We start from the raw sequence: 55,977 nt of genomic DNA, 5'->3' as shown, positions 1-55,977 counted from the left end.
GGGCGTCTCCATCTGAAGACCGCACGGTCGGGCGGGGCCTTCATCGGTTGCGGCAACTACCCCGAATGTCGCTACACGCGCCCTATTTCGGCGGGGGACGATTCGGGCGCGATCACCCCGGATGGCAAGCTCTTGGGGCAGGATGAAGACGGTCTGCCCGTCACCGTGCGCGCCGGGCGCTTTGGCCCCTATGTCCAGAAGGGTGAGGCCACGACCGAACAGCCCAAGCCCCCGCGGGCCAGCCTGCCGAAGGGCTGGTCGCCGGAAAGCCTTGATCTGGAACGGGCGCTCCTGCTGCTGAACCTGCCGCGCGCGATCGGGCCGCACCCCGAGGATGGCGCGGTGGTCGAGGCCGGGATCGGCCGCTTCGGCCCCTATGTGAAGCACAATACGACCTATGCGAACCTGCCCGAGGTGGAAGAGGTTTTCACCATCGGCATGAACCGCGCGGTCGAGGTGCTGGCGCAAAAGGCCGCCCGCGGCGGGGCGCGGGGCGGGGCTGCGGCGGCGCAACCTCTGCGCGAGCTTGGCGCCCATCCGGATGGCGGCATCATCTCTGTCATGCCGGGGCGCTATGGTCCTTATGTGAAATGGGAAAAGGTCAATGCGACCCTGCCCAAAGGGGTTGAGCCCGAGGCGGTGACGCTGGACGAGGCGCTGGCCCTGATCGCGGAAAAGGCGGGCAAGTCGAAGAAGCCCACCAAGAAGGCCGCGGCCAAGCCAAAGGCCGAACCCAAGGCAAAGGCAGAGCCGAAAGCCAAGGCCGCCGCCAAACCCAAGGCCGAAAAGGCCGCGGCAAAGGCCCCTGCCAAAGCCAAGGCACCTGCCAAGACCAAGGTTAAGGCCCCGCCCCAAGAAGACATTCTGGAATGATCCAGTGCCCCCGCTTCGGCGGGGGCATTGCTTTGTGATCGGGCGCTGGTAGGGTTGCGGCAGATTGCTTTGTGAAAGCCGTGCCATGCGCCAGTTTTGCCTGATCCTGACTTGCGCCCTATGGGCCACCGCCGCCCCCGCCCAAGAGGGCGAGCCCTTTTCCGGTGAGGGCTATCTTCTGGCCTGTGGGGAAGAGGGCTGCTTTGTCGGCGCGCGAGGCTATACGCTGTTTGTGCCTGCCGACGGGGGCGCCGCCGCCCGCGCGCTGGCCGGGATCGCGCCGCTTTCTGCGGTGCGGGTCAGCGGGGATCTGTCGAATATCGGGGATGCCAATGCTGATCTGGCGCTGAGCGAGGTCGAGGCCCTGTCTGACGATCTGAATGAGGGCAATCTGCGCGCGCTGCAGGGCGCCTGGCAGCCGGTGGAGGAGGAAAGCCCCTTCCATATCGAAATCTACGGGCTCGACTGGGCGGAGATGGAGATGGATCAGGAAACGGCCCGCTTCCAGATGACGCTTGGCACCGCTTGCGCCAGCGGCGTTGAACCCGGCGGGATGACGATCAGCCTTTACCGATATGGCGATGACCCGGCCGAAGATGCCTGCTGGCAGCTGGAATATATCGACGACACTACCCTGACGCTGCGGGATGTTTCTGGGGTTCAGGGGCAGGTGGGGTTCACGCGCATCCAGCGGTGATGAAGGACCGCGCGGGGGCCGCGCGGTCAGTTTTTGGTCAGCCGCGCGGATCGACCAGCCGCCCCATGACATGGGCGGGCTGGATATGGCCGATGCAACGCCCATCTTCGGTCACGGCAATCTCGGTCGCACCGTCGTGCAGCATGGACATGACCGCCTTCACCGGCAGTTCGGCATCGACCGAGAGACTGGCCGAGGATGGCCCCGCGATCATCACATCCCGCGCGGTCAGTACCGAGAGCGGGTTCATATGCGCCACGAAGTCCTGCACATAGTCATCGACCGGATTGGCGATGATTTCGCGCGCCGTGCCGCATTGGACGATGCGCCCGCCCTCCATCAGGGCGATGCGGTTGCCGATCTTGAAGGCCTCGTCGAGGTCATGGCTCACGAAGATGATCGTGCGCTTCAGACGCTGCTGCAGGTCAAGCAGTTCGTCCTGCAGCTTGGCCCGGATCAGCGGGTCAAGCGCCGAGAAGGGTTCATCCATCAGCAGGATCGGCGCCTGGGTCACGAAGGCCCGGGCAAGGCCCACGCGCTGCTGCATGCCGCCCGAGAGATCGCCCACCTTGCGGTCGGCCCATTGCGTCAGGTTCACCAGCTCCAGCTGTTCGTCCACCGCCTTGCGGCGGCCCTCGACCGGGATGCCGGCAAGCTCTAGCCCGAGGCCCACATTTTCCCGCACGGTACGCCAGGGCAGCAGGCCGAATTGCTGAAACACCATCGCGATGCGCGACAGGCGCAGACGGCGCAGGGTTTCGGGGTCGGCCTTGGTCACGCTGACCATACGGTCACCGTCCGAGACGCGCACCTCGCCCCGCACCACGGGATTGAGCGCATTGACCCCCCGCAGCAGCGTGGACTTGCCCGAACCCGACAGACCCATGAGGACGAGGATCTCGCCCTCATTCACGGTCAGCGAACAATCATGCACGCCCAGCACCTGCCCGGTGGCGGCCTGCACCTCGGCCCGGCTTTTTCCCTGATCCATCAGCGGCAGCGCGGCCTGCGGGTTGTCCCCGAAAACGATGGAGACGCGATCAAATTCGACGGCGGTCATGCGCGGGTCACCTTCAGCATACGGTCAAGCATGATGGCCACCACCACGATGATGAAGCCCGATTCAAAGCCCAGCCGGGTGTCCACCGTGCCAAGCGCGCGCACGACCGGGGTGCCAAGGCCATTGGCGCCGACCATTGTCGCGATCACCACCATCGACAGCGACAGCATGATGGATTGCGTCAGCCCCACCATGATCTGCGGCAGCGCCCAGGGCAGTTCGACCTTCCAGAGGCGCTGGCTCGGCGTGGCGCCGAAGGCGGTTGCGGCTTCGAGCAGGGCGGTCGGGGTGGACGAGACGCCCAGATGCGTCAGACGGATCGGCGCGGGCAGCACGAAGATCACCGTGGCGATCAGGCCCGGCACCATGCCGATGCCGAAGAACACGATGGCCGGGATCAGATAGACGAAGGTCGGCAGCGTCTGCATCATGTCCAGCACCGGGCTGACGGCGCGATAGAATCGCGGCCGATGCGCGGCCATGATCCCCAGCGGCACGCCAAAGCCCATGCACGTCACGCAGGACAGCAGGATCAGCGTCATGCTCTGCATCGTTTCGTCCCAGTAGCCCTGGTTGAGGATGAACAGAAAGCTCAGCGCCACCAGCGCCACGGTTTTCCAGCTGCGTTGCAGATACCAGGTCAGCCCGAGGAAAGCGGCGATGATCAGCAGCGGCGGGGTTTCGGTCAGGACGAACAGGCAGCCGTCGATTACCGATTGCATGATGAAGCGCAGAAATTCAAACACCGGGCCGCCGTTGTCATTCAGCCAGGTGAAGATCTGCTTGGCCCATTTGCCGATGGGCAGTTTGTAGTCGGTCAGCCAGTCGATGCTGTAAAGCCAGTCCATCCGCGGCCTTTCTTCGATTGGAGGAGGTGGGGCGAAAACGCGCGCAAATGAGACGGGGGCCGCGCGGGCTGCCCCCGTCATCCGGTCCGGTCAGATCACAGACCGAAGGCTGCCTTGACGGCGGCCAGACCATCGCCACCGTCCTTGGTGGTCACGCCCTGAAGCCAGCCATCCAGCACCGCCGGGTTCGCCTTGATCCAGGCGGTCACGGCATCGCCGGCCTCTTCACCATCATCCAGAATCGCACCCATGATTTCGTTTTCCATGGGCAGGGTGAACGTCATGTTCTTCAGCAGCGTGCCGGTGTTCGGGCATTCGGCGGCATAGCCGGTGCGGGTCACGGTGTTCACGACGCCTTCCTCACCGAAGAACTCTTCACCGCCGGTCAGGTATTTCAGCGAGAAGTTCGCGTTCATCGGATGGGGTTCCCAGCCCAGGAAGACCACGGCCTTCTCTTCGGGGTAAAGGCGCGCAACCTGCGCCAGCATCCCCTGTTCCGAACTTTCGATCACTTCCATGCCTTCCAGCGACCCGCCCGCGGCGGTCTGCTTGATCAGGTAACCGTTGCCTTCGTTGCCCGGCTCGATCCCGTAAATCTTGCCTTCCAGCTCATCCTTGAACTTCGGCACATCGGCAAAGGTTTTCAGGCCCTTGTCATAAAGATAGGTCGGCACGGCGAGGGTATATTTGGTGCCCTGCAGGTTGGTGGTCAGCACTTCGACGGTCTTGTTGTCGAGGTAGGGCTGCACCGCAGCGGTCTGCGCCGGGATCCAGCTGCCGAGGAAGACATCGATGTCGCCTTTGCTCAGCGCCTCGTAGGTCACCGGCACGGCAAGCATCTTCACTTCGACCTCATAGCCAAGGCCTTCCAGAACCAGACGGGCGGCAGTCGTGGTGGTGGTGATATCGGTCCAGCCCACATCCGAGAAGGTCACCTTGTCGCAGCCGGCGGCGAAGGCGGTCCCCGAAAGGGCAAGCGTCGCCACGGTGGCCAGCATGGCGGATTTCAGTTTGATCATTGGGGTACTCCCTGAGTGTTAGCGGTCGTGCGCTTTTTGTTGATTGACGAGTCAATAAACTTCGCGCTAGCTCGGTTTGGCAAGTGTTTTTTTGAACAGGTCCTGCGGTGCCGAAGCTTGGAATGGAACCTATCCGAAAGGCAGCGCTGGTCAAAGCGACCATCGTTGAGATCGGGCGCGCCGGGTCGCTTGATGTGACCGTAAGCCAGATCGCAAAGCGGGCGGGGATGTCCTCGGCGCTAGCGCATCACTATTTCGGCGCGAAAGAGGACATGTTCCTTGCCGCGATGCGCCATATTCTGTCCTTGTACGGGGCCGAAGTGCGCGGGGCACTTGCTGCAGCTGGCGAAGGGCCTGAGGCGCGGTTGCACGCGATCGTGCGGGCAAGCTTCAGTCCCGGCAATTTCCGGCGCGAAGCCGTCGGTGCCTGGCTGAATTTCTATGTGCTGGCCCAGACCGTGCCTGAGGCGCGGCGACTGTTGGCAGTCTATCAGCGACGTCTGCGGTCGAATCTTCTGGCCTGTTTGCGACCTTTGGTTGCCGGGCGGGCCGAGACTGTGGCGGCCAGTCTGGGGGCGCTGATCGATGGCGTCTACCTGCGCGAAGCCTTGAAGGAAGGGCAGCCCGATTCGGCCGCCGCGGTCGCGGCCGTGGTCGATTTTGTGGCTGCGGAACTCGGAAAAACCCAAACCAAGTGAAAGGGGTGACCATGCGGGCACAACCCAAGGCCAGCCATTTCGTGAATGGCGCCTATGTCGAAGATACCGCCGGTGCGGTGATCGAGGTGATCTATCCCGCCACGGGCGAGGTGATCGCGCGTGTGCATGAAGCCACGCCCGCGGTGATCGAGGCCGCGTTGGCCGGTGCCGAGGCCGCGCAAAAGGCCTGGGCCGCGACGCGCCCGGTGGAACGGGCGCGCATCCTGCGCCGCGCGGTTGACCTGATCCGCGCCCGCAATGCCGAGCTGTCGGAGCTGGAAACGCTTGATACCGGCAAGCCGATTCAGGAAACCACCGTGGCGGACTGGCCCTCGGGCGCCGATGCGTTGGAATATTTCGCGGGCCTGGCCCCCACCGTGACTGGTGAGACGATGCCGCTGGGGGGCGATTTCGTCTATACCATCCGCGAGCCGCTGGGGGTTTGCGTGGGCATCGGCGCTTGGAACTATCCCAGCCAGATCGCCTGCTGGAAATCCGCGCCGGCGCTGGCGCTTGGCAATGCGATGATCTTCAAACCCTCCGAGGTGACGCCCCTTGGCGCGTTGAAACTGGCCGAAATCTTTGTCGAGGCGGGGCTTCCGCCGGGGTTGTTCAATGTGCTGCAGGGGCGGGGGGCCGTGGGCGCCGCGCTGGTGACCGATGCGCGCGTGGCCAAAGTTTCGCTGACCGGGTCGGTGCCGACGGGCCGCAAGGTCTATGCCGCCGCCGCCGAAGGCATCCGCCATGTCACGATGGAGCTGGGCGGCAAGTCGCCCCTGATCGTCTTTGAGGACGCCGATATCGAAAGCGCGATCGGCGCGGCCATGCTGGGGAATTTCTATTCCACCGGGCAGATCTGCTCGAACGGCACCCGTGTCTTCGTGCAAAAGGCGATCAAGGAGAAATTCCTGGCCCGCCTGGCGGAACGCACCGCCGCGATCAAGCTGGGCGATCCGATGGACCCCGACACCCAGCTTGGCCCGCTGGTCAGCGCCCCGCAGCTCGACAAGGTGCTGGCCTATATCGACAAGGCCAAGGCCGAGGGCGGGCGTCTGGTGGCAGGCGGCGGTCGCGCCGATCTGAACACCGGCTATTACGTCCAACCCACCGTCTTTGCCGATATCACCGATGACATGACGCTGGCCTGCGAAGAGGTCTTTGGTCCGGTCATGGCCGTCCTTGATTTCGACACCGAGGAAGAGGTCGTCGCCCGCGCCAATGCCACGGAATTCGGTCTGGCCGCCGGGGTCTTCACCGCCGATCTGGCGCGCGGGCATCGCGTGGTGGGTCAGCTTCAGGCCGGAACCTGCTGGATCAACGCCTATAACCTGACGCCGGTCGAAGGGCCGTTTGGCGGGGTCAAAGCGTCTGGCGTAGGGCGTGAGAACTCCAAGGCCGCGGTCGAACATTACACCCAGGTGAAATCCGTCTATGTGGGCATGGGCCCGGTGGAGGCACCCTACTGATGGCAAGCGAATACGTCATTGTCGGCGCAGGCTCGGCCGGGTGCGCCATGGCCTATCGTCTGGCCGAAGCCGGGCGCAGCGTCACCGTCATCGAATTCGGCGGTACCGATGCGGGGCCGTTCATCCAGATGCCGGGCGCGCTGTCCTATCCCATGAACATGGGGATCTACGACTGGGGCTTTCAGACCGAACCCGAGCCGCATCTGGGGGGCCGCGTTCTGGCCACCCCGCGCGGCAAGGTGATTGGCGGGTCGTCCTCGATCAACGGCATGGTCTATGTGCGCGGCCATGCGCGTGACTTTGACCATTGGGCCGAACAGGGCGCCAATGGTTGGTCCTATGCCGATGTGCTGCCCTATTTCCAGCGTATGGAAAGCTGGCATGGCGATGCGGGCGATGCGTCGTTCCGTGGTGCCAACGGCCCGCTGCACATCACCCGCGGCCCGCGGCAGAACCCGCTGTTCAATGCCTTCATCGATGCAGGCCGTCAGGCCGGCTATCCGGTGACGCCCGATTACAACGGGCAGCAGCAGGAAGGCTTTGGCGCGATGGAGGCGACGATCTGGCAGGGGCAGCGCTGGTCCGCCGCCAATGCCTATCTGAAACCCGCGATCAAGACCGGTCGGGTCAAGGTCGAGAAGGGCTTTGCTCGCCGCATCGTCATCGAAAACGGCCGCGCAACCGGGGTCGAGCTGGAACAGAAGGGCCAGATCGTCACCATCCCCGCCACGCGCGAGGTGATCATCGCCGCATCCTCGATCAATTCGCCCAAGCTGCTGCTGCTGTCGGGCATCGGGCCTGCGGCGCATCTTGCGGAACACGGCATCAAGGTCTGGGCGGATCGTCCCGGCGTGGGGCAGAACCTGCAGGACCATCTGGAGCTTTACCTGCAATTCGCCGCCAGCCAGCCTGTCACCCTTTACAAATACTGGAACCTCTGGGGCAAGGCGATGGTCGGCGCCCAGTGGCTGTTCACGCGCAAGGGGATCGGCGCCTCGAACCAGTTTGAAAGCTGCGCCTTCATCCGGTCGAAGCCGGGTGTCGATTACCCCGATATCCAGTATCACTTCCTGCCCATCGCCGTGCGCTATGACGGCAAGGCCGCGGCCGAGGGGCATGGCTTCCAGACCCATGTCGGCCCGATGCGGTCGGTGTCGCGCGGCAGCGTCTCGCTCCGTTCGGCCGATCCGCGCGTGACGCCGAAGATCCTGTTCAACTACATGAGCCACGAGTCGGACTGGGACGATTTCCGCCGCTGCATCCGCCTGACGCGGGAAATCATCGGTCAGGACGCGTTCAAGCCCTATTACAAGTCGGAAATCCAGCCGGGCGTGAATGTTCAATCGGATGATGAACTCAACGGCTTCATCCGCGAACATGTGGAAAGCGCCTATCACCCCTGCGGCACCTGCCGCATGGGCCGGGCCGATGATCCGATGGCCGTGGTGGACCCCGAGGCCCGCGTGATTGGGGTGGAAGGGCTGCGCCTCGCCGACAGCTCGATCTTCCCGCGGGTGACGAATGGCAACCTCAACGGCCCCTCGATCATGACGGGGGAAAAGGCCGCCGATCACATTCTGGGCCGGCAGATGCTGCCGCCGTCGAATCTGGAACCCTGGATCAACCCGAACTGGCGCACCAGCCAACGCTGATCCTGCAACCACCTGAACCGGGGCCAAGCGCCCCGGTTTTCTTTTGGTTGCAAAGGGTTGTGTGAAGCCGTTTGATTTTCTGACTGTGCGATGCGGGATTTGATCCGGGTCAAGGTCGGCGGCCGAGTCGTGGCCTATGGTCTGTTTGTAACGACCAAGGAGGATACGACGCATGGCGAACACCCCCCACGAACTGGCAGAGGAATTCCCGGCCGAGGCAGGCAAGATTTCGGCGCTGAAGGAAACGGACACCCATTTCGCGCGCCTCGTCGAGGAGTATCACGAGATCAACCGCGCGGTGCATCGCGCCGAAACGTTGGTCGAGCCGGTTTCGTCCGAACATGAAACGGAAATGCGCAAGAAGCGCAGCGCGCTCAAGGATCAGATCTGGCAGCGCCTGAGCGCCTGATCTGCCCCGCAGGATGAAAGGCCCGGCTCTGCGCCGGGCCTTTTTCATTCCGCAATCTGATAGGGCAGGATGCCGCGGCGGTCGGGATCGACCTTCAGGCGGCGTTCCAGTGGCGGCACCGACCGCTGGTGGCAATCGCGCCTTTCGCAGATGCGGCAGGAAATCCCGATGGGTTCGAACCGCCCGCGCAGGTCCAGCCCGTCGGCATAGACCAGCGCATCGGCATGCTGCACTTCGCAGCCAAGGCCGATGGCATAGCGGCGCACCGGGGCGTTGAAGCTGCCGCCCGGTTTGCTGACATCGCGGGCAAGGCAGAGATAGCGCACCCCATCAGGCGTTTCGGCCAGCTGCCGCAGAAACCGCCCCGGTGTCTCAAAGGCCTGGTGCATGTTCCACAGCGGGCAGGCCCCGCCAAAGCGCGCGAATTGCAGCCGCGTGGCGGAATGGCGTTTGGTGATGGTGCCCGCCTGATCGACCCGCACGAAGAAAAAGGGAATCCCCTTGGCACCGGGCCTTTGCAGCGTGGACAGGCGATGGGCGACCTGTTCGATGCTGGCGCCGAACAGATCGGCCAGCCGTTCCAGATCATGCCGCTCTTCAAGCGCCGCTGCCTGAAAGGCACGGTAGGGCAAAAGCGCCGCCCCGGCGAAATAGTTGGCCAGCCCGATCTTGGCGATGTCGCGCGCCTCGGGCGTGGCAAAGCGGGCGAGGTCGAGCGTCGCTTCCAGCAGGTCGTTCTGCGTGGTCAGCGCGACCTGATACAGCAGCTGAAACCGCTGCGTCGGCCCCGCCGCCCGGCCCGAGATCACCAGCCGCCGCCCCTCGGGCGTGAAGGCGCGCAGGGTGGCGCTGTCGGAAAATTGCAGGTCCACCCCGGCGCGGGTCAGGGTTTCGGTGGCAATGACCAGAGGGTCGCGCCGCTGCCCGCCGGGCATGGCGTAATGTTCCGCCGCGCGGTCGATGGCATCGATGTAATTGTCGCAATAGTGAAAGAAATCACGCACTTCCTCCCACGGTGACGGTTTGAGCGCGGCATCTTCCCGCCCCAGCGCCTCATCCAGTGAGGCAAGGCGTTCATGCGTCTGCCGATAGGCGCGGTGCAGGTCCAGGAAGGCCCGCGCCAGCGCCGGGGCGTTCGAGGCCGCAAGCCGCAGGTCGGCCAGCGGTGGCGCCGCGCTTTGGAACACCGGGTCGGCCAGCGCCTCGCGCATGTCCGATACGATCCGCTCGGCATCGCCTGTGGTCAGCTCGGTCACGTCAAAGCCGAATTCCTGCACCAAGGACAGAACCACCGCCGCCGAAACCGGGCGATGGTTGTTCTCCATCTGGTTCAGATAGGGCAGCGACACGCCCAGCTTGTCGGCAAAGGCCTTTTGCGTCACCCCCAGCCGCCCGCGCAATTCGCGCAGCTTGACCCCGGCATAGAGCTTCTGCGTGGACATCCCGGCCTCCCTCTTTGCAAAGTGTATTTCGCTATTGCAAAGCGGGGCTGTCAAGCCATCTCAGCCGGGAAGGCCGATCTGCCGCGCCCGCCGGATGACCCAGAGGATCGCCAGCACCGACCCCAGCGAGGTGACGAACATCAGCACCGCCAGCGGGCGTTCCGTGGCCCCCGGTGTCAGCAACACCCCCGCCAGCGCCGCAAGCCCCGCACCGCCCCCGATGATCAGCGCCCCGCCGAGGCCAGATGCGGTGCCCGCCAGATCAGGCCGCACCGACAGGATGCCCGCATTGGCATTGGGCAGGCAGATGCCATTGCCCAGCCCCATGACCAGCGTCAGGCCAAAGAAGCTGACGGCTGTCGTCGCCCCGGCCAGCGAAATCATCAGCAGCAGCGCCGTGGCGATGGTTGTAACCGCCGTGCCGAGCAGGACCATGCGGTTCATCCCGATCCGCACCGAATAGCGCCCGGCGACGAAATTGCCGCCCGCATAGCCCACCGCGGTCAGCGCAAACAGCGCCCCGATCTGCGCTGACCCCAGATGGAAGATCTCGGTCCCCACATAGGGCGCGCCGCCCAGATAGGCGAAGAAACACCCCGAGGCGAGCGCCGCCGACAGGCTATACCCCCAGAACCGCTGCGAGGCGAGCAGCCGCGGGTATTGGCGCAGCTGATCGGCAAGGCGCACCGGCCGCAGCACCGCCGTTTCCCCCAGATCGCGCCAGCAAAGCAGCGTGACCCCGAAGCCCGCGACCAGGAGCAGGCCGAAGCTTGCCTGCCAGCCGAAGGCCTCATCCAGGAAACCGCCGATGACGGGGCCGATCATGGGAACCAGGCTCATCCCCATGGTGACATAGCCGATCATCGAGGCGGCTTCGGCCTCGCTCACCATGTCGCGGACGATGGCGCGGCTGAGCACCATGCCAGCGGCAACGACCGCCTGCGCCATGCGGCAGATCAGGAACGCTTCGGCCGTGGGGGCGACCAGCGTGCCGATGGTGGCCAGCAGGAACAGGATCAGCGCCCCCAGCACCACCTTGCGCCGCCCGAACCGGTCGGAAATCGGGCCGATGACGATCTGCAGCAGCGCCGAAAGCCCCAGATACAGCGCGACCGACATCTGCATCAGCGCATAAGGCGCATCGAACCATGCCGCCATCGACGGCAGCGAGGGCAGGAAGATGTTCATCGTCAGGGCAGAAATCCCGGCCAGCAGCGTCAGCGTCAGCACGCTGGGCGGGGTCTTCGGGTCCAGAAAACGGCGCGGGGCAGGGTTGGTCATGCTACCACCTGTGGAAGATGAAGAAGGCGCCAAGCGCGATGAAGCCGAAGCCGACGATATGGTTCCAGGTCAGCGGCTCTTTCAGGAAGAACACCGAAAAGATGGCAAAGACGAAAAGGGTGATGACCTCCTGGATGGTCTTCAGTTCCGCCGCCGAAAAGTAACCATGCCCGATCCGGTTCGCCGGCACCATGAGCATATATTCGAAGAGCGCGATCCCCCACGAGGTCAGGATGACCACCAGAAGCGGCGCGCCCTTGTATTTCAGATGCCCATACCAGGCGAAGGTCATGAAGATGTTCGAGACCAGCAAAAGGCCGATGGTGACAAAGGGAACGGGAAGGGTGGGCATGGTCATCTCCTGGGGGTATCCACCTGTCGCGCGGATCGCCGGGCGATGCAATGCTTCGCCAATTTGCAATTTGCAGATAAGTCCTTGCCAATAATTTGCAAATTTACGCAATTTCGTTTCGGTTTGCCGCAGCGCAATAATATTGTGCCCCCGATTCCCCGGGAGGACCGCCATGAAAGACATCCTGCAAGAGCTTGAGACCCGCCGCGCCGTTGCCCGTGCCGGTGGCGGCCCGCGCCGCGTCGAGGCCCAGCACGCCAAGGGCAAGCTGACCGCCCGCGAACGCATCGAGCTGCTGCTGGACGAAGGCTCGTTCGAAGAGTTCGACATGTTCGTCCGCCATCGCTGCACCGATTTCGGCATGGAGCAGGATCGCCCCGCCGGGGATGGCGTGGTGACGGGCTGGGGCACGGTGAATGGCCGTCAGGTCTATGTCTTCAGCCAGGATTTCACCGTCTTCGGCGGGTCGCTGTCGGAAACCCATGCGCAAAAGATCTGCAAGATCATGGATATGGCCATGCAGAACGGCGCCCCGGTGATCGGGCTGAACGATTCCGGCGGTGCGCGCATCCAGGAAGGCGTGGCCAGCCTTGCGGGCTATGCAGAGGTGTTCCAGCGCAATGTGATGGCCTCGGGCGTGGTGCCGCAGATCAGCGTGATCATGGGCCCCTGTGCAGGCGGCGCGGTCTATAGCCCCGCCATGACCGACTTCATCTTCATGGTGAAGGACAGCTCTTACATGTTCGTGACTGGCCCCGATGTGGTGAAGACCGTCACCAACGAAGTCGTCACAGCCGAGGAACTGGGCGGCGCCTCGACCCATACCCGCAAGTCGAGCGTGGCCGACGGTGCCTTTGAAAACGACGTGGAGGCATTGGCCGAAGTTCGCCGTCTGGTGGACTTCCTGCCGCTGAACAACCGCGAAAAGGCGCCCGTGCGCCCCTTCTTTGATGATCCGGCCCGCGTCGAGGACAGCCTCGATACCCTGATCCCCGACAACCCGAACCAGCCCTATGACATGAAAGAGCTGATCCAGAAGGTTGCCGACGAAGGCGATTTCTACGAAATCCAGAAGGATTACGCCGCGAACATCATCACCGGCTTCATCCGGATCGAAGGTCAGACGGTCGGCGTGGTGGCGAACCAGCCGATGGTGCTGGCGGGCTGCCTTGACATCGACAGCTCGCGCAAGGCCGCGCGCTTCGTGCGTTTCTGCGATGCCTTTGAAATTCCGATCCTGACCCTGGTCGATGTGCCCGGCTTCCTGCCCGGCACGTCGCAGGAATATGGCGGGGTCATCAAGCACGGCGCGAAACTGCTGTTCGCCTATGGCGAGGCGACGGTGCCCAAGGTGACCGTGATCACCCGCAAAGCCTATGGCGGGGCCTATGACGTGATGTCGTCCAAGCATCTGCGCGGTGATTTCAACTATGCCTGGCCCACCGCCGAAATCGCGGTGATGGGGGCCAAGGGCGCGACCGAGATCCTTTATCGCAGCGAACTTGGCGACAAGGAAAAGATCGCCGCGCGCACCAAGGATTATGAGGATCGCTTCGCCAACCCCTTCGTCGCCGCCGAACGTGGCTTCATCGATGAGGTGATCCAGCCGCGGTCGACCCGCCGCCGCGTTGCCCGCGCCTTTGCCAGCCTGCGTGGCAAGAAGCTGGCAAACCCCTGGAAGAAACACGATAACATCCCCCTGTAACGATATCCGCGAACAAGGGGAAAACTCATGCGGCTTGACATCGACATCGCGGCAGAGGCCGACGACAGCGCCATAAGGGCGCTGGACGTCTCGGCGCTGTCGCGGGGCGACTATCTGAACCTGATCCTGCAAAGGTCGGAGGTCATGTTCGACCGTCCGAAGTCGGGTCGCATCATCAAGGCCTGGAACGACGGCGATGAGGCCCCGATCCAGGCGGTTATCGAGGATATGGGCGATACCATCGCGCGCCGCGCGGCCGGGGTGATCCGGGCCGAATACCGCGCGCTGGAACCGCTGCTGCGGGACCTCGCGCCGCGGCGCATCGCCGATATCGGCTGCGGCTACGCGCTGTTTGACCTCTTCGTGGCGCGGGATCTGGGCTGCGATCTTCTGCTGATCGATCTGGAAAGCAACAACCACCGCCACTTCGGCTTTGCCGAGGAGGGCGCGGCCTATTCGAACCTTGCCACCGCGCGCAGCCTGCTCGAGCGTAACGCGATCGACCCCGCGCGCATCGCCACGCTGAACCCGCGCGACACTGCCCCCGAAACGGCCGGGCCTGTCGATCTGGCGGTCAGCTTCCTGTCCTGCGGCTTCCATTACCCGGTTGATCTGTATCTGCCGTTTCTGGAACAGGCCGTGGCCCCCGATGGCGCGGCGATCCTTGATCTGCGCGCCGCGACCGCGTCCGAACAGGCGGCCAAGCTCGAAAGGTTGGGCAGCCTGACCGATCTTCCCGCACCGCCCAAGGCGCGCCGGGTGCTGCTTCGCAAGGGGAGGGCGCAATGACCGGCACCCCCCAGACTGTGAAACAGCCTGTCGATGGCGAGGTGGTCCTGACGGGGGACGCGGCGGCCATCGCCGTGCCCTCGGGGCAGGCCGTGACGCTTCAGGACGTGATCTGGAACGCCGCGGGCCCCAATGGCCTGACTCTGCGTTTCCGCTTTCTTGCGCCGCAAATCGCGCGGGAGGCCGGGGATGTGGATTTTGAAACGGCAAGCGCCGACATGCTGGCGCTGTGTCAGAGCTTTGCGCTGCCGCGGCTGGCCGAACTCGGCCCACAGCCGCAGCAGATCATCATCTCCCTAGCCGACAGGGTGGTGCCCTTCGGCGAAACTTCGCCGGACGCCACACAGTATTTCGAGGCATACTCGATCGAGAACGGCACCTGCATCTGGGAGATGTTCTGATGCAAACACAATATCTTGCGATACCTTCTTCATCCACCGGCCGATCTGATGTAGCCGCGTCACAGGCGCAGCTTTTGGACCTTGTGCCGTGTCTTTTCGACGGGAATGGGGCTATCCTTCCTGCGGGGCGCATTGCGCTTCAACCCTCGCAACGGGGCGGGGAGGCGGGATTGCCCTGCAATCTCCACCCCCAAGAAAACTGGAGAAGAGGATGTCGAACAGCACTCGTATCGCGCTCGCGCTGTGCACTTTTGCTTTCCTGGCTGCCTGCGGCGGCAAGAAAGACGAAGTCGTCTACGTCGACGAGCCGGCCGTCACGACCGAACCGGTCTACACCGGCAAGTACAAGTAATCACATTCCGCGGCGGGCCGGACAGGCCCGGCCCGTCGCACCCCGCCCTCTGATGATCGGGGGTGTGGCATGCTGAAACATCGTGGTTTCCCCGGTCGCATGACCGGCACCGACTTTCAGTTCGTGATCCGTCGCGCCAACAAAAAGGAAGGCCCGACCAAGATCATCCGCCGCGAACGCTTCAAGGACCGCAAGAACCTTGACCGCGCGGCCGATACCGCCTTCATGTCCGCGCTCTGGCATTACTTTGGCGAAGAGGTGTTTGAACGTGGCAATCTGGACGCGGGGCGCCTGTCCTGGCTGTTCGGCCGCGAGGTCGTGCCCGCCGAAGACCCCTTTGATCCCTGTTCCTATGAGGCGCTGCTCCGCATCGATGTGAAGCGCGCGCAGGCCGCCTTTCCCGAAGTCTTTGCCGCCGATGCGGCACCCATGGACTTTGACGAGGACGACTGGGACGAGGAGGAGGACTGAGCATGATCCCGCGCAGCCTTTTCCAATCCGGGCAGATTTTCGCGCAATCCCTGATTGTGTTGCAAAATCATTTTGCCTGCTTTGGCGGGTTGCCGCATCATGGGACAGAGGCGCGGCCGCAGCACGGTCGCGCCGCCCACTTCGGGGGCAAGCGCGCCCCCGCATGTGTCCCTTCCCCTTACCTTGCGTCCGGTCCTGACCGGATCGGACGCCTTTCTTCCCCCCGCTTGCGCGCACATCGGCAAGGCTTTGCCGCCGGTTGCCTTTCGCGCTTTTCCCGGCGGAACCATGCGCTACAATCGGGGTTCAGAACAGAACCTACCGGAGGTCGAGCATGCGTCTTTCTTCCCTTTTCCTTGCCATGGGTCTGGCAGCGGCGGTCGCTGGCTGCACCCAATCGGGCTATGGCCAGCCCAATGCCCTGCAAACGCAGGGTGGCCGCGCCCTTACCGGGGCCGTCCTTGGCGCCGCCGTCGCGGATGCCACGGATGAAAACATGGTCGCGGGGGCCGCGCTTGGTGCGCTGGCCGGTGGCGCGTCCTGCGGTCTTGCCGGGCTGCCGCCCTGCTATTGATCTGACCGCCGCAGCCGCGGCGCGTCCTGTCGTCACACGAAAGGCCATCCGGGCATTCCGCCCGGGTGGTCTTTTGTCATTGCAAAGCCGCGCACGCCGGCCCGCGTGCCGTTGAGGGAAGAGGAAGCCGAATGTTCAACAAGATCCTGATTGCCAACCGGGGCGAGATTGCCTGCCGCGTCATCAAGACGGCGCGCAAGATGGGGATCAAGACGGTCGCCGTCTATTCGGATGCCGACCGCAACGCGCTGCATGTGCAGATGGCGGATGAGGCCGTCCACATCGGCCCGCCGCCCGCCAACCAGTCCTATATCGTGATCGACAAGATTATGGAGGCGATCCGCCAGACCGGCGCCCAGGCGGTGCATCCGGGGTACGGCTTCCTCTCGGAAAACAGGAATTTCGCCGCCGCGCTGGAAAAGGAAGGCGTGGTCTTCGTCGGCCCGCCGTCCCCCGCGATCGAGGCGATGGGCGACAAGATCACCTCGAAGAAGATCGCACAAGAGGCCGGCGTCAGCACCGTGCCGGGCTACATGGGCCTGATCGCCGATGCCGATGAGGCTGTGAAGATCTCGAACCAGATCGGCTATCCGGTGATGATCAAGGCCAGCGCCGGCGGCGGCGGCAAGGGCATGCGGATCGCCTGGAACGAACAGGAGGCCCGCGAAGGCTTCGACTCCTCGCGCAACGAGGCCGCGAACAGCTTCGGCGATGACCGCATCTTCATCGAAAAATTCGTGACGCAGCCGCGCCACATCGAAATTCAGGTGCTGGCCGATCAGCACGGCAATTGCATCTACCTGCATGAACGCGAATGCTCAATCCAGCGCCGCAACCAGAAGGTCATCGAAGAGGCGCCCTCGCCCTTCCTTGATGAGGCGACCCGCAAGGCCATGGGCGAACAGGCCTGCGCGCTGGCCCGCGCCGTGGGCTATACCTCGGCCGGGACGGTGGAGTTCATCGTCGATGGTGACCGCAACTTCTATTTCCTCGAAATGAACACCCGCCTTCAGGTGGAACATCCGGTGACCGAACTCATCACCGGGGTCGATCTGGTGGAGCAGATGATCCGCGTCGCCGCGGGCGAGCCGCTGCCCTTCAAACAGGAAGACCTCAAAATCAACGGCTGGGCGATGGAAAGCCGCCTCTATGCCGAAGATCCCTATCGCAACTTCCTGCCCTCGATCGGCCGTCTCACCCGCTACCGCCCGCCAGTCGAAGGCAAGACGCTGGGCGACGGCATCGTCCGCAATGATACCGGCGTCTATGAAGGCGGCGAGATCAGCATGTACTACGATCCCATGATCGCCAAGCTCTGCACCTGGGGCGCCACCCGGGCCGATGCGATCGAGGAAATGCGCCTCGCGCTTGACACGTTCGAGGTCGAAGGCATCGGCCATAACCTGCCTTTCTGCTCGGCCGTGATGGATCACCCCCGCTTCACCAGCGGCAATATCACCACCGCCTTCATCGCCGAGGAATATCCCGAAGGCTTCAATGGCGTGACCTTGGATCCGCAGACCCTGCGCCGCGTTGCCGCTGCCACCGCCGCCATGAACCGCGTGGCCGAAATCCGCCGCACCAAGATCTCCGGCACGATGGACAACCACGAACGCCGCGTGGGCGATGCCTGGGTCGTCTCGGCCCAGGGCGAAAACCTCGCCGTCACCATTGCGGCCGACCGGGATGGCTCGACCGTCACCTTCTCCGACGGCACCACCCACCGCGTCACCTCGGACTGGACCCCGGGCCAGTCGCTCGCCCGCCTGATGGTCGATGGCAAACCGCTGGTGATGAAGGTCGGCAAGATTCCGATGGGCTTCCGCATCCGCCTGCGCGGCGCCGACCTCAAGGTTCATGTCCGCACCCCGCGCCAGGCCGAACTCGCGGCCCTCATGCCCGAAAAACTGCCGCCGGACACCTCGAAATTCCTCCTCTGCCCGATGCCGGGCCTGATCGTGAAGATCAGCGTCGAAGAGGGCCAGGAGGTGCAGGAAGGCCAGGCCCTCGCCACGGTCGAGGCGATGAAGATGGAAAACATCCTCAAGGCCGAACGCAAGGGCGTGGTGAAAAAGATCAACGCCGCCGCCGGGGCCAGCCTCAAGGTCGACGACATCATCATGGAATTTGAATAAGGCCCCGCGCCCTCATTTTCTGTCTGAAAATATCCCACGGGGGCCCGGGGGTGTGAAACCCCCGGCCTCTCTGCCCGCAGGAACAGGCCCATCATGACCGATCATCTCGACACCTGGCGCAAGCTCGCCGAAAAAGAGCTGAAGGGCAAAAGCCCCGACAGCCTGAACTGGCAGACGCTGGAAGGCATCACCGTCAAGCCGCTTTATACGGCCGAAGATACGGCCAGCCTGCCCCATATGGGCGGCGCGCCGGGCATCGGCCCCTTCACCCGCGGCGTGCGCGCCACGATGTATGCGGGCCGCCCTTGGACCATCCGCCAATATGCGGGTTTCTCCACCGCCGAGGAATCGAACGCCTTCTACCGCAAGGCGCTCGCCGCCGGTCAGCAGGGCGTCTCGGTGGCCTTCGACCTGGCCACCCATCGCGGCTATGACAGCGATCATCCCCGTGTGGTGGGCGATGTCGGCAAGGCGGGCGTCGCCATCGACTCGGTCGAAGATATGAAGGTCCTCTTCGACGGCATCCCGCTCGAAAAGATCTCCGTCTCCATGACGATGAATGGTGCGGTCATCCCGATCCTCGCCAATTTCATCGTCACCGGCGAAGAACAGGGCGTGGACCGCAAACTCCTCTCCGGCACCATCCAGAATGACATTCTCAAAGAATTCATGGTGCGGAACACCTATATCTATCCGCCCGAAGCCTCGATGCGGATCATCGCCGACATCATCGAATATACCTCGGCCGAAATGCCGAAATTCAATTCGATCTCGATCTCGGGCTATCATATGCAAGAGGCGGGCGCGAACCTCGTGCAGGAACTCGCCTATACCTTGGCTGACGGGCGCGAATATGTGCGCGCAGCGCTCGCCCGCGGCATGGATGTCGATGCCTTCGCAGGCCGCCTGTCGTTCTTCTTCGCCATCGGCATGAATTTCTTCATGGAGGCCGCGAAACTCCGCGCCGCCCGCCTGCTCTGGCATCGCATCATGTCGGAATTCGCCCCGAAGAAACCCGAATCCCTCATGCTGCGCACCCATTGCCAAACCTCGGGCGTGTCGCTGCAGGAACAGGACCCCTACAACAACGTCATCCGCACCGCCTATGAGGCGATGGCGGCGGCCCTCGGCGGCACCCAGTCGCTCCATACCAATGCGCTGGATGAGGCGATCGCGCTTCCCACCGAATTCTCGGCCCGCATCGCCCGCAACACCCAGCTCATCCTGCAAGAGGAAACCGGCATCACCCGCGTGGTCGATCCGCTCGCCGGCAGCTACTATGTCGAAAGCCTCACCGCCGAACTCGCCGAAAAGGCCTGGGCGCTGATCGAAGAGGTCGAGGCCATGGGCGGCATGACCAAGGCCGTCGCCAGCGGCATGCCCAAGCTGCGCATCGAGGAATCCGCCGCCCGCCGCCAGGCCATGATCGACCGTGGCCAAGAGGTGATCGTCGGCGTCAACAAATACCGCAAGGACAAGGAAGAGCCGATCGATATCCTCGATATCGACAATATCGCCGTGCGCGAATCCCAGATCGCCCGGCTCAAGGCGACCCGCGCCGCGCGCGATGAAGCCCGCTGCCAGGCGGCCCTTGCCGAGCTTACCCGCCGCGCGGCCGAGGGCGGCAACCTGCTCGACGCGGCGGTCGATGCCGCCCGCGCCCGCGCTTCAGTCGGAGAGATCAGCGACGCCATGGAAAAGGTTTTCGGACGCCACCGCGCCGAGGTGAAGACCCTCGCCGGGGTCTACGGTGCCGCCTACGAAGGCGACGACGGCTTCGCCGCCATCCAGAAAGACGTGGAAAGCTTCGCCGAACAGGAAGGTCGCCGCCCGCGCATGCTCGTGGTCAAGATGGGCCAGGATGGCCATGACCGCGGCGCCAAGGTCATCGCCACCGCCTTCGCCGACATCGGCTTCGACGTCGACGTAGGCCCGCTCTTCCAGACGCCGGAGGAAGCCGCCCAGGACGCCATCGACAATGACGTGCATGTCATCGGCATCTCGAGCCAGGCCGCCGGCCACAAGACCCTCGCCCCGAAACTGGTGCAGGCTCTCCGCGAAAAGGGCGCAGGCGACATCCTCGTCATCTGCGGCGGCGTGATCCCGCAACAGGACTACGACTTCCTCTACCAGAACGGCGTGAAGGCGATCTTCGGCCCCGGCACCAATATTCCCAATGCCGCCCGCGACATCCTCCGCCTCATCCGCGAAGCGCGCAGCTGATCACGCAGGGCAGGGCCGCCAGACCGGCCCGCCCTTCCTCATTTTCTGTCCTTAAATATCCTGGGGGTCCGGGGGCAAAGCCCCCGGCGCTCTCAAACCCTAGAGGTCGATCTGTCCGCCCTCATCGGGGTCCGCGCCCGGCGCCGTCTCGGGTGATGTCGGCTTCCTTCGGATCAGGATATCGCCATTCGGCAGTTTCTCCGGCGCCTCGTAATTCTGGAAATCACCGATCAGGTCGAGAAGCTTGCGCATTTCCGGCTGCAGCTCACGCAGCGCCTCTTCCATCTCGCGCAGCGATGGCTCCATCTCGGACATCAGCCCGCGCAGGAACATTTCGGCTCCGCGCTGCATGAGACCGGGCGCCTCGTCTTCGGGCACGGTTGGGGCGGGCGCCTCGGCCCGTGCGAAAGGCGCGGTCGCCAGGATCAGGGTCAGGGCAAGGGCAATGCGTGTCATGCCCCCAATATAGGCAGCCTTCCCCCCGGGTCAAAGCGGAAGGTCCAGCGTCACCGGAAAATGATCCGAGGCCTGCAGCAGCGCCTCGCGCAGTTCGGGCACGGCCCAGCATTTGGGGTCATTCAGCGGATGCCAGATCCGCCAATGCGGGCTTCGCCGCGCAAGGCCGGGGCTGACCATGATGAAATCCAGCAGCGCCTCGAAATAGCGCGCGTGTTCCACATTCCAGAACCGCGCCGTGGTGGGTTGCAACCTGCTTTTCAGCGCCATTTCGGCATGGGGGTCGACCAACTGGCAATCGGGGGTGCAGCCGACACCCATCACCACCTCGACCCCGGAATGGCCAAACAGCCGCTCGAATTCATCAAGGCCCGGACCATCGTTGAAATCGCCCAGCACGATCAGATCATCCCGTGCCGCCAGATGCCCGTCGATGCGTTCGCGCAGCCAAAGGCATTCCGCCAGCTGCTTGCGGCGGTTTTCGATGGAAATCCGCGTGGCCTCGGCCGGATGGCGCGCGCCATGCGGCGCTTTCGATTTCACATGTACGCCGATCAGGCGGAACGACTGCCCGCCCGCAGTCACTGCCAATTCCAGCGGCGGTTTCGACGGTCGGATCGGCTCGGGCGCGCCGTCATCGTTCAGGTCATAGTAAAAGGTGCCGTCAAAGCGCGGATCGCCCTGCGGATCATGCCGCGCGGTCAGCTTGTCCGGGTCATAGAGGAATGAGATTTCCTGTTCGGTTTCGGATTTGAACCCGGTGACGGCGCGGCGGCACCGCAGGCCATAGGCGGCGGCAAAGGTTTCCAGCGCCTTGACCGAGCTGCGCCGCCCGTTGGTATCGGGGGCCTCGATCACCATCACGCCGTCGGCGTCAAGCGCGGTAAAGACAATCCCCAGCGCTGCCAGCTGATCCCCCCGGTTGATGCCGTGGCGCTGGCCGGGGGCGTTGTCTTCCAGCAACCGGCCCTGATCGTCGAACAGCGCATTGAACCATTCGACATTATAGGTGGCCAGACGCAAATGCGGGCCGCGCGTCGGGTCGGGCTTGGGGTGGGGGCGGCTCATGCCGCCTCGCGGGCCGAAATTTCTTCCCAGGCGGCATTGACGGCGATCAGCCGCCGTTCGGCAAGCTCGACCGCCTCGGGCGGGACACCGCGGGCAATCAGCCGGTCGGGGTGGCTGTCGCGCACTGCGGCCTTCCAGGCTGCTCGTGCCTGTTCGATGCTGGCATTGGCGGGCAGGCCCAGAACATCATAGGGGTCGCGCGGCGCCTCGGGCACATAGCGGGCGCGGATCGCACGGAAGCAGCGCTCGCCCACGCCGAATATGCGTGCGACCTCGGCCAGAAAGGCATCTTCGCGCGGGTGGTAATGCCCATCCGCCACCGAGACGTGGAACAGCCCCTCCAGCACATCGGTCAGCACGCGGCTGTCACCCTGAAACATGGCGCGGATCTTGCGGGCATAGGCATCAAACCCCGCCACATCCTGCCGGGCCAGATTGAAGACCCGCGCGGCATGGGGTTCTTCCTCGGGCGGAACGTGAAAGACCTCGCGGAAGGCAGAGACCTCATTCCGCGTCACCTCGCCATCGGCCTTGGCCATCTTGGCGCCAAGCGCGATCACGGCAATGGTGAAGGCCACCGTCCGTTCCGGGCAAGCCTCGGGCGGGGTGCGCAGGCGATCAAAGACCGCCGTCAGGCCCTCGCCCTGCGCCAGTGCCGAGATTGCTTCAAGAATGCGGGTCCAGATCGACATGGTGGCAGTGTATCGGTGAAAACCCAAGCTGTCAGGTCAAGATTTTTTGCAAGCGCCCCACCCGGTCATTCGGCCAGCGTGATCTTGGGGGTCGCCCGCAGCGCCAGCACCAGCGCATTGAACCGCGCCTGTGCCACTTCGCCCATCAGCCCCACGCCACGTTCCGTCAGCCGCAGTTCCAGCACCCGCTTCTTGGGTTGCCAGTGCAGGCTGCCCGCCTCTTCGGGATGGTCGATCGAGAACATGGCGCCAAAGCGCATGGCCTTGCCCAGCACCTCGGCCTCTGTCAGCTCTTCCTCTGTCAGCAGGCGGAACAGCGGTTCCATCCGGCTGCCCGCGCGGCTGTTGCGATAGCGGTGCAGTAGCGACAGCCCCAGGAAGACGCGGCCTGGGTGGTCCAGCCCACCCAGATTGGCGCGGGTCGCATTGTCGAAACAGGCCTCGGCGCGATAGTCGGGGTGGGTGCGCCAGGTCGTGTCATGCAAAAGGCAGGCCGCCTTGATGAGGCGCAGCCGTTCGGGCGGGGCGGATTTGAACAGCGGCTGCAGGAAGGTGAAGAGCTTCTTGCCAAAACCGGGGATGCGGGCCTGGGTCGCCTCGGCCGCGCGGCAGGCCTCGATCAGCGGATCGCGGGCACGCAGCTTGTCGGGCATCTGTTCGTAAAGCATCCCCTCGCGGATGCCATAGGACGAGACATCGATTTCCGAGGGCGCGAAGATATCGACCAGCTCGCGCAGGACCTCGCAGGCCAACGGCACCAGCTCCATCCGTTCGGCGCCGGTGCCGGTGCGGGCGCGCAGCATCGCAAGATCCGAGGCGGCGATCCAATCCAGCGTATCCAGCACCGATTTCGGCGTCATGCGGTATTCATGCAGCACGGTCAGCGGATAGTTCCGCCGCTCCATGTCCAGTCGCGCAATCACCCGCCAGCTGCCGCCGACCAGGTAGATGCGTTCGCCCTTGGATTTCAGCTCGGCCTGCAGATCGCGCAGGATGCGGCGGATATGGTCGCGCCGCTTCTTCGGCCCGCCCTCGACCTGCTGAAGCCGGAACGGCCCCAGCGGCGAGGTCGCGCGCTTGCCCACCTTGCCGCCCCCGATCCGCGCCAACTCCATCGAGTTGCCGCCGATGTCGCAGACGATGCCCTGCGCGTCCGGCCAACCCAGCAGCACGCCCTGCGCTGACAGACGCGCCTCTTCGTCGCCGTCGATCACATGGATCTGCAGGCCCGTTTCGCGCAACACCTGTTCCTGAAAGGCAGGCCCATCGGCAGCCTCGCGCACGGCGGCGGTGGCGACCACGGTGAAGGGCGAGATGTCCATCCCCTTGGCCAGCAACGAAAACCGCTTCAGCGCCGCCAGCGCGCGTTTCGCGCCTTCGGGGTTCAGCTTGCCGGTTTCCGCCAGCCCCTTGCCCAGACCTGCCATCAGCTTTTCGTTGTAGAAATAGGCCGGGCTGCGTGCCGCGCCGTCAAACACCACCATCCGGACCGAGTTCGACCCCACATCCACCACCCCCACACGGCTGAGCGCGCGGGCCGAGGGGTCTTCGAACAGCGGGCGGCTGAACAGCCCACCGTCTTCGTGCTGTTCTTGCGTGGTGGCGTTTTCGGCCATGGACAGTCCTTCCCCAGTCTGGTGACCCGACCTTTGGGCGCTTGGCACGGTCTGGTCAAGGATTCCCCGCCCGGCGGGGCCGCGTTCAGGCGGGCGTTTCGTCGCGCGGGCGGGCCAGGCGCGGCACGTCCTTGGCCCCCGCCGTCCCCCGCCCTGAAAGCGAGGGGTTCTCCATGAAGAAGCGGTGGCAATTGAACAGCCGCCCATCGGCCGGGGAAAGCTGACGGTCGTAATGGCCATCGGCGCGCAGAACCCAGCTTTGCGCCTCATCCGCAAGGTTGGCGGCCATGATCTGCCCCATGATCTGGTTCTTGACCGTGGGGTTCAGCGCCTCGACCAGCGTTTCCACCCGGCGGCTGAGGTTGCGCCCCATCCAGTCGGCCGAGGACATGAAGACCCGCGCCTGTTTCGACGGCAGCCCCCCGCCGTTGCCGAAACAGACGATGCGGCTGTGTTCGAGGAACCGCCCCACCACCGATTTGACGCGGATGTTTTCCGACAGCCCCTTGATGCCGGGACGCAGGCCGCAGATCCCGCGGATTACAAGGCTGATCCGCACCCCCGCCTGCGACGCGGCATAAAGCGCGTCGATCACCTCGGGCTCGATCAGGCTGTTGAGCTTGATCCAGATTTCCGCCGGACGCCCCGCGCGGGCATGATCGACCTCGGCGCGGATCAGTTCCAGCAGGCGGGGCTTCAGGCTGATCGGCGCGATGGCGAGGTTTTCAAGCCCCTGCGGCTGCACATAGCCCGAGAGGTAGTTGAAGACCTTGGTCGCATCCCGCCCCAGCGCGGCATCGCAGGTAAAGAAGGACAGGTCGGTATAGATGCGCGCGGTGATCGGGTGGTAGTTCCCGGTGCCGTAATGGGTATAAGTGACCAGCTGGTCGCCTTCGCGCCGCACGACGGTGCTGATTTTCGCATGCGTTTTCAGGTGCATGAAGCCGTAGACGACATGCGCCCCCGCGCGTTCCAGCCGGCGCGACTGGCGGATGTTCGCGGCCTCGTCGAAACGGGCCTTGAGCTCGACCAGCGCGGTGACCGATTTCCCGGCCTCGGCCGCCTCGCACAGCGCCGAAACAATGGGGCTGTCCCAGCTGGTGCGGTAAAGCGTCTGCTTGATCGCCAGCACATTGGGATCGCGCGCCGCCTGTTCCAGAAAACGGATCACCAGATCGAAGGTTTCATAGGGGTGGTGCAGCAGGATGTCCTTCTGCTTGATGGCGGCGAACATGTCGCCGTCATTGTCCTGCACCCGTTCCGGCACCCGCGGCGTGAAGGGTGGCCAGAGCAGATCGGGGCGCGAAGACAGCACCAGCTCCTTCAGATCGGCCACGCCCAGCAGGCCGCGCACCTCGACCACCTCATCGGGGCTGACATGCAGTTCATCCATGATCAGCGCGCGCAGTTCGGGCGGGGCGCCCGCACTGATCTTCATGCGGATCACCTCGCCGCGGCGACGGCGTTTCAGCGCGGTTTCAAAGCTGCGGACAAGGTCTTCGGCCTCATCCTCGACCTCAAGGTCGCTGTCGCGCAGCACGCGGAAGGCACAATGGCCGCGGTCCACATAGCCCGGAAACAGCATGTCGAGATGCAGAAGCAGCAGCTCTTCCAGCGGCAGGAAGCGGTTTTCCCCCGCCTTTCCGGGCAACGAGACAAAGCGCGAAATCTGCTGAGGGATGGGCAGAAGGGCCTTCAGGCTGCGGTGGTCATCCTCGCGCTCCAGCTCCAGCGCAAGGCAGAAACCCGTGTTGGGGATGAAGGGGAAGGGGTGGGCCGGGTCAATGGCCAGCGGCGACAGCACCGGGAACACCTTGTTGAGAAAGTGATCCTCAAGCAGCTTCAGATCCCGCGCCGTCAGCTTGGAGCGGGTCAGGATCTCGATCCCCTGCGCCTCCATCTCGCGCTTGAGCTTTTTGTAGGTGATCTGCTGCATCTTCATCAGACGCCGCGCATCATCATGGATCATCGTCAGCTGTTCGGCGGGCGAGCGGCCGTCCTCGGACGGGGTGGCCGATCCGGTCCGCACCAGGGCGCGCAGGCCCGCCACGCGGACGGTATAGAATTCATCCAGGTTGGTGGCCGAGATCGACAGAAAGCGGAGCCGCTCCAGCAGGGGGACGGCGGGGTTCGCCGCCTCGTCCAGCACCCGCCAGTTGAAGGCCAGCCAGCTGAGTTCACGGTTGAAATAGCGGCGCGGCCCGGTGATTTCGGCCTCGGGCATTTCGACGGGGGCAGGGAAGGGAGCGCGGAGAAAATCAGCCTGTGTCATGGCCTTGCTTTTGTACAGTTCTTGTAACGATTGCATGACAGTATGGGCCGCAGCGTCAAAGGCTGTCCAGCACCTCGGCGGCCAATTGACGCGAAACTGGCCCGCCGCGGGCCAGCGCCTCGGCGTCGAGCCGCGCCACAAGGCTGCGCGCGGCGGCAAGGCTGCGGTCCATCCGCAGCATCAGCCAGGGGATCAGCGTCGGCGGCACGGTGATCTGGCGGTCGGCAAACAGCTTGACCAAGACGGCCGAGAGCAGTGCATCATCCGGTGCCTCGATCCGCGTGACCGAGGTGCCCTGCATCCGGCTGAGCAGATCGGGCAGCGCCAGACCCCAGTCGCGCGGCGGCGTGGCGGCTGTCAACAGCAGCGGCAGGCGGCGTTCGGCCAGACGGTTGTGCAGGTGGAACAGCGCCGTTTCCGCCCGCGGATCGCCCGCCACATCGGCCGCATCCTCGACCACAACGGGGGTGCGCGCGCGGCTTTCGATATCGGCCTGACCCAGCGACCCGCCCGCCATGATGGTGGCACCTGCGCTGCCGGCCCAGACATGGGCGAGATGGGTTTTCCCGGCGCCTTCCGGGCCGATCAGCAGCATCTTGCCCTGCGGCCAGCCGCCTGCATCCAGCGTTGCCAGCGCCAGCGCATTCGCGGGGGAAACGAAGAAATCCTCCCGCCGCAGTGATGCGGGGGCGGGCAGGTCGAAGGCCAGCTGTGCCGTCACGCCGAGGGTTCCCCCGGGTCCTGATCGCTGCCTGTGCCTTGCAGGCCGGTATAAAGGCGGCTGGTCTTGTATTGCTCGATGGCAAAGCGGGCCAGGACCCCCATTGCGGCCGCGACCGGCACGGCCACCAGCATCCCCACAAAGCCAAAAAGCGTCCCGAAGGCTGAAAGCGCGAACAGCAGCCAGACCGGGTGCAGGCCCACCGAATTGCCCACCAGCTTGGGCGTGATCACATTGCCCTCAAGGAACTGACCCACGGCAAAGATGCCCGCCACGATCCCAATGGACAGCCAGTCACCCCAGAACTGGAACAGCGCCAGCCCGATGGCCAGTGCCCCGCCGATCAGCGCGCCCACATAGGGGATGAAGGTGATCGCACCGGCAATCGCGCCCACGATCAGCCCGTAGTCCAGCCCCGCGATCATCAGCGCCACGGCGTAGAATGTGCCCAGCACCATGCAGACGGACATCTGCCCCCGCACAAAGGCCGCCAGCACGATGTCGATTTCCCGTGCAAGGCGGCGGATCATCGGGGCATGGTCGCGGGGCAGGATTTCGTCCACCCGGGCCACCATCGGGTCCCAGTCAAGCAGCAGGTAAAAGGCCACGACCGGCACGACCACGATGAACAGCAGCGCATTCAGCACCCCCATCGCCGAGCCTATGAGTGTATTGGCCAGCTCGCCCCCGCGGGATTGGATGACCGTGCCGATATTTTCCAGCGTCTGCCGCATGGTCGAGGTTTCGTCCTGCAACTGCGGGAAGCGTTCCACCATGAAGGCCTGCAGGCGCCGAAAGATCTCGGGCGCTTGATTGATCAGGTCGGTCAGCTGCTTGAACAGCATGGGCAGAACCGCCAGCGCAAGCAGCACCCCCGCCAGCAGCGCCAGCACCGAAATCAGCCCCGTGGCCGCCGGGCGCGACAGGCCCGCCCGTTCCAGCCTGTCGGCGACCGGGTCCATGAAATAGGCAATGGCGCCGCCCACGATGAAGGGCAGGATGACATTGCCCAAAAGCCACAGCACCACCAGCAACAGTGCCGCCGCCAGCCCCCAGTATTTCACCTGCTCCCGTGCGGGCAGTGCCATGCTGCGTCCTTTCCAATCTCCGGTGACCAGAAATTGCCGATCACGCCCCGGGTTTCAAGGGGCCGTCGGGCAGAGTTCGACCTCCCCCCCGATGGAAAAGCCCGGACGCAGCTGCACCTCGGGCGGGCGGGCATGATCGCGGTAGAGATCGTTGGTCACGATGTCGGCGCCAAGGCGGGATGCAGTGGCCAGAAGCACCGTATCTGCATTGGTGCCCTTGTCCACCACCAAGACCTCGATCGCCGGGCGGTTCAGCCGCCGTTTCAGATCTGTCGCAGATTGATAGCCGCGCCCAAGCCGGTGGCCGATGCTTGCATCGAAGATGACGGTCGGTGTCTGACCTTCGTTCAAAAGCTGATCGATGACGCCGATCAGGGGCCGCAGCGAGGGGCGCTGCGTCAGGCCTGCGTTCACCTCCCAGTTCACCACATTCGACCCGTCGATCAGCACCGGCGCGCGGGCTGGCCGGGGGCGGGGCTGGCGCGGGGCGCAGGCGGTGGCCCGCCATTCGCGCCCGCCCTTGTGGGGGCGCACGGTCAGCCCGGTCAGCGCCCGCGCCTCGGGGAAAAGGCGGACGGCCTTCTGCGCCAGCGCATCGGTGACATCCTGATCCTTGGCGGGGCGGGTCAGCCAGACCTCGCCCAGCGGTTTCAGCCCGGCGCCGGGCAGGCGGGTGTCGCTGGTGATGGCGGCGATGCGCCCGCGCCGGGCGAGCCGTTGGGCCTCGGCGCGCAAAAGGGCGCGTTGGCGGGCGGTCGGGACCGGGCGGCGGAGCCTTTGCCACAGCGTGGCAGCCATCGGGAACAGCAGGCCGAAGGCCGCAAGGCCGAACATCAGGATTAGGGCAAGGGTCATGTCAAACTGTTTGCAGGGAAAGGATCACCCGCAGGTTGCGCGGGCATTGTGGCAGGAAGATGGGCCAAAAGCGGCGGGTCCGCGCACAGGGCGCCCCCCGGGCCACGCCAAACTTGCCCCGCCTGCCGCAACCCGCTAGGAACGGCGAAACGCTTTGATGAGGCCTCCCATGCGTCTGTCGCGCTACTTCCTTCCCGTGCTGAAAGAAAATCCCGCCGAGGCGCAGATCGTCTCGCACCGCTACATGCTGCGCGCCGGCATGATCAAGCAGCAGGCGGCGGGCATCTATTCCTGGCTGCCGCTGGGCTACAAGGTGCTGAAACGCATCGAGCAGATCGTGCATGAGGAACAGATCCGCGCGGGCCATATTCCGCTGCTGATGCCGACGCTGCAACCGGCAGACCTGTGGCGCGAAAGCGGCCGCTATGACGATTACGGCCAGGAAATGCTGCGGATCAAGGACCGGCATGAGCGTGACATGCTGTACGGGCCGACGAACGAGGAGATGATCACCGACATCTTCCGCAGCCATGTGAACAGCTACAAGGACCTTCCGCTGACGCTGTATCATATCCAGTGGAAGTTCCGCGACGAGGTGCGGCCGCGTTTCGGCGTGATGCGCGGGCGCGAATTCCTGATGAAGGACGGCTACAACTTTGACCTGACGAAAGAGGATGCGCTGCATGCCTATAACCGTCACATGGTCAGCTACCTTCGCACCTATGAGCGCATGGGCCTGACGGCCATTCCGATGCGCGCGGCCTCGGGGCCGATCGGCGGCGACAATACCCATGAATTCCTCGTGCTGGCCTCGACCGGCGAGAGCGAGGTCTTCTATGACGACCGCGTCACCGAGCTAAAACTGGGCACCCGCGACGTGGACTACGACAACCGCGCCGAAGTGCTGGGGATCTGTGACGAGTTCACCTCGCTCTACGCCCGCACCGACGAGACGCATGACGCGGCCGTTTTTGAGCAGGTGCCCGAGGCGCATCGTAAGGTGGGCCGCGGCATCGAGGTCGGCCAGATCTTCTATTTCGGCACTAAGTATTCCGAGAGCATGGGCGCCACCGTGGTGACCGCCGACGGAAGCCGCGTGCCGGTCGAAATGGGGTCGCACGGCATCGGCGTGAGCCGCCTGCTGGGCGCGCTGATCGAGGCGAACCACGACGACAAGGGCATCATCTGGCCGGAAGGCGTGACCCCGTTCCATTGCGGGATCGTCAACCTCAAGCAAGGGGATGCGGCGACGGATGCGGCCTGCGAGGGGCTTTACAAGGCGCTGAAGGCCCAGGGTCTTGATCCGCTTTATGATGACCGGGACGAGCGGGCGGGGGCGAAATTCGCCACCATGGACCTGATCGGTCTGCCCTGGCGCATCACCGTGGGTCCGCGCGGTCTGGCCAATGGCGTGGTCGAGCTGACCAGCCGCCGCAGCGGCGAGAGCGAGGAGATGTCGGCCGAGGCCGCCGTCGCGCGCATCGCGCAGATCTACGCCGATCACCCCTGAGGGATGGTTGGGGCGGGGGGCTGTCTGCCCCCCCGTGCCTTCCCTTGCGGGAAGGCTTCCCCCCGAGGATATTTGGACAACGGGAAGGGGGGCGGGGTTCCGCCTTTCCGACCATAGAGCCGCGGGATGTGACAGGGGGGGCCCTTGACCTTGGGCGCCGCCCCCGGCAGGGTGCAGCCAAAATATCAGGCTGGACCATGAGCACACGCACCCCCCCTTTCGCGCCGTATGAATGGATGATCGCCTGGCGCTATCTGCGGGCGCGGCGATCCGAGGGCGGGGTCAGCGTCATGACCTGGATCAGTCTGATCGGGATCACGCTGGCCGTTTTTGCGCTGATTGCGACGCTGGCGGTACGGGCCGGGTTCCGAGCCGAGTTTGTCGATACCATTCTGGGGGCCAATGCCCATGTGACCGTCTATTCGGCGGGGCAGGTGGATGCCGAGGGGCGTCTGCAGCGCGGCTTTGCCGATTATGATGCGCTGGCCGAAAAGCTGCGTGCGGTGCCTGGCGTGACGCGGGCGGCCCCTCTGGTGAAGGGGCAGGTCATGGCGACCGCGGGCGGGGTGAACATGGGGGTGGAGGTCTTTGGCATCCGTGCCGCGGATATCCGCACCATTCCCCGTGTGGGCGACGGCGCGACGCATGAGGGCGATCTCGCGCGGTTCGACGCGGGCATTGCCATCGGATCGGGGATCGCGCGCGAGATGGGGATCGGCGTGGGCGACCGCATCCGGTTGATTTCGCCCGACGGGGTGAAGACCGCCTTCGGGACCAGCCCGCGCGTCAATGCCTATGAGGTGGTGTATGTCTTTACCGCCGGGCGCTATGACATTGACCGCACGCGGGTCTATCTGCCGCTGAGCGAGGCGCAGGCCTATTTCAACCGCGAGGGCCGGGCCGACGAGATCGAGGTCATGGTGGCCGAGCCTGAGGCGATTGACCGCTACGAGCTGCCGATCCTGCAGGCGGGAGGGCCGGATGCCATGCTCTGGACCTGGCAGGACAGTGCGGGATCCTTCCTTCGGGCGCTGACGATCGAGGACAATATCATGTTCGTGATCCTGTCGATCCTGGTGCTGATCGCCTCGATGAACATCGTGTCGGGGTTGATCATGCTGGTGAAGAACAAGGGGCGGGATATCGGCATTCTGCGGACCATGGGGCTGACTGAAGGGTCGGTGCTGCGGGTGTTCTTCATCTGCGGCGCCTCGACCGGGATTTTGGGTACGCTTTGTGGGGTGATCCTTGGCTGCCTTTTTGCCATCTACATTGATCCGATCTTTTCCTTCGTGAACTATGTTGCGGGGGGCGGGGTCTGGGACCCGTCGGTGCGCGGGATCTATGAGCTGCCCGCGAAACTGCAGATCGGGGATGTTCTCTCGGCGGTCTCGCTGAGCCTGGGACTTTCGTTCATCGTCACGATCTTTCCCGCCCGCCGGGCGGCCCGCATGAACCCGGCGGAGGCGCTGCGCTATGAGTGAGGTTCTGCGGCTGGAGGGGATCACCAAGGCCTATAACCGGGGCAAGCCGGGTGAGGTGCGGGTGCTGAACGGCGTCGATCTGGCGCTGGGGCGGGGCGAGGTCGTGGCGCTGGTCGCGCCGTCGGGGGCGGGGAAATCCACGCTGCTGCATATCGCGGGCCTGCTGGATACGCCCGATCAGGGACGGGTGATCATCGGCGGGCAGGACATGACCGGCCTGCCGGACCGCGCCCGGACCGAGGCGCGGCGCGATGCCGTGGGTTTCGTCTATCAGTTCCACCATCTGCTGCCCGAGTTCACTGCGCTGGAAAACGTGGTGCTGCCGCAGCTCGCCAATGGCGTGGCGCGCAAGGCGGCCGAGCGGCGGGCCGAGCGGCTCTTGCAGGCCGTAGGGGTGGCGGACCGGGCCTTGCATCGTCCGGCGCAGCTGTCGGGCGGGCAGCAGCAGCGCGTGGCCTTTTGCCGGGGTCTGGCCAATGCGCCCGAGCTGTTACTGGCGGATGAACCGACGGGGAACCTTGATCCCGGCACCTCGGATCAGGTCTTTGGCGCGCTGATGGCGCTGGTGCGGGAAACCGGGCTTTCGGCGCTGATCGCCACGCATAACATGGACCTTGCCGCGCGCATGGACCGCATCGTCCGGCTGGATCAGGGGCGCGTTGTCTGACCCTTGCGGGCAGGGCGGGGCCGTGGTTCTCTAGGCGCAAAGAAGGAGGCCCCGATGCAGTTTCTCAAGCCCTTGATCTTGCTGGCCCTGATCCCGCTTGCCGCTTGCGTGAAGAAGGAACCCGAACCCACCGGGGCCGAGGATTTTGCCACCTATTGCGCGGCCTGCCATGGCGATGGCGGCAAGGGCGATGGGCCGATGCGCGACACGCTGGACAAGCGTCCCGCCGATCTGACGACGCTGGCGCATCGCAACGGTGGCACGCTGCCCATGGCGCGGGTGATGAGCAAGATCTGGGGCTATGCCAAGGCCCCGGATGGCACGGTGATGCCGCAATTCGCCCCGCTGCTGGAGGGCGATCAGATGGTGCTGTTCGACAGCGGCGACGGGATCAGCACGCCCACGCCGCTGCGCCTTGTGCAGCTGGCCGAGCATATCCAGACCCTCCAAGGGAAATAAGCCGTGTTCGCCCGCCACCGCCGCTTTCTGATTGCCTTTGCCGCGGGGCTGGGGGTCGGGGCGGGGGCCATGACGCTGGATCTGGGGCGCGGGGCGGCGGTGCTGATCGCCGCCAATGCGTTTTTCGTGATCTACCTGGCGCTAATGGTGCATCTGCTGCAGGGGGCGGGGCCTGCGGTCTTTCGGCGCCATGGCAATCTGTCGGATGAGGGGGTGCCGCTGATTGCGGGCTTGGCGCTTTCGGCGGTTGCGCTCAGCCTCTGGGCCATTGCCCATGCCCTGTCCCAGGGATCGCGGATCGAGGCGGTGCTGGCGATTGCCTCGGTACCTTTGGGCTGGTCCATGCTGCATGTGTTGGCGGCGGCGCATTACGCTGCGCTGTGGTATCAGCCCGACCGCGTGCGCCCCGGCGGCCCGCCTGCGCGCGGGCTGGCCTTCCCCGGCGGGGGCGAGCCGGGGGCGGGCGATTTTCTCTACTTCAGCTTTACCATCGGCATGACGGCGCAGGTGTCGGATGTGGTGGTGGAGCGCCCCGGCCTGCGCCGGCTGGTGCTGGCGCATGGCGTGGTGTCCTTCTTCTACAACACCGTCATTCTGGCGCTGGCGGTCAATGCCGCGGTGGGCTGAGCGCAAGGACAAGGGGGCCGCAGCCCCCTTGTCTTACACGTCCAGCTCTTCCACGAAACGCGCGTTTTCCTGAATATACTGGAAGCGCAGCTCGGGCTTCTTGCCCATCAGCCGTTCCACCAGATCGCTGGTTTCACCCGGTTCATCCTCATCGATCGAGACGCGGATCAGCGTGCGGGACTTGGGGTCCATCGTGGTTTCCTTCAGGTCCTTGGCGTCCATCTCGCCCAGACCCTTGAAACGCTGCACATCGATCTTGCCCTTGCCGCCCAGCCCTTTCTCCAGCCAATATTCCTTCTCGGCGTCATTGGCGACATAGACGCGCTTGGCGCCCTGCGTCAGCCGGTAAAGCGGCGGGCAGGCCAGATAGAGATGCCCCTGATCGATCAGCGGCCGCATCTGGGTGTAGAAGAAGGTCATCAGCAGGCTGGCGATATGCGCGCCGTCCACGTCGGCGTCGGTCATGATGATGATCTTTTCATAGCGCAGATCATCCAGCTTGAACTTGGTCCCCATCTGCACGCCAAGCGCCTCGCAGATGTCGCGGATTTCGGCATTGTCGCCCAGCTTGTTCGAAGCCGCGCCCAGCACGTTCAGGATCTTGCCCTTGAGCGGCATGATCGCCTGCGTCTCGCGTTCGCGCGCGCCCTTGGCCGATCCACCGGCCGAGTCGCCTTCGACGATGAAGAGCTCGGTCCCGTCGCGGTTCTTGGCGCTGCAATCCGTCAGCTTGCCGGGCAGGCGCAGGCGTTTGGTCGCGGATTTGCGTTGCGTTTCCTTTTCCTGCTTGCGGCGCAGACGTTCTTCGGCGCGCAGCACGAGGAAATCAAGGATCGCCCCCGCCGATTTCGTATCATTGGCCAGCCAGTTGTCGAAATGGTCGCGCACGGCCCCTTCGACCCATTTCGCCGCCTCTTCGGTGGACAGGCGGTCCTTGGTCTGGCCCACGAATTGCGGTTCGCGGATGAAGCAGGACACCAGCGCGCAGCCGCCCGTGAGCAGGTCTTCGCGGGTGATCTGATCAGCCTTGCGGTTCTTGACCAGATCGCCATAGGCGCGGATGCCCTTGAGGATGGCGGCCCAGAAGCCCGCCTCATGCGTGCCGCCTTCGGGGGTGGGCACGGTGTTGCAATAGGACTGAATGAAGCCGTCGCGCGACGGGGTCCAGTTGATCGCCCATTCCACGCTGCCCGGCACGCCGTATTTTTCGGTGAAATTCACCTTCCCGGCAAAGGGACGGTCGGCATAGGTCGTGGTCTTTTGCATCGTGTCGGCCAGATAGTCGGCCAGACCGCCGGGGAAGTGGAAGGTCGCCTCAAGCGGGGTTTCCCCGTCGTTGATCGCGGTTTTCCAGCGGATTTCCACGCCCGAAAAGAGATAGGCCTTGGACCGCACCATCTTGAGCAGACGCGCGGGCTTCATCTGGAGCGAGCCGAAAATCTCGGCATCGGGGTGGAAGGTCACGCTGGTGCCGCGGCGGTTCGGCGCGGGGCCGACCTTTTCCACCGGTCCCTGCGGGATGCCGCGGGAAAAGCTCTGGCGGAACAGCTCGCGGTTGCGCGCGACCTCAACCACCATACGGTCGGACAGCGCGTTCACCACCGAAGCGCCGACGCCATGCAGACCGCCCGAGGTCTGATAGGCCTTGCCGTTGAACTTGCCGCCCGCGTGCAGGGTGCAGAGGATCACCTCCAGCGCGGATTTGTCGGGGAACTTCGGGTGCGGATCGACGGGGATGCCGCGGCCGTTGTCGCGGATGGTGACGCTGTGATCGGCGTGAAGCTCAACCTCGATGCGGTTGGCATGGCCGGCCACTGCCTCGTCCATCGAGTTGTCCAGAACCTCGGCCACCAGATGGTGGAGCGCGCGTTCATCGGTGCCGCCGATATACATCCCCGGCCGCTTGCGGACAGGTTCCAGCCCCTCGAGCACCTCGATCGACGAGGCGTTATATTCCTCGGGTTGGGCGGCGAACATGTCTGAGACCATGGGGCGCTCGATTCCTTGTCATGCGGATATGGGCGGTGATTAGACCATCCGCCGCAGGTTGGCGCAAGCCACCGGAATCAAGTGCTAGGGGGCGCTGGTGGAAAGCGCCCCAACCGGTTGCCGTTATGCGGGTTCTGCAAGCCGGGCCTGCCACATGCGCTGGAACGCGGGGCGGGCGTGGCAGCGCGCAAGCCAGGCGGTGATCGCGGGATAGGCGGCCATCAGGCCCGCATCCCCCTGGGCATAGCGCACGCATTCCGCAACGATGATATCGGCCACGGTAAAGCGGTCGAGCAGCCAGTCGCGCCCCGCAAGATGCGCCTCCAGCCGGGCAAAGGGGCGGTTCAGGCGTTCGGCGGCGGCGGCCTTCTCAGCGTCAGAGGCGCCCATCATCACCGTAAGGGCATCTGCCTCGACCGAGGTTGCGGCAAAGAGCGTCCAGTTTTCCACATGCGCGGTCTCGGTGGCTGTGGCGGCGGCCAGAGGCCCGCCCGCGCTGCGCGCCAGATGCAGGCACATCGCAAGGCTTTCGGTCAGCACCAGATCACCATCGACCAGCGCGGGGATCTGCCCGATGGGGTTCACCGCCAGATAGCTGGCCGAGCGAGTGTTCAGTGGCGCATCCGCGGCGTCGGGATCTGGCAGGCGGTAGGCCTGAATGACCGGGATCAGCGTGAAGGGCTGGCCCAGCTCCTCCAGCAGCCAGATCGGGCGCGAGGCGCGGGAACGGCGGCAACCATAGAGGGTTATCATCTGCGGCATCTCCTCTGGCGCAGGGTTTGCGGCATGAGAGGCCGCGCGCCCCGCAAGCGCAAGCCTTTCTGACGTTCCGCACCAAGATTCCCGGCCGGTTTTGACCCGGATCAAGGCGCCGCGTCACGAAATGGTGAAGGCTTGCCCCGTGCTGTAAAAAGGAGACGTTGATGGAAGATACCGCCGTGATCGCCCCCGCCGCGCTTGCGCCCGAACCCCCCGTTGTCGCCCCCGAAGGCGAGGGATTCGAACAGGTGGGCCCCCGGGCCTTCCCCAAGGCCGACGCCGACCAGATCCGGCAGGCCTTCGAATCCGGTCGCTACCCCTATGCCCGCCCGATGGGCCGCATCGCCTATGAGGCGGAAAAGGCGCGGCTGCAGGCCGAGCTGCTCAAGGTGCAGATCTGGGCGCAGGAAACCGGGCAGAAATTCGTCATCCTGATGGAGGGGCGCGATGCCGCGGGCAAGGGCGGCACCATCAAGCGCTACATGGAACATCTGAACCCGCGCTATGCCCGCGTCGTGGCGCTGACCAAGCCCAGCGACAAGGAAAAGGGCGAATGGTTCTTCCAGCGCTATATCCAGCATCTGCCCACTGCGGGCGAGATCGTGTTCTATGACCGCAGTTGGTACAATCGCGCCGGTGTCGAACGCGTGATGGGCTTCTGTTCGCCCTCGGAATACCTTGAGTTCATGCGCCAGGCGCCGGAACTGGAGCGGATGCTCGTGCGCTCTGGCATCCGGCTTTACAAATACTGGTTCTCGGTCACGCGCGACGAACAGCGCCGCCGCTTCATCGCGCGGGAAACCGATCCGCTGAAGATGTGGAAGCTCAGCCCCATCGACAAGGCGAGCCTCGACAAATGGGATGACTATACCGAGGCGAAAGAGGCGATGTTCTTCTATACCGACACCGCCGATGCGCCCTGGGTCATCGTCAAGTCGAATGACAAGAAGCGCGCCCGCCTGAATTGCATGCGCCATTTCCTGTCGACCATCGACTATCCGGGCAAAGACCCCGAGGTCGTGGGAACCCCCGATCCGCTGATCGTGGGGCGCGCGCATCAGGTGATCGGCGGCGAGGGGCATATCCTTTCGACCGCGCTGCCGCATGATTACAGCCGCGCGCGCGGCTGATCCGGCGCTGCATCTTTGGGTTGAAATGGGGCGCGGACGACATGGAATGTCGCCCGCTGCCTTGCCGCATCCTTGACCATCCGGTAAACGGAGCGGATGACCCAGCTTCTGTCCCGCCTCGCCCACGCCCGCGCCCTGCTGGCGCTTGGACTGCCCCTTGTCGGCAGCCATATCGCGCAAATGGCGCTGCATGTCGTCGATACCATCATCCTCGGGTGGTATGGCGTGACCGAGCTTGCCTCGGTCGTGCTGGGGGGATCGTGCTTTTTCGTGATCTTCATTCTGGGGGCGGGCTTTGCCCAGGCGGTGATGCCCATGGTCGCGCAGGCGCTTGGCCGCGGCGATGAAACCGAGGTGCGCCGCGCCGCCCGCATGGGCATGTGGCTGTCGATGCTGTTCGGCTTCATGTGCTATCCGCTGTTCTGGTGGTCGGAACACATCCTGCTGATGCTGGGCCAGAAACCCGAGGTTGCCGCCCATGCCGCCGATTTCCTGCGGATCGCGGGGCTGGGGATGGTTCCGGCGCTGCTGGTGATGGCGCTGAAAAGCTATCTCGCGGCTTTGGAGCGGACCCAGGTCGTCCTCTGGGTCACGGTGGCGGCGGTCTTTGTGAATGGCTTGATCTGCTATCCGCTGGTCTTTGGCCGCTGGGGGGCGCCCGAGATTGGGGTTGAGGGCGCGGCTATCGCCTCGCTTGCGGTGCAGGTCATGACGCTGGTGTTGCTGGTTGCCTATGCGGCTTGGCTGCCCTTCGCGCGGCGGTTCCATCTGTTCCAGCGCTTCTGGCGGCCGGATTGGCACGCGATGGGGCTGGTCTTCCGTCTGGGCCTGCCCATCGGCCTGACGGGGCTGGCCGAGGCGGGGCTGTTTCAGGCCACCGCCCTGATGATGGGCTGGATCGGCACGGTCGAGCTGGCCGCCCATGGCATCGCCATGCAGGTGACCTCGATCGGTTTCATGATGCATATGGGCCTGTCCAATGCGACCACCGTCCGCACCGGCCGCTTTGCCGGGGCCGAAGACTGGGGCAACCTGCGGCGCGGCGGGGTGATGGCCATCACCATTTCGGCGGTGGTGGGGGTGGTGCAGATCGGCATCTACCTGATCTATGCCGAACCGATCGTCGGCCTTTTCATCGACCGCAGCAGCGCCGAGGCGCCGCAGATCCTTGCCTTTGGCAGCGTGCTTCTCGCCTATGCGGCGGCCTTCCAGATGATGGATGCGGGGCAGGTGCTGGCGCTGGGGCTGTTGCGCGGCGTGCAGGACACCCGCGTGCCGATGTGGATTGCCGCGGTCAGCTATTGGCTGATCGGGGTGCCTGCGGGCTGGTGGTTGGCCTTCCGCGCCGATTGGGGCGGGGTGGGGCTGTGGTCGGGGTTGGTGATCGGCCTCTTCTTCGCGGCCTCGGCCCTGATGTTCCGGTTCTGGAGCCGCGTGCCCGCGGCCGCGCCCGCCACGGCCGTTCCGGCGTGAAGGCGGGCGTGTGAAGGGGATCAGGCGTCCCCGTCGTCGTCGCTTGCGCTCAGCAGGCGTTCGGCCTTCTTGCGCACCAGCACCGACCGCAAGTCATGCATGGCCAGCAGCAGGGCATCCGTCACCTCTTCCAGCTGGTCGGGGGTGGCCTTGGATTGCACCCAATGGGTGGTGGTGTTCAGGTAATCCACCGCGCGGTGAATATCGTCGATGTCGCGTCGCGCCAGCAGCGCGATGCGCCGGGCCATCCAGTCGCGGATCGTCTGCAGGTCTTCCGGGGTCAGGCTGTAATCGCCATGCGGCTTGATATTGCCGTTCTTCACATTGACCGTGGCGATTTCATCCATGTCGATGCGGCGCTGCCGGTTCTCGGTATCGACCTTGAACACGACAGCCCCGTTTTCGCGGATGCGGAAGTAATAGTCTGGCAGATCGCCCGACATGGACACCCCTTATTTCAGACCTTCACAGAACTGCTTGATGCGTGTGCAGGCCTCGTGCAGCGCCGCGTCCGAGGTAGCGTAGCTGACGCGGAAGTTGGGCGAAAGCCCGAAGGCCGCGCCAAAGACCACGGCCACGCCCGTCTCTTCCAGAAGGGCGGTGGCGAAAGCCTCGTCATCGGTGATCGCCGCGCCGCCCGCGCTGGTCTTGCCGATGCAGCCCGCGATATCGGGATAGACGTAGAAGGCGCCTTCCGGCGTGGGGCAGGTGATGCCGGGGCAGGTGTTCAGCATCGAGACCACCAGATCGCGGCGGCGCTGGAACAGCCCCCTGTTGGCGGCCAGAAACTCTTGCGGGCCGGTCAGCCCTTCCAGCGCGGCATATTGGCTGACCGAACAGGGGTTCGAGGTCGATTGCGACTGGATCGTCCCCATCGCCTTGATCAGATGCGCCGGACCCCCGGCATAGCCGATGCGCCAGCCGGTCATCGCATAGGATTTCGACACGCCATTGCAGGTCAGCGTCCGGTCATAAAGCCCCGGTTCCACCTGCGCGGGGGTGCAGAAGGTGAAATCGTCAAAGACCAGATGTTCATACATGTCATCCGACATGATCCAGACCTGCGGGTGGCGCATCAGCACATCGGTCAGCGCCTTCAGCTCATCCCAGCTGTAGCCCGCGCCCGTGGGGTTCGAGGGGCTGTTGAAGATGAACCATTTGGTGCGCGGGGTGATGGCGGCCTCAAGCTGCGCCGCGGTGATCTTGAAGTTGTTCTCCAGCGTCGCCACCACCGGCACCGGCGTGCCGCCCGCAAGCTGCACCATATCCGGGTAGCTGACCCAATAGGGCGCCGGGATGATCACTTCATCCCCCGGATTGCAGGTTGCCATCAACGCATTGTAGAGGATCTGCTTGCCGCCTGTGCCAACCGTGATCTGGTTCGGGGCATAGGTCAGCCCGTTTTCCTTCAGGAATTTCGCGCAGATCGCCTTTTTCAGCTCGGGGATGCCATCGACGGCGGTGTATTTCGTCTTGCCTTCATCGATGGCCCGCTTGGCGGCATCCTTGATGTTCTGCGGCGTGTCGAAATCCGGCTCACCCGCCCCCAGGGCGATGATGTCGCGCCCGGCGGCCTTCAGCTCGGCGGCCTTCGTCGTCACGGCAATGGTGGGCGAGGGTTTGACACGGGCGAGGGTATCGGACAGGAAGGCCATGCAAAGCTCCGGCAGGCGGGATAAGGTCGGCCGAGTTCTAGGCCCAAGGGCCCATGCGGGCAAGGAAAATGGCAATGGCACAGACGGTTGCAGAAACGGCGGAAGCGCGGCTCAAGCGGATGCAGATGCGGAGCTGGCGACGCGGGACCAAGGAAATGGACCTGATCCTCGGCCCCTATGCCGAGGCGCATCTGGCGACCATGTCGCCCGAGCGTCTGGATCTGTACGATGCGCTGCTGGGGGAAAATGATCAGGACCTGCTGCCTTGGGTTCTGGGCCAAACCCCAGCGCCGGAACGGTTTTCCGTGCTGATCACTGACATCGGCGCCTTTGCCCGCGCGCGGTTGCAGCCGGGCGCCTGATCAGGTGGCCGCGCCGGTCGGGCGCGGCAATTACCTAAAATTGCACGGTTTTGCCGCAGCAATTTACGGGATGTTTCCTTTTTGTGCCGAATCTGCCCCTAGAACTGAACGGTGGAGATTGCGGTATGACGGTTCATCAACAGGTGCTTGACGGCGCGCATAGGGCGTTCATGTTCGGCTATCTGGAAAACCTTGCGCTGATCGAGCGGCTGCACCGTCTGCTGCTGGATGTGGTCAAAGACGAATTCGAACGGCTGGGTCTGCTGGAGATCAACCCCGTTCAGGCGCTTTTGCTGTTCAACATCGGCGAGAATGAAGTAACGGCGGGGGAACTGAAGTCCCGCGGTTACTATCAGGGCAGCAATGTCAGCTACAATCTGAAGAAGCTGGTCGAACTGGGCTATATGCACCATCAGCGGTCCGAGATTGACCGCAGGTCGGTGCGGGTGCGGCTGACGGAAAAGGGGCGCCGGGTTCGGGGCCAGCTGCATGAGCTGTTCTCGCGCCACGCGGGCGGGCTGGAAAAGCGCGGTCTTATCACCTCTGCCGGGATGGAGGATGTCAATCAGGCGCTGAAGCGGATGGAACGCTACTGGACCGAACAGATCCGCTATATCTACTGACGCCAGAGATGCGCCTGACTGGCAAGCATCCCCTGCAGCTTGGACAAGATCCGCAAGGCCGGGCCGGTGTTTGGGATCTGCCCTTGGGCCAGACGGTCAACCGCAACCTCCACCGGGCAGGGGCGGCGGCTGACGGGGTCGTAATAGCGCGGATAGGCGATGAGCGCGGCATGGATCAAATGCAAAAGGCCGGGGCGGGGCAGGGCATGGCCATCGGGCGCGCGGCGGCGACGCTCGGGCGGGGCGCCCAGATCGCGGGTCAGCCCCCAACCCGCGTAAAAGGGGGCGCCGGTGCAGGTCACCGGCTTGTCCCGCAGCAGCGCCTCGAACCCCAGAAGCGAGGTCATGGTCCAGACCTCGTCACAGGCCTCGATCAGACGGATCGGATCGGCGTTCCGGGCGATCACATCGGCCAGCCCTTCGGCCTGCACGGCGCCGGGGCGCAGGCCGGCCTCAACATCCGGGTGGGGTTTGTAGATGAGGACGGCATCAGGGTTTGCCGCCCGCGCCGCCTGCAAAAGCGCGAGGTTCGTGCAAATCTCTCCGGCGCCAAGGCGGATCGAGGCATCATCCTCAACCTGCCCCGGCACAAGGATGCGATGCCCTGCGGGCAGATCAGGCAGCGCGCCACCGAGGTTATACTTGCTGACCCCCGCCGCGATCAGCTGTGCGCGCAGCCGCTCCGCCCGATCCGCACCACCGGGGGGCAGGGGTGAGAGGATCAGCCGCTCCAACCGGCTCTCGCGGCTTGGGTCATAGTAAAGCCCGAGATCATCGGAAACGAGGCTGAGAGGGGGCACCAGCGCCGCGCCCAGCCCGCGCGAACGAAGGAACCCATCCTCAACCCGCCGTGCATCATCCGGGGTAGGGGCCGCGCCCCAGACCAGCAGCGGGCGTCCGCGCTGCTGCGCCACCTGGCTTGCCCGCGGGGTCGGATCGCGGAACAGCAGCGGGCGTTCGCCACCAAAGAAGGCCTGCAGATGGCGTCGTTTCCACAGCCGCATGCCCGTCGCAACATAGCCGCGACGATCCTCGCGATGCGCGCGCACCTCGGCCTCAAGCTGGTCCAGCGCCTCTTCGAAACTGCAAAGCCGGTCGCGGCAGGGGTCATACCAGACGGGTTGAAGGATCATCGCCGCAGCAAAAAGCTGCGCGGCTGTCAGCCGCCGCTTGCGCCGCGCAATCGGCTGGTGGTCCGCCGTCAGCCCCCAGCCCGCATACCATGGCTGGCCAAAGACCTGCGGACGATGGCCCGCAAGGATCGCCTCGAAGCCCAGCTGCGAGGAGACGGTATAGACCGCAATCGCCCCCTCCAACAGCGCCTGGGGCGAGACAGGATCGGCGCAGATCACCGTGCGGGCATCGCCATCGGCGGGACCGAAATGCCCCCCCCGATGGCCCAGCATGGTTTCCGGATGGCTACGGATCACGATCCGCGCCTGCGGGTGATCCTGCCGGGCGGCAGCAAGCATCTCGGCGAAGGTGGTTTCAGACGCGCCACTGTGCCGGATCGACGCATCGCCGCGCGTCTGATCGACCACCAGCACATAGCCTGCGGGGGGCGGGGGTAGGTTGGGGTCGTGAATGTTGTATTTCGACAGATGAAGGGCGCGAATACGATCAATCCCCTCTCGTGCGCGGCGCAAAAGGTTCGAATCGTCCAAGTCATGCGCGGCGAGACAGCGTTCGAGATCAGAGGGCGCGCTGCTGTCGAAATGCACCCCCTGCGTGTCGATCAGCAGGCCCAGCGGCGCATCGCCCGAACGGCCGGGGCGGACAGACCGCAGGAAGGCATCCTCAACCCGCAGAAGGGGCAGGCGCCGCGCGGCGGCCACAGCCTCGCCCCGCCGGGCATGGGGGGACCGTCCCCAGACCACCACGGCATCGGCATCCCCGGCCCGTGCCGCGCGCAGCTCATATCCCGCCAGCCGCAAGACACGCCGCACCCGGCCCTGCCACAGGAAGCCCGCGTTGAAATAGCACAGCCGCCGAAGGGGCGCTTCGGCGGCTGTGTCGGATGCCTCGCCTTGCGGCAAATCAGTTCCCGGAGCTGGCGGTCGAGCTGCCGACGCTGGCCAGCGTATCGGCCGCCCCGGCAGTGCCGGTGATTGCGGCGATGGTCTTCGACCATTGCGTGAACGGCGCCTCGGTCACATAGAGCGTATCACCATCGCGGATCAGGAAATCGCGCGCCTCGAACATGCCGGTCGGTTGGGTCAGGTCCAGCACATAGACCATGCGCTGTTCCCCCTTCAGGTCCTTGCGGCCCAGCACGGTGTTCGCCACGGCGGCGGTTTCATTGCGGAACACGAAGACCCCCGTGGGATCGGCGAGCGAAGTGTTCAGGCCCCCGACCTGGGCAATCGCCTCAATGGCCGAAAGGGTCTGCGTCTCGAACGGCACAAGGCTTTGCGCCCCGGTCGCGCCAAGCGCCACGAAGGCACGCTGGTCACGTTCGACCACGATCTTGTCACCGCCACGCAGGGCTATGTCGAGCCCGGGGTTTTCATAGAGATCCTGCAGCCAGACCTTGCCGGTTTCACCGCCGCGGGTGACGCGCACCACCGCCACCGCCGGTTCGATCGCCACGCCGCCCGCTTTTGCGATCATCGACGAGAGGGTACGGGTGGGCCGTTCGATCGGGAAAACGCCCTGACCGCTGACCGCACCCGAGACGGTCACGGTCTGACCATCGCCTGCCAGCCGCGCGACCGTGACCTGAGGGTCCGGGGTCTGGCTGTCGAGCTTTTGGGTGATGATCTGGCGCAGGCTGTCCGGGGTCTGCCCGGCCGCCTTGATCTTGCCGGCATAGGGTACGAAGATGTAGCCTTGGCCATCCACCTGCACCTCATCCAGCGCCGAGACGCGCTGCCCGGTATTGCCCAGCAGCGGATCATCCTTGACGTTTTCGAAGATGGTCAGGCCCAGCACATCGCCGGGCGAGATGGTGTCGGAGCCGACCACGCCAGCCCCCGAGAAACGCGAGCTGAAGCCGAAGGCGGGCATGACCGAGGTCGCCCGCGTCACGCGGCTGTTCACGCTGACGACAAAGGCATCGCCGCCCTTGAGGACCGAGCCCGCGTAGATTTCGCTCTTGTTCGGGCCAGAGCGGGGCAGCCCGCAGGCGGCCACCGAGGACACCAGAACGGCCATGACCGCCGCCTTGGCTGCGCGGGAGGTGGTGAAATTCACTGCTCGGGCTCCTTGTTGCGTCGGGTCCCGCCTTGGCGGCGGTCCGCTTCAAGTTTTGCGGACAAACCTACAGAAAGACGGGCGAAATTGCGAGTCAGACATACGCGGATCATTGAACGAGTCGCAACTGTTGCCGTGGTGCCGCGTTTCCGGATGTCAATGCATCATAGGGATCTTCGGGGGCCAGCATCATGTCTACCACCTGTCGTAGGAGCGCCCGCCGCCCCCGCGAGGAATAGAATCCCCCGGGCACCTGGCTGGTTTCCAGCAGGTAGTGGCGATAGTCGCGATAGGCGCGGCTGTCGGGGCGGGTAGGCTGACGAAAGAACGCATGCAGGGGCTGGGTCGAGACGAATTCGGGCTTGGCATAGACCGCCGCCCCGAAGGTTTTCAGCGGCAGTCCGCGCCAGAGCACCTGTTGCCCGGCGGTGGAATTGACGGTGACGGCGCTGCGGGCATCGTTCAGAAGCCGCGCAAGTTTGCCCCCGCGCACGAAATGCACCCGGTCAAAAACCCCGTGTTCCCGTGCAAGGCGGCGGATCGTGCGGGCCACCGGCACACGCCCGTCCTCCAGCGGATGGGCCTTGAAGACCAGATGGTGATGGGGAGCGGCGCCTTTGGCGAATTCGGTGATCACCAGCTCCAGAAACTCGGTCATCGTGGAAAAGGGCGAATGCATCTGAAAGCTGGAGTCATGTTCCAGCTGCAGAAGCACGAGGTGATAGGGAAACCCGCCATGACGGATGCGGAAGGTGGCCAGCCTGCGTTCCAGTGCGTGAAAGGGCAGGGCGGCAAAGCGGCGGGCGTAGAGCCAGAATTCTTGCCGCACGGTCAGCGCGCGGTGCGGGCGAAAGCGGGGATAGGCGCGGAACCCGGCCAAGACAAAACCATGATACAGCGCGCCGTAGAACATGTGCTGGCGCATGTCGCCCCAGCGGGCGGGGGCATCGGGCAGATCCATGTCCAGCTGCGCCAGTGCCGCCTTCATTTCCGGCAACGAAAGCTGCATCAGCCGCGAATTCCCGTTCGATCCGCCACGTTCATAGGTGATCCAGTGGGGCCGCAGATAGCCCTCTTCAAAGACATGGATCACAAGACCGCGCGCGCGGGCAATTTCAATCGCGCGGGCATGGATCGGGCGGGTATCGCCGTAAAGCACGATCTCGGTGATGCCCAGCCGGTCGATCAGATCGGTAAAGACCTGCGGCCAGTCCTCGGGCCTGTCCTGAAAGGGGATGTAAGTGTCGCGGTGGGGCCAGAAGGCCCGGTCGCCACTGTTGAAGCCTACGCGCCAGACCTCTGCCCCGGCCGCCCGCAGCATCTGCGCCAGACGGTGAAACCAGGGACCATGCGGCCCTTGCAGGAAGAGGAACCGTTTCGCCTCTCCGGTCGTTCCGTGCTGCACACTCATACCCGTTTCAGTCATCACATGGTCCTGTCTCTCCGATACCATGCCAAGGGGCGCCGGGAAGCGGAAAAATGGGGCGGTCGCCCCATGCCGTGCGGAATGATGGGGATGGATGGCGGCAGATCTGTGGCCCGGTCTTGCCATTCCCGTGGCGCGGCGCTTAGGTCTGGGCAAACCGTTGCGGGAGAGAGACGATGTTCACCGGGATCGTGACCGATGTTGGCGAAGTGCTGGAACTGGAACAGCAGGGGGATCTGCGCGTGCGGATCGGCACCGCCTATGATGTTGATGGCATCGATCTTGGCGCCTCGATTGCCTGCGAGGGCTGCTGCCTGACCGTGATTGCGCTGGGGCGCAGCCCGCGGAACTGGTTCGATGTGCAGATCAGCGCCGAGAGTGTGAGCAAGACGAATATCGGTGCTTGGACGGTGGGCAAGCGGCTGAACCTCGAGCGCGCGCTGAAGGTGGGCGATGAACTGGGCGGCCATATCGTGTCGGGCCATGTCGATGGCGTGGCCGAGGTCGTGGCGATTCGCCCCGAGGGCGACAGCCTGCGCGTGACCTTCCGCGCGCCCGAGGCGCTGGCCCGCTTCATCGCGCCCAAGGGTTCGGTCGCGCTGAATGGCACTTCGCTGACGGTGAATGAGGTCGACGGCTGCGATTTCGGCATTAACTTCATCCCCCACACCCAAAGCGTGACCACCTGGAACGAGGTGGCGGTGGGCCAGAAGATCAACCTGGAGGTGGATACCATGGCCCGCTATGTCGCCCGCCTGCGGGACTTTGGGTGACACCGGGCATCGGGCATAACGGCGGGCCGGAAACTGCCGGCCTGTCATGGCGGCGGCATTGCTGGCAGGCCGCCCGGTCTGCCCTGCTGCCCCATCTGCCGATCGAAGTGCTGCGCGGCCGGGTGCGCCGCGCGCAGGAGCTGGGTCTGGATTACAAGACCTATGCCAGTGTCCGTGCCGCCTCGGGGCATGATGTGGTGGCCTTTCTCTTTTCGTCGAATGCGCTGCGGGTGGGGCCGCGGGATGCGAGTTTGCCCACCGACCGTGCGGCGCGACTGGCCCGGATCACGGGGTGCGGGCAGATCGCGCTGACGGTGACGCCGCTGACGCCGCAAACCCTGCCCGAGGCCGCGCGCTTTGACGCCGTCCACCCCGCGCCGCGCCCCTATGGCAGCTTTGCCGAGGCGCGGGCGGCGCTGCTGGCCGCGCGTGGGCCGCACCGGCCCGAAGGCGTGGTGCTGGTGGGCGAGGCCCCGTTCGAGGCGGAATGGTGCGTCGCGGGGCGTCTGGGCTATTACCTGCCCGCCGACCGCTTCTTTCCCGCCTGACGCTTGCCCTGCCCGGATCCGGGGGCCATATCCGAGGGGCGAACAGGAAAGGGCGGCGGATGGATTGGCAATTCGACAACAGCTATGTGCGGGATCTTCCCGGAACCTGGCTGCGCCAGCGCCCCGCGGCGGCCCCTGCGCCGCAGCTTCTGCTGCTGAACACCGCGCTTGCCGCCGAGTTGCGCCTCGACCCCGTGGCCTTGCAGCCCATCGCCGCCGATGTCTTTTCCGGCAACCGCCTGCCCGAAGGGGCTGATCCCGTGGCGCAGGCCTATGCGGGCCATCAGTTCGGCGGCTTTTCCCCGCAGCTGGGCGATGGTCGCGCGCTCTTGCTGGGCGAGGTGGTGGATATTCACGGCCAACGCCGCGACATCGCGCTGAAAGGGTCGGGGCGCACGCCGTTTTCGCGCGGAGGGGATGGGCTGGCGGCCATTGGCCCGGTGCTGCGCGAATATATCATGGGTGAGGCGATGCAGGCGCTGGGCGTGCCCACCTCGCGCGCGCTGGCAACAGTGAGGACGGGCGCCCATGTGCAGCGCGACCGCGTTTTGCCTGGCGCCGTGCTGACCCGCGTCGCGGCCAGTCATATCCGGATCGGCACCTTCGAATTCTTCCATGCCCGGGGGCAGGCCGATCAGGTGCGCCGTCTGGCCGATTACGCCATCGCCCGCCATCATCCGCAGGCGGCGGGGGCGGAAAACCCCTATCTGGCCTTCTTTGATGCCGTGATCGCGGTGCAGGCCCGGCTGATCGCGCAATGGATGGGGCTGGGCTTTATTCATGGCGTGATGAACACCGACAATATGACCATCTCGGGCGAAACGATCGATTACGGCCCCTGCGCCTTCATGGAAAGCTATGCCCCTGGCACGGTCTTTTCCTCGATCGACCGGCAGGGGCGCTATGCCTATGCCAATCAGCCGCTGATCCTGGGTTGGAACCTTGCGCGGTTGGCCGAAACGCTGGTTGCGCTGTTTGACCCCGATGAAGAACGGGCCATCGATCTAGCGAATGGAAGGCTGGATGGGATCGCGGGGCAGTATCAGGCGGCCTGGTTGCAGGTCATGCGCGGAAAGCTGGCGCTGGCGGGCGAAGACCCCGGTGACGCCGCGCTGATCGCCGATTTCCTGTCGCTGTTGCAAGGGGCGGACTGGACGCTGGGCTTCCGCCGTCTGGCGGAAGCGGTGTCCGATCCGGGCCATCTGCGCCCGCTGCTGGCCGATCCGGCCGCGTTGGAGGGCTGGCTGCCGCGCTGGCGTGCGCGTCTTGCGCCCGATGCGCCGGCCCGGCTGCGCGCGGCAAACCCCATCTACATCCCGCGGAATTTCAAGGTCGAAGAGGCCTTGGCCGCGGCCGAGGGGGGCGACCTTGCCCCGGTGCAGCAGCTTTTACAGGTGCTGGCCGATCCCTTCACCGAACGCCCGGGGCTTGAGGCCTATGCCCTGCCGGCCCCCGCCGCCTTTGCCGGATCGTTCCGCACCTTCTGCGGCACCTGATCTGTGCGCCCCCGCAGGGCCGTATGGCGTATTTGCCGCGGTTTGCAGACTGGCCTTCACGGGCGGGCCGCGCTATGGCACAAAAAAGGCCCATGAGGGGCCCGCCATAGCCAGGATGACATGCGATGAGCCAGTCGAAGAGCGATTTTTCCGACGCCATCTCCTCGGTAGAGGAGATCATCGAGGACGCCCGGAAGGGCAAGATGTTCATTCTCGTGGATCATGAGGACCGCGAGAATGAAGGGGATCTCGTGATCCCGGCGGAAATGTGCGACGCGGCGGCGATCAACTTCATGGCCACGCATGGCCGCGGTCTGATTTGCCTGACGCTGTCGAGCGAGCGGATCGACCAGCTGGGCCTGCCGCTCATGGCCTCGAAGAACTCCTCGCGGCATGAGACCGCCTTCACCGTTTCCATCGAGGCGCGGGAAGGGGTGGAAACCGGGATTTCCGCCGCCGACCGCGCGCGCACCGTGGCCGTGGCCATTGATGACAAGACTGGCCCGCAGGACATTGCGACGCCCGGCCATATCTTCCCGCTGCGGGCGCGTGACGGGGGGGTGCTGGTGCGCGCAGGCCATACCGAGGCCGCGACCGACATTTCGCGTCTGGCCGGGTTGAAGCCCGCGGGCGTGATCTGCGAAATCATGAATGATGACGGCACCATGGCCCGTCTGCCCGACCTGATCCAGTTCGCGCAGCGCCATAACATGAAGATCGGCACGATTTCCGATCTGATCGCCTATCGCCGCCGCCATGACAATCTGGTGCGCGAACGCGCGGTGAAGCGCGTGACCTCGATCCACGGCGGCGATTGGGTCATGCGGATCTTTTCGGACGTGGCGCAGGGCGGCGAACATGTTGTGCTGACCAAGGGCGACATCGCCTCGGGCGAGCCGGTTCTGGTGCGGATGCATGCGATGGACCCGCTGGCCGATGTGCTGGGGATCGGCGATTCCACCAGCGCGGGCGAGCTGTCGGGGGCGATGCGCCTGATCGCGGCCGAAGGGCGCGGCGTGGTCGTGCTGCTGCGCGACACCTCGATGAAACTGATCGACGGGGCAGAGGTTGCGCCGCAGACGCTGCGCCAGTATGGGCTGGGGGCACAGATTCTTGCCGCGCTCGGTCTGCGGCAGATCACGCTTGTCACCAATCACCAGGCACCGAAGGTTGTGGGTCTTGAGGCCTATGGTCTTTCGATCGCCGGAACCCGCCCGATCAAGGACTGACCATGGCTGCGAACGAAACACATTACACTTTGCCGCTGCCGCGCTTTGACCGGCCTGTAAAGCTGCTGATCGTGGTATCGCCCTATTACAAGGATATCGCGGATGCACTGGTCGCCGGGGCCAAGGCCGTGGCTGCCGATTGCGGCGCCGAGGCCGAGGTGATCGAGGTGCCGGGCGCGCTGGAGATTCCGACCGCCATCGCCATGGCCGAACGCATGGCCGAATATGACGGCTATGTCGCGCTTGGCTGCGTGATCCGCGGTGAAACCACCCATTACGATACGGTCTGCAATGACTCCAGCCGCGCGATCACGCTGCTGGGATTGCAGGGCGCCTGCATCGGCAATGGCATCCTGACGGTGGAAAACCGCCATCAGGCCGAGGTCCGCGCCGAGGTTGCGGGCCAGAACAAGGGCGGCGGGGCAGCGGCGGCGGCGCTGCATCTGATCGCGCTTTCGCATAAATGGTCCGGCAGCCGCGGCGGCATGGGCTTTCGTCCCGAAGGGGGAATGTCCGCATGAGCAAGGCTGACAAGAAACAGATGCGGTCCGCCGCGCGCTATTTCGCCACGCAGGCGCTGTTCCAGATGGAAACCTCGGGGCAGACGGTGGAGCGCGTCGTCCGCGAATTCGAAAGCCACCGCTTCGGCGAGGTTTTCGAGGATGGCACCGAAATGGCCGAGGGCGATCTGAAGCATTTCCGCAGCCTCGTGTCCGAGGCGGTGAACTGGCAGGCCAAGATCGACCAGCTGACTGACCGTGCATTGGTGGCGAAATGGCCGATCGACCGGATCGACCCGGTGATCCGCGCGCTGTTCCGGGCCGCCGGGGCCGAGCTTGTGGCGCTGGACACCCCGCCCAAGGTGGTGATCAACGAATTCGTCGATGTGGCCAAGGCCTTCTTCGATGATGGCAAAGAGCCGAAATTCGTGAATGCGGTGCTCGATCATATGGCCCGCGAAGAAAAGCCCCAAGCCTTTACGGCCTGAAGGGCATCGCGATGAAGCGTCCTCTGCTTGCCTGCCTGATCCTGCTGGCCGCCTGTCAGTCCGACGGGCCGACCTTGGCGCAGGAATGGGTTCTGCAGGCCAAGGGCGCGCGGCCCGTCACGCTGGACCTGCGCGAGCCGGGGCGGGCTGCGGGGCAGGCGCCCTGCAACCGCTGGTTCGCCACGGTCGAGGGCACCTTGCCCGCGTTCCGGCTGTCGGGCATCGGCGCGACGCGCATGGCCTGCCCGGATCTGGCCGCCGAGACGGCCTTTCTTGCAACCCTGTCCCGCGTGACCCGCGCGCAGGTGCAAGAAGGGATGCTGGTTCTGGAAGGGCCAGGGGGCGAAATGCTCCAATTCTTGCCGAAAACCCCCTGACCTGCGCAAGAATGCGCCGCGGTGCGGCGCTTTGGCACTGGTCCTCGGCGGTCAGAGTGCTAGGTTTTCCTCATTGACAGGAGGAATCGCCATGCCGAAACTCGTCCGCCTTTACATCACCAATGTTGCGATTGGGTATGGGTTGTCTGCGGCCTTTGTCGCGCTGCTGGTCGGGTTTGACATTGCCAACCTCGGCCATCTGGTTCTGGAAACCGAAATGGGCTGGCTGGCCGCGCTGATGATGTTTGTGAGCAATGGTGTCGTGTTTGCCGGCGCGCAATTCGCCATTGCGGTGATGCGTCAGGCCCAAACCGATGACGGCCCGCACGGCGGCACCCGGGCCCCGGCGCTGATCCCGGTGCGGGTTGAGGCTAAGGCCCAGACCACGCGCCGCGTCCGGCACTGACCTAGGCCCCCGAATGACAAAAGCCCGGCAGCGCCGGGCTTTTTCAGATGTAGGTGGCGGGCCCGCAGCAACCGTGGGCGACGGATTTTCCCGAGAGCCAGAGGTCTCAGGTGGGTGCCAGGTAGCAAGACCAGGATCCTGCCAGAGCCAGCCCCCGTTCGTTTGCTTATCGGCCACTGGAAAAGTGTCCCACACGCGAGGAGCAGCACCCGCCACCCCCTAGGTAGGCCGCGCCTGCGCCCCTTGCAAGGGTTCTTGGCGGGACTTGCAACCTTGTTCGCCATGTGTTCTTTTTTCGTCATGGCGGAAGATGATCAGACCCAAACCCTTTTGATGCCCGGCCAGCGCCTTGCGCGCGGGGTCTGTCGGCATCTGCTGGGCCATGGATTTGTCAGCGTGGAAGAGCTTGTGCCCAGCCCCGGCCTGCGCGTCGATGTGATGGCGCTTGGCCCTAAGGGCGAGATCTGGGTGATCGAATGCAAATCTGGGCGGGCGGATTTCGCCGCCGACCGTAAATGGCAGAATTATCTGGAATGGTGTGACCGCTTCTTCTGGGCGGTGGACCTGAATTTCCCGACCGAGATCCTGCCTGAGGACACCGGCCTGATCCTGGCCGATGATTACGGGGCCGAAATTTTGCGGATGGGGCCGGCCACGCTATTGGCACCGGCCCGTCGCAAGGTCATGGTGCAGAAATTCGCGCGCCATGCGGCGCTGCGTCTGCAGGCGCTGCGGGATCCGCGGATCAGCGCTTCCCCTTAGGGCGGCTGTCGGCCATGGCGCGGGCGGCCTCTGCCGCTGCGCGCAGCTCTTCCGCGATCTCTTCGGCCTCATCAGGATCGAAGTCGAGCGGCAGCTCGATCCCGCCCTCTGCCTCGACGTAGATTCGTACCATGCCCTGATCGGTCGGCCCGATTTGCAGGTTCGCCGCGATCTCGCTTTGCTTGTCGATGCCCATCGCATCCTCCAGATTTCCGATGCTTTTCTTGATCTTTGGCCTAGCGCCGAAAAAACCTGATGGCAAGCGCGTGAGGGGTCTTGCAATCCCCGAAGCGGGGGGCTAAACCGCCGCCAGTGCCGACTTAGCTCAGTTGGTTAGAGCACCAGATTGTGGATCTGGGGGTCCCCCGTTCGAGCCGGGGAGTCGGTACCATCCTTCCTTAATAAGGAAAAGCATAGGCCCCTTCAGGGGCCTTTTGCTTTTTGTGCCAGCGATGGCCGCCAGTTTCTGGGGCGAGCTGCAGCTGATGGACGCGCTGATGATGGCCGTGTGGCGACGCGGCAAGTCTGACGCGCTGCTTAATCATTCAGATCAGGGCTCGCAATACACAGGCGAGCAGTTTCAACGGCTTCTGGCCGAAAACGAGATCACCTGCTTGATGAGCCGGGCCGGAAACGTCTGGGATCGAGCCATGGGAACGCCACTGGTCCGAGAGACCATGGCGAGGTCGGAAATGGAGAGCTTCTTCTCATCGCTGAAGACCAAACGGGCGGCACGGAAGGTTTACCGCACCCGAGACGAGGCACGCGCCGCCGTCTTCGATTACATCGAGCGCTTCTACAACCCGCGCAGACGGCATTCGAAACTGGGCTACCTCAGCCCCATGGAGTTCGAGGCCCGCGCTATGCTAGCTGAACTCGCCGTCCACGAAACCGGCAGCAGCTCAGGCGTCGAAACCATCGCTCGGCTCGGTTGCTTGAACCAATGCCGGGGCGGCCTCGTCCGGTTCGTTGGAGGGACGCTCGGCGGATCTGCCGGGGTCTGACGCGGCGGTTTGGTCCGCGGCTTGGGTCGGTTCAGCGGGAGCGTTCCGTTCCAATCCTGCTGGGGCGTGCGGGGCCGTTGAGGATGTTTTCGTAAAGCTGGTGGACGTGTTTTCGCCCGAAAGTTCGAGGGCGAGGTAGGGCTGGTTGTCGGAGAAATGGCCACGCGTACGCCGCTCGCGTTCTTCGCTGAGCTCGATCATGAGCCGAAGCATCTTGTCGGCGAGGATCGGCAGATCCTCGTCCTCTCCGACGAGGTCGATCCCGAGGTGACGCGCCGTGCTTTCGATCGCGCGCAAGGCCGGATCGCGTTCGCAGAGGAAAAGGGCATCCCGCAGCGAGGCGCGGATCGCGGTTTCCAAGGCCAGGCTGGCCTCGGCTGGCGTCGATCTGATCCAGCTTGGCAGCCTCCTGGGACAATTGTGCGATCGCGGCGCGGGTTGCCTCGAGGTTGCGACGGATCCCTTCGCGTTCCGTGCCCAAGGCAGTTTGTGCCGTGTCCAACACGTGGGCTGCGTTTTCTGCCACCGAGGCAGAGTTCTGCATCAGGGTCTCCGAAACCGTTTCAACAAGATCTCCAACTCGGCGCAGTGTAATCTCGATCCGCTCCTGCGATGCACGGATTGGGTCGAATGCGGCGGTCAGCGTCTGACTTGCTCCACGGAACCCGGTCGAGGCGCCATTGATGGCATCGGCCCCCGTGTTCATGCCCAAGGCCGCCTTTTGCGCGCCCGATGCGCCTTCTTTTACAGCATCAGCGAATTCCGAAAGGCGCCCGCTTACCTCTTCCAGACGCGACAGGAGTTCGTCGCCGATGACCCCGCCCATTTCTGTGCCAAGCTTGGCGATATCGGCACTGGTTTGGTTGAAGCTCTCCAGCAGGGACTGGCCCGCACCGGTGATGGCCTGACCTGCTTCTTCGGTGCTGGCCGCGATCCTTTGGCGCGCGGCTTCTGCGCTGGCCTCGCTGGCGTTGGCCAAGGTGTCGCGGAAGCCTTCCGCCGCACGGCGCATTTCATCAGCGGCTGCGCGCATTGCTTCTGCGCCCTGTCCAGTGTTGTCACGGATGCCCGAAAGGGTCTCGTTCATCACCGAAAGCAACCGGTCTGCGCCCGCGTTTATCGTGTCGGTCGCAGTTTGCCCGCTGGCCGTGACCTTTGCGCTCAGATCTGCTAGGGTTTGCGACATCTGTCCCAAGGCCTCCCGCAGTCCATCCCCAACCTGGGCGCCAAGGCCCGAGATGTCCGAACTTGTCTTGCTGAAGCTTTCCAACAAGGCGGTCCCCGCTCCGGTGATGGCTTTGCCCGCTTCCTCCGAGCTTGCCGCCATTTTGAGCCGCACGGCCTCAGCGCTTTCTGCGCTGGCAGCGGTCAGGGCCTCGCGGAAGCCCTCTGCTGCGCGGCGCATCTCTTCGGCAGCGCTACGCATCGCAGTGGCCCCTTGTCCTGTGTTTTCGCGGATGCCGTTCAGTGTGTCGTTCATCACCGAAAGCAGGCGATCCGCGCCGGAGGTCATGGCTTCGGTGGCAGTTCTCCCGCTGGCCGCAACTTCAGAGCGCATATCGGCCATGGCCTTGGACAACTGGTCAACGGCGTCCCGCAGGCCGTTCCCGGCCTGAGCCTGACTGCCGTCCATCCGATCCACCATGAGGCCAATACGGTCAGTGGCTTCGCTAAGCGACACGCTGGCCCGTGTCAGGGCATTGCCCACGGATTGGGAGAGTTGTTTCGACAGATCGCCTACCATGCCCTCCATGTTGCTGGTGCCCAGGCGTTGATGATGTGACCGCCCCCCGACGGCATCGATGTGCCAAGGTGGGTCTGCG

Annotated in this window: 56 protein-coding genes and 1 tRNA gene (1 of these 57 only partly in view); 34 read left to right on the top strand and 23 right to left on the bottom strand. The window is 64.7% G+C overall.

The features are described from left to right. A protein-coding gene (topA, locus tag IE101_RS13070) for a type I DNA topoisomerase (protein WP_189634297.1) crosses the window boundary here: on the top strand, positions 1 to 873 show its 3' end. The gene continues 1,788 nt to the left of window position 1, outside the view; only the last 873 of its 2,661 coding nucleotides appear in the window; its start codon lies beyond the left edge, outside the window; it ends in the stop codon at positions 871 to 873. Between the two features lie 85 nt (positions 874 to 958). After that, positions 959 to 1,570, top strand: coding sequence for a hypothetical protein (locus tag IE101_RS13065; protein WP_189634296.1), 612 nt, complete (start codon positions 959 to 961; stop codon positions 1,568 to 1,570). A 37-nt stretch (positions 1,571 to 1,607) separates the two neighbouring features. Here the strand turns inward: IE101_RS13065 and choV are convergent, their stop codons facing one another. From choV to choX, 3 genes are all read right to left on the bottom strand, one after another. Next, a complete protein-coding gene (gene choV / locus IE101_RS13060; RefSeq protein ID WP_189634295.1) occupies positions 1,608 to 2,630 on the bottom strand; it encodes a choline ABC transporter ATP-binding protein in 1,023 nt (340 codons plus the stop codon). Next, positions 2,627 to 3,478, bottom strand: a complete 852-nt coding sequence (gene choW, locus IE101_RS13055) for a choline ABC transporter permease subunit (RefSeq protein ID WP_189634294.1) — start codon at positions 3,476 to 3,478, stop codon at positions 2,627 to 2,629. The genes choV and choW overlap by 4 nt, the downstream gene beginning before the upstream one ends. A 95-nt stretch (positions 3,479 to 3,573) precedes the next feature. Further along, the gene (gene choX / locus IE101_RS13050) at positions 3,574 to 4,497 is read right to left on the bottom strand and encodes a choline ABC transporter substrate-binding protein (RefSeq protein WP_189634293.1); all 924 of its coding nucleotides are present in this window, start codon (positions 4,495 to 4,497) and stop codon (positions 3,574 to 3,576) included. A gap of 122 nt (positions 4,498 to 4,619) precedes the next feature. Between choX and betI the strand changes: the two genes are divergently transcribed. The 4 genes from betI (at position 4,620) to IE101_RS13030 (ending at position 8,722) form a co-directional block, all read left to right on the top strand. Continuing rightward, entirely contained in the window at positions 4,620 to 5,195 is a 576-nt protein-coding gene (betI, locus tag IE101_RS13045; protein ID WP_189634292.1) for a choline-binding transcriptional repressor BetI, read from the top strand. A gap of 11 nt (positions 5,196 to 5,206) precedes the next feature. Continuing rightward, positions 5,207 to 6,661: a betaine-aldehyde dehydrogenase gene (betB, locus tag IE101_RS13040; RefSeq protein WP_189634291.1), complete on the top strand. Its 1,455-nt coding sequence runs from the start codon at positions 5,207 to 5,209 to the stop codon at positions 6,659 to 6,661. Next, a complete protein-coding gene (betA, locus tag IE101_RS13035) occupies positions 6,661 to 8,313 on the top strand; it encodes a choline dehydrogenase (protein WP_189634290.1) in 1,653 nt (550 codons plus the stop codon). The genes betB and betA overlap by 1 nt, the downstream gene beginning before the upstream one ends. A gap of 172 nt (positions 8,314 to 8,485) precedes the next feature. After that, a complete protein-coding gene (locus IE101_RS13030) occupies positions 8,486 to 8,722 on the top strand; it encodes an HP1242/YdcH family protein (protein WP_189634289.1) in 237 nt (78 codons plus the stop codon). Positions 8,723 to 8,766: 44 nt separating this feature from the next. Here IE101_RS13030 and IE101_RS13025 read toward each other — a convergent pair whose 3' ends face one another. The 3 genes from IE101_RS13025 to IE101_RS13015 are packed head-to-tail and all read right to left on the bottom strand — an operon-like array spanning position 8,767 to position 11,797. Next, the gene (locus tag IE101_RS13025) at positions 8,767 to 10,164 is read right to left on the bottom strand and encodes a helix-turn-helix domain-containing protein (RefSeq protein WP_189634288.1); all 1,398 of its coding nucleotides are present in this window, start codon (positions 10,162 to 10,164) and stop codon (positions 8,767 to 8,769) included. A 60-nt stretch (positions 10,165 to 10,224) separates the two neighbouring features. Further along, the gene (locus IE101_RS13020) at positions 10,225 to 11,445 is read right to left on the bottom strand and encodes a multidrug effflux MFS transporter (protein WP_189634287.1); all 1,221 of its coding nucleotides are present in this window, start codon (positions 11,443 to 11,445) and stop codon (positions 10,225 to 10,227) included. A gap of 1 nt (position 11,446) precedes the next feature. After that, the gene (locus IE101_RS13015) at positions 11,447 to 11,797 is read right to left on the bottom strand and encodes a DMT family protein (RefSeq protein WP_189634286.1); all 351 of its coding nucleotides are present in this window, start codon (positions 11,795 to 11,797) and stop codon (positions 11,447 to 11,449) included. A 172-nt stretch (positions 11,798 to 11,969) separates the two neighbouring features. Between IE101_RS13015 and IE101_RS13010 the strand changes: the two genes are divergently transcribed. The 8 genes from IE101_RS13010 to scpA all read left to right on the top strand — a co-directional run bounded on the left by IE101_RS13010 (position 11,970) and on the right by scpA (position 20,447). Beyond that, the gene (locus tag IE101_RS13010; RefSeq protein WP_189634285.1) at positions 11,970 to 13,502 is read left to right on the top strand and encodes an acyl-CoA carboxylase subunit beta; all 1,533 of its coding nucleotides are present in this window, start codon (positions 11,970 to 11,972) and stop codon (positions 13,500 to 13,502) included. Positions 13,503 to 13,529: 27 nt separating this feature from the next. Next, the gene (locus tag IE101_RS13005; RefSeq protein ID WP_189634284.1) at positions 13,530 to 14,291 is read left to right on the top strand and encodes a class I SAM-dependent methyltransferase; all 762 of its coding nucleotides are present in this window, start codon (positions 13,530 to 13,532) and stop codon (positions 14,289 to 14,291) included. Then, on the top strand, positions 14,288 to 14,692 hold the full coding sequence (locus IE101_RS13000; RefSeq protein ID WP_229804168.1) for a DUF6497 family protein: 405 nt from the start codon (positions 14,288 to 14,290) through the stop codon (positions 14,690 to 14,692). The genes IE101_RS13005 and IE101_RS13000 overlap by 4 nt, the downstream gene beginning before the upstream one ends. A 211-nt stretch (positions 14,693 to 14,903) precedes the next feature. Then, on the top strand, positions 14,904 to 15,044 hold the full coding sequence (locus IE101_RS12995; protein ID WP_189634283.1) for a hypothetical protein: 141 nt from the start codon (positions 14,904 to 14,906) through the stop codon (positions 15,042 to 15,044). A gap of 69 nt (positions 15,045 to 15,113) precedes the next feature. Next, entirely contained in the window at positions 15,114 to 15,515 is a 402-nt protein-coding gene (locus IE101_RS12990; RefSeq protein ID WP_189634282.1) for a hypothetical protein, read from the top strand. Between the two features lie 334 nt (positions 15,516 to 15,849). After that, complete coding sequence (locus tag IE101_RS12985; RefSeq protein ID WP_189634281.1) at positions 15,850 to 16,089, top strand: hypothetical protein; 240 nt, start codon at positions 15,850 to 15,852, stop codon at positions 16,087 to 16,089. A 131-nt stretch (positions 16,090 to 16,220) separates the two neighbouring features. Beyond that, on the top strand, positions 16,221 to 18,224 hold the full coding sequence (locus tag IE101_RS12980) for an acetyl-CoA carboxylase biotin carboxylase subunit (RefSeq protein ID WP_189634280.1): 2,004 nt from the start codon (positions 16,221 to 16,223) through the stop codon (positions 18,222 to 18,224). 93 nt (positions 18,225 to 18,317) lie between these two features. Next, positions 18,318 to 20,447: a methylmalonyl-CoA mutase gene (gene scpA / locus IE101_RS12975; protein ID WP_189634279.1), complete on the top strand. Its 2,130-nt coding sequence runs from the start codon at positions 18,318 to 18,320 to the stop codon at positions 20,445 to 20,447. A 99-nt stretch (positions 20,448 to 20,546) separates the two neighbouring features. Here the strand turns inward: scpA and IE101_RS12970 are convergent, their stop codons facing one another. The 8 genes from IE101_RS12970 to IE101_RS12935 form a co-directional block, all read right to left on the bottom strand. Next, positions 20,547 to 20,903, bottom strand: a complete 357-nt coding sequence (locus tag IE101_RS12970) for an AAA+ family ATPase (protein ID WP_189634278.1) — start codon at positions 20,901 to 20,903, stop codon at positions 20,547 to 20,549. Positions 20,904 to 20,933: 30 nt separating this feature from the next. Next, positions 20,934 to 21,971, bottom strand: a complete 1,038-nt coding sequence (locus tag IE101_RS12965) for an endonuclease/exonuclease/phosphatase family protein (protein ID WP_189634277.1) — start codon at positions 21,969 to 21,971, stop codon at positions 20,934 to 20,936. Next, entirely contained in the window at positions 21,968 to 22,663 is a 696-nt protein-coding gene (locus IE101_RS12960) for a molecular chaperone DjiA (protein ID WP_189634276.1), read from the bottom strand. Before IE101_RS12960 ends, IE101_RS12965 begins: the two co-directional genes overlap by 4 nt. Before the next feature lie 65 nt (positions 22,664 to 22,728). Beyond that, a complete protein-coding gene (locus IE101_RS12955) occupies positions 22,729 to 24,279 on the bottom strand; it encodes a Ppx/GppA family phosphatase (protein ID WP_189634275.1) in 1,551 nt (516 codons plus the stop codon). An 85-nt stretch (positions 24,280 to 24,364) separates the two neighbouring features. Next, entirely contained in the window at positions 24,365 to 26,551 is a 2,187-nt protein-coding gene (locus IE101_RS12950; RefSeq protein ID WP_189634274.1) for an RNA degradosome polyphosphate kinase, read from the bottom strand. A gap of 55 nt (positions 26,552 to 26,606) precedes the next feature. Further along, entirely contained in the window at positions 26,607 to 27,272 is a 666-nt protein-coding gene (locus IE101_RS12945) for a P-loop NTPase family protein (protein WP_189634273.1), read from the bottom strand. Continuing rightward, a complete protein-coding gene (locus IE101_RS12940; protein WP_189634272.1) occupies positions 27,269 to 28,360 on the bottom strand; it encodes an AI-2E family transporter in 1,092 nt (363 codons plus the stop codon). Before IE101_RS12940 ends, IE101_RS12945 begins: the two co-directional genes overlap by 4 nt. Positions 28,361 to 28,414: 54 nt before the next feature. Beyond that, complete coding sequence (locus IE101_RS12935) at positions 28,415 to 29,215, bottom strand: NYN domain-containing protein (RefSeq protein WP_189634271.1); 801 nt, start codon at positions 29,213 to 29,215, stop codon at positions 28,415 to 28,417. A 169-nt stretch (positions 29,216 to 29,384) separates the two neighbouring features. Here IE101_RS12935 and proS point away from each other — a divergent pair, with 169 nt between their 5' ends. The 5 genes from proS to IE101_RS12910 all read left to right on the top strand — a co-directional run bounded on the left by proS (position 29,385) and on the right by IE101_RS12910 (position 33,962). After that, positions 29,385 to 30,725, top strand: coding sequence for a proline--tRNA ligase (gene proS, locus IE101_RS12930; RefSeq protein ID WP_189634270.1), 1,341 nt, complete (start codon positions 29,385 to 29,387; stop codon positions 30,723 to 30,725). 197 nt (positions 30,726 to 30,922) lie between these two features. After that, positions 30,923 to 32,209: a lipoprotein-releasing ABC transporter permease subunit gene (locus IE101_RS12925; RefSeq protein ID WP_189634269.1), complete on the top strand. Its 1,287-nt coding sequence runs from the start codon at positions 30,923 to 30,925 to the stop codon at positions 32,207 to 32,209. Beyond that, positions 32,202 to 32,876: an ABC transporter ATP-binding protein gene (locus tag IE101_RS12920; RefSeq protein ID WP_189634268.1), complete on the top strand. Its 675-nt coding sequence runs from the start codon at positions 32,202 to 32,204 to the stop codon at positions 32,874 to 32,876. Before IE101_RS12925 ends, IE101_RS12920 begins: the two co-directional genes overlap by 8 nt. A 54-nt stretch (positions 32,877 to 32,930) precedes the next feature. After that, a complete protein-coding gene (locus IE101_RS12915) occupies positions 32,931 to 33,335 on the top strand; it encodes a c-type cytochrome (RefSeq protein WP_189634267.1) in 405 nt (134 codons plus the stop codon). 3 nt (positions 33,336 to 33,338) lie between these two features. Continuing rightward, the gene (locus tag IE101_RS12910) at positions 33,339 to 33,962 is read left to right on the top strand and encodes a DUF1345 domain-containing protein (RefSeq protein WP_189634266.1); all 624 of its coding nucleotides are present in this window, start codon (positions 33,339 to 33,341) and stop codon (positions 33,960 to 33,962) included. 33 nt (positions 33,963 to 33,995) lie between these two features. On the opposite strand, the gene parE is transcribed toward IE101_RS12910, so the two are convergent. Further along, positions 33,996 to 35,951, bottom strand: a complete 1,956-nt coding sequence (gene parE / locus IE101_RS12905; protein WP_189634265.1) for a DNA topoisomerase IV subunit B — start codon at positions 35,949 to 35,951, stop codon at positions 33,996 to 33,998. Between the two features lie 123 nt (positions 35,952 to 36,074). Next, positions 36,075 to 36,704, bottom strand: coding sequence for a glutathione S-transferase family protein (locus tag IE101_RS12900; RefSeq protein WP_189634264.1), 630 nt, complete (start codon positions 36,702 to 36,704; stop codon positions 36,075 to 36,077). Positions 36,705 to 36,874: 170 nt separating this feature from the next. Here IE101_RS12900 and ppk2 point away from each other — a divergent pair, with 170 nt between their 5' ends. Next, positions 36,875 to 37,840, top strand: coding sequence for a polyphosphate kinase 2 (ppk2, locus tag IE101_RS12895; RefSeq protein WP_373296119.1), 966 nt, complete (start codon positions 36,875 to 36,877; stop codon positions 37,838 to 37,840). 96 nt (positions 37,841 to 37,936) lie between these two features. After that, a complete protein-coding gene (locus IE101_RS12890; protein ID WP_189634262.1) occupies positions 37,937 to 39,313 on the top strand; it encodes an MATE family efflux transporter in 1,377 nt (458 codons plus the stop codon). 20 nt (positions 39,314 to 39,333) lie between these two features. Here IE101_RS12890 and IE101_RS12885 read toward each other — a convergent pair whose 3' ends face one another. Together IE101_RS12885 and IE101_RS12880 are read right to left on the bottom strand one after the other, a co-directional pair. Continuing rightward, positions 39,334 to 39,756 carry a hypothetical protein gene (locus IE101_RS12885; RefSeq protein ID WP_189634261.1) on the bottom strand — a complete coding sequence of 141 codons (423 nt, stop codon included), beginning with the start codon at positions 39,754 to 39,756 and terminating at the stop codon, positions 39,334 to 39,336. A 9-nt stretch (positions 39,757 to 39,765) separates the two neighbouring features. Then, the gene (locus IE101_RS12880) at positions 39,766 to 40,968 is read right to left on the bottom strand and encodes a pyridoxal phosphate-dependent aminotransferase (RefSeq protein WP_189634260.1); all 1,203 of its coding nucleotides are present in this window, start codon (positions 40,966 to 40,968) and stop codon (positions 39,766 to 39,768) included. A gap of 74 nt (positions 40,969 to 41,042) precedes the next feature. On the opposite strand from IE101_RS12880, the gene IE101_RS12875 reads away from it, so the two are divergent. Both IE101_RS12875 and IE101_RS12870 read left to right on the top strand, forming a co-directional pair. Beyond that, a complete protein-coding gene (locus tag IE101_RS12875; RefSeq protein WP_189634259.1) occupies positions 41,043 to 41,330 on the top strand; it encodes an FAD assembly factor SdhE in 288 nt (95 codons plus the stop codon). 125 nt (positions 41,331 to 41,455) lie between these two features. Next, complete coding sequence (locus IE101_RS12870) at positions 41,456 to 41,953, top strand: MarR family winged helix-turn-helix transcriptional regulator (protein WP_189634258.1); 498 nt, start codon at positions 41,456 to 41,458, stop codon at positions 41,951 to 41,953. On the opposite strand, the gene IE101_RS12865 is transcribed toward IE101_RS12870, so the two are convergent. From IE101_RS12865 to IE101_RS12855, 3 genes are all read right to left on the bottom strand, one after another. After that, positions 41,947 to 43,989: a capsule polysaccharide biogenesis protein gene (locus IE101_RS12865; protein ID WP_229804166.1), complete on the bottom strand. Its 2,043-nt coding sequence runs from the start codon at positions 43,987 to 43,989 to the stop codon at positions 41,947 to 41,949. The genes IE101_RS12870 and IE101_RS12865 overlap by 7 nt on opposite strands. A gap of 1 nt (position 43,990) precedes the next feature. Continuing rightward, on the bottom strand, positions 43,991 to 45,145 hold the full coding sequence (locus IE101_RS12860) for a polysaccharide biosynthesis/export family protein (protein WP_373296118.1): 1,155 nt from the start codon (positions 45,143 to 45,145) through the stop codon (positions 43,991 to 43,993). 109 nt (positions 45,146 to 45,254) lie between these two features. After that, on the bottom strand, positions 45,255 to 46,571 hold the full coding sequence (locus IE101_RS12855; RefSeq protein ID WP_229804165.1) for a capsule polysaccharide biogenesis protein: 1,317 nt from the start codon (positions 46,569 to 46,571) through the stop codon (positions 45,255 to 45,257). A gap of 176 nt (positions 46,572 to 46,747) precedes the next feature. On the opposite strand from IE101_RS12855, the gene IE101_RS12850 reads away from it, so the two are divergent. The 9 genes from IE101_RS12850 (at position 46,748) to IE101_RS12810 (ending at position 53,150) form a co-directional block, all read left to right on the top strand. After that, positions 46,748 to 47,344, top strand: coding sequence for a riboflavin synthase (locus IE101_RS12850; protein ID WP_189634257.1), 597 nt, complete (start codon positions 46,748 to 46,750; stop codon positions 47,342 to 47,344). Continuing rightward, on the top strand, positions 47,341 to 47,892 hold the full coding sequence (locus IE101_RS12845) for a hypothetical protein (protein WP_189634256.1): 552 nt from the start codon (positions 47,341 to 47,343) through the stop codon (positions 47,890 to 47,892). The genes IE101_RS12850 and IE101_RS12845 overlap by 4 nt, the downstream gene beginning before the upstream one ends. Before the next feature lie 59 nt (positions 47,893 to 47,951). Then, the gene (locus IE101_RS12840; RefSeq protein ID WP_189634255.1) at positions 47,952 to 49,388 is read left to right on the top strand and encodes a protein adenylyltransferase SelO; all 1,437 of its coding nucleotides are present in this window, start codon (positions 47,952 to 47,954) and stop codon (positions 49,386 to 49,388) included. A gap of 125 nt (positions 49,389 to 49,513) precedes the next feature. Continuing rightward, positions 49,514 to 50,617 carry a 3,4-dihydroxy-2-butanone-4-phosphate synthase gene (gene ribB / locus IE101_RS12835; RefSeq protein ID WP_189634254.1) on the top strand — a complete coding sequence of 368 codons (1,104 nt, stop codon included), beginning with the start codon at positions 49,514 to 49,516 and terminating at the stop codon, positions 50,615 to 50,617. A gap of 2 nt (positions 50,618 to 50,619) precedes the next feature. Continuing rightward, entirely contained in the window at positions 50,620 to 51,138 is a 519-nt protein-coding gene (locus IE101_RS12830; RefSeq protein ID WP_189634253.1) for a 6,7-dimethyl-8-ribityllumazine synthase, read from the top strand. Beyond that, positions 51,135 to 51,605 (top strand): transcription antitermination factor NusB, encoded by a 471-nt coding sequence (nusB, locus tag IE101_RS12825; RefSeq protein ID WP_189634252.1) that lies wholly within the window; start codon positions 51,135 to 51,137, stop codon positions 51,603 to 51,605. Before IE101_RS12830 ends, nusB begins: the two co-directional genes overlap by 4 nt. A gap of 11 nt (positions 51,606 to 51,616) precedes the next feature. Next, positions 51,617 to 51,982: an META domain-containing protein gene (locus IE101_RS12820; RefSeq protein WP_189634251.1), complete on the top strand. Its 366-nt coding sequence runs from the start codon at positions 51,617 to 51,619 to the stop codon at positions 51,980 to 51,982. 91 nt (positions 51,983 to 52,073) lie between these two features. Continuing rightward, positions 52,074 to 52,388: a hypothetical protein gene (locus IE101_RS12815; RefSeq protein ID WP_189634250.1), complete on the top strand. Its 315-nt coding sequence runs from the start codon at positions 52,074 to 52,076 to the stop codon at positions 52,386 to 52,388. 333 nt (positions 52,389 to 52,721) lie between these two features. Continuing rightward, positions 52,722 to 53,150, top strand: a complete 429-nt coding sequence (locus IE101_RS12810; protein ID WP_229804164.1) for an MmcB family DNA repair protein — start codon at positions 52,722 to 52,724, stop codon at positions 53,148 to 53,150. Here the strand turns inward: IE101_RS12810 and IE101_RS12805 are convergent. Beyond that, positions 53,134 to 53,346: a DUF6324 family protein gene (locus IE101_RS12805; protein ID WP_189634248.1), complete on the bottom strand. Its 213-nt coding sequence runs from the start codon at positions 53,344 to 53,346 to the stop codon at positions 53,134 to 53,136. The two genes, IE101_RS12810 and IE101_RS12805, sit on opposite strands and share 17 nt — an antisense overlap. A 118-nt stretch (positions 53,347 to 53,464) precedes the next feature. Between IE101_RS12805 and IE101_RS12800 the strand changes: the two genes are divergently transcribed. Next, positions 53,465 to 53,541 (top strand) — tRNA-His (locus IE101_RS12800). A 61-nt stretch (positions 53,542 to 53,602) separates the two neighbouring features. Beyond that, on the top strand, positions 53,603 to 54,154 hold the full coding sequence (locus tag IE101_RS12795) for an IS3 family transposase (protein ID WP_189634247.1): 552 nt from the start codon (positions 53,603 to 53,605) through the stop codon (positions 54,152 to 54,154). Positions 54,155 to 54,185: 31 nt separating this feature from the next. Here IE101_RS12795 and IE101_RS12790 read toward each other — a convergent pair. Beyond that, positions 54,186 to 55,977: phage tail tape measure protein (locus IE101_RS12790; protein ID WP_229804163.1), on the bottom strand; the 1,792-nt coding region annotated here is incomplete at its 5' end.

The organism is Gemmobacter lanyuensis, assembly GCF_014652355.1.
Taxonomy (GTDB): domain Bacteria; phylum Pseudomonadota; class Alphaproteobacteria; order Rhodobacterales; family Rhodobacteraceae; genus Gemmobacter; species Gemmobacter lanyuensis.
Note: the sequence above shows the minus strand (reverse complement) of the source record. Positions and strands in the feature narration are given on the sequence as shown.

Coding starts and splice junctions, on each gene's coding strand:
- ribB (WP_189634254.1), top strand. CDS start 49,514: ATGAGCCAGTCGAAGAGCGATTTTTCCGACGCCATCTCCTCGGTAGAG.
- IE101_RS12955 (WP_189634275.1), bottom strand. CDS start 24,279: ATGGCCGAAAACGCCACCACGCAAGAACAGCACGAAGACGGTGGGCTG.
- IE101_RS12935 (WP_189634271.1), bottom strand. CDS start 29,215: ATGACCCTTGCCCTAATCCTGATGTTCGGCCTTGCGGCCTTCGGCCTG.
- proS (WP_189634270.1), top strand. CDS start 29,385: ATGCGTCTGTCGCGCTACTTCCTTCCCGTGCTGAAAGAAAATCCCGCC.
- parE (WP_189634265.1), bottom strand. CDS start 35,951: ATGGTCTCAGACATGTTCGCCGCCCAACCCGAGGAATATAACGCCTCG.
- IE101_RS12830 (WP_189634253.1), top strand. CDS start 50,620: ATGGCTGCGAACGAAACACATTACACTTTGCCGCTGCCGCGCTTTGAC.
- IE101_RS13030 (WP_189634289.1), top strand. CDS start 8,486: ATGGCGAACACCCCCCACGAACTGGCAGAGGAATTCCCGGCCGAGGCA.
- IE101_RS13065 (WP_189634296.1), top strand. CDS start 959: ATGCGCCAGTTTTGCCTGATCCTGACTTGCGCCCTATGGGCCACCGCC.
- IE101_RS12870 (WP_189634258.1), top strand. CDS start 41,456: ATGACGGTTCATCAACAGGTGCTTGACGGCGCGCATAGGGCGTTCATG.
- betI (WP_189634292.1), top strand. CDS start 4,620: ATGGAACCTATCCGAAAGGCAGCGCTGGTCAAAGCGACCATCGTTGAG.
- IE101_RS13010 (WP_189634285.1), top strand. CDS start 11,970: ATGAAAGACATCCTGCAAGAGCTTGAGACCCGCCGCGCCGTTGCCCGT.
- IE101_RS12885 (WP_189634261.1), bottom strand. CDS start 39,756: ATGTCGGGCGATCTGCCAGACTATTACTTCCGCATCCGCGAAAACGGG.
- IE101_RS12805 (WP_189634248.1), bottom strand. CDS start 53,346: ATGGGCATCGACAAGCAAAGCGAGATCGCGGCGAACCTGCAAATCGGG.
- IE101_RS12940 (WP_189634272.1), bottom strand. CDS start 28,360: ATGGCACTGCCCGCACGGGAGCAGGTGAAATACTGGGGGCTGGCGGCG.
- IE101_RS12970 (WP_189634278.1), bottom strand. CDS start 20,903: ATGACACGCATTGCCCTTGCCCTGACCCTGATCCTGGCGACCGCGCCT.
- IE101_RS12900 (WP_189634264.1), bottom strand. CDS start 36,704: ATGATAACCCTCTATGGTTGCCGCCGTTCCCGCGCCTCGCGCCCGATC.
- IE101_RS12875 (WP_189634259.1), top strand. CDS start 41,043: ATGGCACAGACGGTTGCAGAAACGGCGGAAGCGCGGCTCAAGCGGATG.
- choX (WP_189634293.1), bottom strand. CDS start 4,497: ATGATCAAACTGAAATCCGCCATGCTGGCCACCGTGGCGACGCTTGCC.
- IE101_RS12965 (WP_189634277.1), bottom strand. CDS start 21,971: ATGAGCCGCCCCCACCCCAAGCCCGACCCGACGCGCGGCCCGCATTTG.
- betA (WP_189634290.1), top strand. CDS start 6,661: ATGGCAAGCGAATACGTCATTGTCGGCGCAGGCTCGGCCGGGTGCGCC.
- IE101_RS12920 (WP_189634268.1), top strand. CDS start 32,202: ATGAGTGAGGTTCTGCGGCTGGAGGGGATCACCAAGGCCTATAACCGG.
- IE101_RS12810 (WP_229804164.1), top strand. CDS start 52,722: ATGCCCGGCCAGCGCCTTGCGCGCGGGGTCTGTCGGCATCTGCTGGGC.
- choW (WP_189634294.1), bottom strand. CDS start 3,478: ATGGACTGGCTTTACAGCATCGACTGGCTGACCGACTACAAACTGCCC.
- IE101_RS13020 (WP_189634287.1), bottom strand. CDS start 11,445: ATGACCAACCCTGCCCCGCGCCGTTTTCTGGACCCGAAGACCCCGCCC.
- nusB (WP_189634252.1), top strand. CDS start 51,135: ATGAGCAAGGCTGACAAGAAACAGATGCGGTCCGCCGCGCGCTATTTC.
- IE101_RS12840 (WP_189634255.1), top strand. CDS start 47,952: ATGGATTGGCAATTCGACAACAGCTATGTGCGGGATCTTCCCGGAACC.
- IE101_RS12995 (WP_189634283.1), top strand. CDS start 14,904: ATGTCGAACAGCACTCGTATCGCGCTCGCGCTGTGCACTTTTGCTTTC.
- scpA (WP_189634279.1), top strand. CDS start 18,318: ATGACCGATCATCTCGACACCTGGCGCAAGCTCGCCGAAAAAGAGCTG.
- IE101_RS12960 (WP_189634276.1), bottom strand. CDS start 22,663: ATGTCGATCTGGACCCGCATTCTTGAAGCAATCTCGGCACTGGCGCAG.
- IE101_RS12880 (WP_189634260.1), bottom strand. CDS start 40,968: ATGGCCTTCCTGTCCGATACCCTCGCCCGTGTCAAACCCTCGCCCACC.
- betB (WP_189634291.1), top strand. CDS start 5,207: ATGCGGGCACAACCCAAGGCCAGCCATTTCGTGAATGGCGCCTATGTC.
- IE101_RS12815 (WP_189634250.1), top strand. CDS start 52,074: ATGCCGAAACTCGTCCGCCTTTACATCACCAATGTTGCGATTGGGTAT.
- IE101_RS12850 (WP_189634257.1), top strand. CDS start 46,748: ATGTTCACCGGGATCGTGACCGATGTTGGCGAAGTGCTGGAACTGGAA.
- IE101_RS12915 (WP_189634267.1), top strand. CDS start 32,931: ATGCAGTTTCTCAAGCCCTTGATCTTGCTGGCCCTGATCCCGCTTGCC.
- IE101_RS13000 (WP_229804168.1), top strand. CDS start 14,288: ATGACCGGCACCCCCCAGACTGTGAAACAGCCTGTCGATGGCGAGGTG.
- IE101_RS12820 (WP_189634251.1), top strand. CDS start 51,617: ATGAAGCGTCCTCTGCTTGCCTGCCTGATCCTGCTGGCCGCCTGTCAG.
- choV (WP_189634295.1), bottom strand. CDS start 2,630: ATGACCGCCGTCGAATTTGATCGCGTCTCCATCGTTTTCGGGGACAAC.
- IE101_RS12925 (WP_189634269.1), top strand. CDS start 30,923: ATGAGCACACGCACCCCCCCTTTCGCGCCGTATGAATGGATGATCGCC.
- IE101_RS12890 (WP_189634262.1), top strand. CDS start 37,937: ATGACCCAGCTTCTGTCCCGCCTCGCCCACGCCCGCGCCCTGCTGGCG.
- ppk2 (WP_373296119.1), top strand. CDS start 36,875: ATGGAAGATACCGCCGTGATCGCCCCCGCCGCGCTTGCGCCCGAACCC.
- IE101_RS12855 (WP_229804165.1), bottom strand. CDS start 46,571: ATGACTGAAACGGGTATGAGTGTGCAGCACGGAACGACCGGAGAGGCG.
- IE101_RS12985 (WP_189634281.1), top strand. CDS start 15,850: ATGCGTCTTTCTTCCCTTTTCCTTGCCATGGGTCTGGCAGCGGCGGTC.
- IE101_RS12950 (WP_189634274.1), bottom strand. CDS start 26,551: ATGACACAGGCTGATTTTCTCCGCGCTCCCTTCCCTGCCCCCGTCGAA.
- IE101_RS12795 (WP_189634247.1), top strand. CDS start 53,603: ATGGCCGCCAGTTTCTGGGGCGAGCTGCAGCTGATGGACGCGCTGATG.
- IE101_RS12980 (WP_189634280.1), top strand. CDS start 16,221: ATGTTCAACAAGATCCTGATTGCCAACCGGGGCGAGATTGCCTGCCGC.
- IE101_RS13025 (WP_189634288.1), bottom strand. CDS start 10,164: ATGTCCACGCAGAAGCTCTATGCCGGGGTCAAGCTGCGCGAATTGCGC.
- IE101_RS13015 (WP_189634286.1), bottom strand. CDS start 11,797: ATGCCCACCCTTCCCGTTCCCTTTGTCACCATCGGCCTTTTGCTGGTC.
- IE101_RS12990 (WP_189634282.1), top strand. CDS start 15,114: ATGCTGAAACATCGTGGTTTCCCCGGTCGCATGACCGGCACCGACTTT.
- IE101_RS13005 (WP_189634284.1), top strand. CDS start 13,530: ATGCGGCTTGACATCGACATCGCGGCAGAGGCCGACGACAGCGCCATA.